The sequence below is a fragment of the Alteromonas sp. KUL49 genome, assembly GCF_006538345.1.
Classification (GTDB): domain Bacteria; phylum Pseudomonadota; class Gammaproteobacteria; order Enterobacterales; family Alteromonadaceae; genus Alteromonas.
In genome coordinates, this window is sequence record NZ_BJKL01000003.1 from 115343 (window position 1) to 173013 (window position 57671).

General features: G+C 44.1%; 55 protein-coding genes and 1 tRNA gene (1 of these 56 cut by a window edge). 27 read left to right on the forward strand and 29 right to left on the reverse strand.

Annotation, left to right across the window (positions count from 1 at the left end):
* Window positions 1-78 precede the first annotated feature (78 nt).
* From EYS00_RS06215 to purM, 10 genes are all read right to left on the reverse strand, one after another.
* Window positions 79-1275, reverse strand: coding sequence for a DUF3800 domain-containing protein (locus tag EYS00_RS06215; protein ID WP_130635702.1), 1197 nt, complete (start codon window positions 1273-1275; stop codon window positions 79-81).
* Between the two features lie 117 nt (window positions 1276-1392).
* A complete protein-coding gene (locus EYS00_RS06220; RefSeq protein ID WP_130635703.1) occupies window positions 1393-1746 on the reverse strand; it encodes a DUF6547 family protein in 354 nt (117 codons plus the stop codon).
* Window positions 1747-1868: 122 nt separating this feature from the next.
* The gene (locus tag EYS00_RS06225) at window positions 1869-2315 is read right to left on the reverse strand and encodes a hypothetical protein (protein ID WP_130635704.1); all 447 of its coding nucleotides are present in this window, start codon (window positions 2313-2315) and stop codon (window positions 1869-1871) included.
* A 121-nt stretch (window positions 2316-2436) separates the two neighbouring features.
* Window positions 2437-2721: a hypothetical protein gene (locus EYS00_RS20675; protein WP_141252467.1), complete on the reverse strand. Its 285-nt coding sequence runs from the start codon at window positions 2719-2721 to the stop codon at window positions 2437-2439.
* Between the two features lie 230 nt (window positions 2722-2951).
* Window positions 2952-3356, reverse strand: coding sequence for a hypothetical protein (locus EYS00_RS06235; RefSeq protein ID WP_130635705.1), 405 nt, complete (start codon window positions 3354-3356; stop codon window positions 2952-2954).
* Between the two features lie 607 nt (window positions 3357-3963).
* On the reverse strand, window positions 3964-4695 hold the full coding sequence (locus EYS00_RS06240; protein WP_130635706.1) for a glutathione peroxidase: 732 nt from the start codon (window positions 4693-4695) through the stop codon (window positions 3964-3966).
* A gap of 190 nt (window positions 4696-4885) precedes the next feature.
* A complete protein-coding gene (gene fadE / locus EYS00_RS06245; protein WP_130635707.1) occupies window positions 4886-7345 on the reverse strand; it encodes an acyl-CoA dehydrogenase FadE in 2460 nt (819 codons plus the stop codon).
* Window positions 7346-7656: 311 nt separating this feature from the next.
* On the reverse strand, window positions 7657-8397 hold the full coding sequence (locus EYS00_RS06250) for a DUF3108 domain-containing protein (protein WP_130635708.1): 741 nt from the start codon (window positions 8395-8397) through the stop codon (window positions 7657-7659).
* Entirely contained in the window at window positions 8357-9004 is a 648-nt protein-coding gene (purN, locus tag EYS00_RS06255) for a phosphoribosylglycinamide formyltransferase (protein ID WP_130635709.1), read from the reverse strand. Before purN ends, EYS00_RS06250 begins: the two co-directional genes overlap by 41 nt.
* Entirely contained in the window at window positions 9001-10041 is a 1041-nt protein-coding gene (gene purM, locus EYS00_RS06260) for a phosphoribosylformylglycinamidine cyclo-ligase (protein WP_130635710.1), read from the reverse strand. Before purM ends, purN begins: the two co-directional genes overlap by 4 nt.
* 190 nt (window positions 10042-10231) lie before the next feature.
* On the opposite strand from purM, the gene EYS00_RS06265 reads away from it, so the two are divergent.
* Both EYS00_RS06265 and hda read left to right on the forward strand, forming a co-directional pair.
* A complete protein-coding gene (locus EYS00_RS06265) occupies window positions 10232-11728 on the forward strand; it encodes a DUF2066 domain-containing protein (RefSeq protein WP_165399329.1) in 1497 nt (498 codons plus the stop codon).
* A 9-nt stretch (window positions 11729-11737) separates the two neighbouring features.
* Entirely contained in the window at window positions 11738-12475 is a 738-nt protein-coding gene (gene hda, locus EYS00_RS06270; protein ID WP_130635712.1) for a DnaA regulatory inactivator Hda, read from the forward strand.
* A 33-nt stretch (window positions 12476-12508) separates the two neighbouring features.
* Here the strand turns inward: hda and EYS00_RS06275 are convergent, their stop codons facing one another.
* The 4 genes from EYS00_RS06275 to arsC are packed head-to-tail and all read right to left on the reverse strand — an operon-like array spanning window position 12509 to window position 15769.
* On the reverse strand, window positions 12509-14404 hold the full coding sequence (locus EYS00_RS06275; protein WP_130635713.1) for a hypothetical protein: 1896 nt from the start codon (window positions 14402-14404) through the stop codon (window positions 12509-12511).
* A 2-nt stretch (window positions 14405-14406) separates the two neighbouring features.
* Entirely contained in the window at window positions 14407-14823 is a 417-nt protein-coding gene (locus EYS00_RS06280) for a DUF2069 domain-containing protein (protein ID WP_130635714.1), read from the reverse strand.
* 2 nt (window positions 14824-14825) lie between these two features.
* A complete protein-coding gene (wrbA, locus tag EYS00_RS06285) occupies window positions 14826-15416 on the reverse strand; it encodes an NAD(P)H:quinone oxidoreductase (RefSeq protein WP_130635715.1) in 591 nt (196 codons plus the stop codon).
* Window positions 15416-15769 carry an arsenate reductase (glutaredoxin) gene (gene arsC, locus EYS00_RS06290; RefSeq protein ID WP_130635716.1) on the reverse strand — a complete coding sequence of 118 codons (354 nt, stop codon included), beginning with the start codon at window positions 15767-15769 and terminating at the stop codon, window positions 15416-15418. The genes wrbA and arsC overlap by 1 nt, the downstream gene beginning before the upstream one ends.
* A gap of 147 nt (window positions 15770-15916) precedes the next feature.
* On the opposite strand from arsC, the gene EYS00_RS06295 reads away from it, so the two are divergent.
* Window positions 15917-16390: a TlpA disulfide reductase family protein gene (locus EYS00_RS06295; RefSeq protein ID WP_130635717.1), complete on the forward strand. Its 474-nt coding sequence runs from the start codon at window positions 15917-15919 to the stop codon at window positions 16388-16390.
* On the opposite strand, the gene EYS00_RS06300 is transcribed toward EYS00_RS06295, so the two are convergent.
* Window positions 16376-17839 carry a M48 family metalloprotease gene (locus EYS00_RS06300; protein WP_130635718.1) on the reverse strand — a complete coding sequence of 488 codons (1464 nt, stop codon included), beginning with the start codon at window positions 17837-17839 and terminating at the stop codon, window positions 16376-16378. The two genes, EYS00_RS06295 and EYS00_RS06300, sit on opposite strands and share 15 nt — an antisense overlap.
* Before the next feature lie 288 nt (window positions 17840-18127).
* Between EYS00_RS06300 and EYS00_RS06305 the strand changes: the two genes are divergently transcribed.
* Complete coding sequence (locus EYS00_RS06305; RefSeq protein ID WP_130635719.1) at window positions 18128-19195, forward strand: AI-2E family transporter; 1068 nt, start codon at window positions 18128-18130, stop codon at window positions 19193-19195.
* Between the two features lie 45 nt (window positions 19196-19240).
* On the opposite strand, the gene bcp is transcribed toward EYS00_RS06305, so the two are convergent.
* Entirely contained in the window at window positions 19241-19714 is a 474-nt protein-coding gene (bcp, locus tag EYS00_RS06310; RefSeq protein ID WP_130635720.1) for a thioredoxin-dependent thiol peroxidase, read from the reverse strand.
* Window positions 19692-20252, reverse strand: coding sequence for a glycine cleavage system protein R (locus EYS00_RS06315; protein ID WP_130635721.1), 561 nt, complete (start codon window positions 20250-20252; stop codon window positions 19692-19694). Before EYS00_RS06315 ends, bcp begins: the two co-directional genes overlap by 23 nt.
* 181 nt (window positions 20253-20433) lie before the next feature.
* Here EYS00_RS06315 and dapA point away from each other — a divergent pair, with 181 nt between their 5' ends.
* The 5 genes from dapA (at window position 20434) to EYS00_RS06340 (ending at window position 25100) form a co-directional block, all read left to right on the forward strand.
* Window positions 20434-21318 (forward strand): 4-hydroxy-tetrahydrodipicolinate synthase, encoded by an 885-nt coding sequence (gene dapA, locus EYS00_RS06320; RefSeq protein ID WP_130635722.1) that lies wholly within the window; start codon window positions 20434-20436, stop codon window positions 21316-21318.
* A 12-nt stretch (window positions 21319-21330) separates the two neighbouring features.
* Window positions 21331-22434, forward strand: a complete 1104-nt coding sequence (bamC, locus tag EYS00_RS06325) for an outer membrane protein assembly factor BamC (RefSeq protein WP_130635723.1) — start codon at window positions 21331-21333, stop codon at window positions 22432-22434.
* Window positions 22435-22446: 12 nt separating this feature from the next.
* Window positions 22447-23160, forward strand: a complete 714-nt coding sequence (purC, locus tag EYS00_RS06330; RefSeq protein ID WP_130635724.1) for a phosphoribosylaminoimidazolesuccinocarboxamide synthase — start codon at window positions 22447-22449, stop codon at window positions 23158-23160.
* A gap of 92 nt (window positions 23161-23252) precedes the next feature.
* Window positions 23253-24113: a DMT family transporter gene (locus EYS00_RS06335; protein ID WP_130635725.1), complete on the forward strand. Its 861-nt coding sequence runs from the start codon at window positions 23253-23255 to the stop codon at window positions 24111-24113.
* A gap of 114 nt (window positions 24114-24227) precedes the next feature.
* Window positions 24228-25100: a class I SAM-dependent methyltransferase gene (locus tag EYS00_RS06340; RefSeq protein ID WP_130635726.1), complete on the forward strand. Its 873-nt coding sequence runs from the start codon at window positions 24228-24230 to the stop codon at window positions 25098-25100.
* A gap of 7 nt (window positions 25101-25107) precedes the next feature.
* Here EYS00_RS06340 and EYS00_RS06345 read toward each other — a convergent pair whose 3' ends face one another.
* The 6 genes from EYS00_RS06345 to ubiG all read right to left on the reverse strand — a co-directional run bounded on the left by EYS00_RS06345 (window position 25108) and on the right by ubiG (window position 32036).
* A complete protein-coding gene (locus EYS00_RS06345) occupies window positions 25108-25359 on the reverse strand; it encodes a YfhL family 4Fe-4S dicluster ferredoxin (protein ID WP_130635727.1) in 252 nt (83 codons plus the stop codon).
* A 2-nt stretch (window positions 25360-25361) separates the two neighbouring features.
* Window positions 25362-26723, reverse strand: a complete 1362-nt coding sequence (gene yegQ, locus EYS00_RS06350) for a tRNA 5-hydroxyuridine modification protein YegQ (protein ID WP_130635728.1) — start codon at window positions 26721-26723, stop codon at window positions 25362-25364.
* Window positions 26724-27018: 295 nt separating this feature from the next.
* On the reverse strand, window positions 27019-27291 hold the full coding sequence (gene yfaE / locus EYS00_RS06355) for a class I ribonucleotide reductase maintenance protein YfaE (RefSeq protein ID WP_130635729.1): 273 nt from the start codon (window positions 27289-27291) through the stop codon (window positions 27019-27021).
* 11 nt (window positions 27292-27302) lie between these two features.
* Window positions 27303-28433: a class Ia ribonucleoside-diphosphate reductase subunit beta gene (gene nrdB / locus EYS00_RS06360; RefSeq protein ID WP_130635730.1), complete on the reverse strand. Its 1131-nt coding sequence runs from the start codon at window positions 28431-28433 to the stop codon at window positions 27303-27305.
* A 78-nt stretch (window positions 28434-28511) separates the two neighbouring features.
* Entirely contained in the window at window positions 28512-30836 is a 2325-nt protein-coding gene (gene nrdA, locus EYS00_RS06365) for a class 1a ribonucleoside-diphosphate reductase subunit alpha (protein ID WP_130635731.1), read from the reverse strand.
* Window positions 30837-31334: 498 nt separating this feature from the next.
* Entirely contained in the window at window positions 31335-32036 is a 702-nt protein-coding gene (ubiG, locus tag EYS00_RS06370) for a bifunctional 2-polyprenyl-6-hydroxyphenol methylase/3-demethylubiquinol 3-O-methyltransferase UbiG (protein ID WP_130635732.1), read from the reverse strand.
* Window positions 32037-32343: 307 nt separating this feature from the next.
* On the opposite strand from ubiG, the gene gyrA reads away from it, so the two are divergent.
* The 10 genes from gyrA to pyrF all read left to right on the forward strand — a co-directional run bounded on the left by gyrA (window position 32344) and on the right by pyrF (window position 45151).
* Window positions 32344-35040 (forward strand): DNA topoisomerase (ATP-hydrolyzing) subunit A, encoded by a 2697-nt coding sequence (gene gyrA, locus EYS00_RS06375; RefSeq protein ID WP_130635733.1) that lies wholly within the window; start codon window positions 32344-32346, stop codon window positions 35038-35040.
* Window positions 35041-35136: 96 nt separating this feature from the next.
* Window positions 35137-36222, forward strand: coding sequence for a 3-phosphoserine/phosphohydroxythreonine transaminase (serC, locus tag EYS00_RS06380; RefSeq protein WP_130635734.1), 1086 nt, complete (start codon window positions 35137-35139; stop codon window positions 36220-36222).
* A gap of 4 nt (window positions 36223-36226) precedes the next feature.
* Window positions 36227-37504 carry a 3-phosphoshikimate 1-carboxyvinyltransferase gene (gene aroA, locus EYS00_RS06385; RefSeq protein WP_130635735.1) on the forward strand — a complete coding sequence of 426 codons (1278 nt, stop codon included), beginning with the start codon at window positions 36227-36229 and terminating at the stop codon, window positions 37502-37504.
* A 125-nt stretch (window positions 37505-37629) separates the two neighbouring features.
* Window positions 37630-38301, forward strand: coding sequence for a (d)CMP kinase (cmk, locus tag EYS00_RS06390; protein ID WP_130635736.1), 672 nt, complete (start codon window positions 37630-37632; stop codon window positions 38299-38301).
* Between the two features lie 109 nt (window positions 38302-38410).
* The gene (gene rpsA / locus EYS00_RS06395) at window positions 38411-40081 is read left to right on the forward strand and encodes a 30S ribosomal protein S1 (protein WP_130635737.1); all 1671 of its coding nucleotides are present in this window, start codon (window positions 38411-38413) and stop codon (window positions 40079-40081) included.
* Between the two features lie 75 nt (window positions 40082-40156).
* Window positions 40157-40444: an integration host factor subunit beta gene (gene ihfB, locus EYS00_RS06400; RefSeq protein WP_130635738.1), complete on the forward strand. Its 288-nt coding sequence runs from the start codon at window positions 40157-40159 to the stop codon at window positions 40442-40444.
* A gap of 138 nt (window positions 40445-40582) precedes the next feature.
* The gene (locus tag EYS00_RS06405) at window positions 40583-42925 is read left to right on the forward strand and encodes a PilZ domain-containing protein (RefSeq protein ID WP_130635739.1); all 2343 of its coding nucleotides are present in this window, start codon (window positions 40583-40585) and stop codon (window positions 42923-42925) included.
* 94 nt (window positions 42926-43019) lie between these two features.
* A complete protein-coding gene (locus EYS00_RS06410; protein WP_130635740.1) occupies window positions 43020-43277 on the forward strand; it encodes a lipopolysaccharide assembly protein LapA domain-containing protein in 258 nt (85 codons plus the stop codon).
* Between the two features lies 1 nt (window position 43278).
* Complete coding sequence (gene lapB, locus EYS00_RS06415) at window positions 43279-44448, forward strand: lipopolysaccharide assembly protein LapB (RefSeq protein WP_130635741.1); 1170 nt, start codon at window positions 43279-43281, stop codon at window positions 44446-44448.
* Between the two features lie 7 nt (window positions 44449-44455).
* The gene (gene pyrF, locus EYS00_RS06420; protein WP_130635742.1) at window positions 44456-45151 is read left to right on the forward strand and encodes an orotidine-5'-phosphate decarboxylase; all 696 of its coding nucleotides are present in this window, start codon (window positions 44456-44458) and stop codon (window positions 45149-45151) included.
* A gap of 45 nt (window positions 45152-45196) precedes the next feature.
* Here pyrF and ald read toward each other — a convergent pair whose 3' ends face one another.
* A complete protein-coding gene (gene ald, locus EYS00_RS06425) occupies window positions 45197-46327 on the reverse strand; it encodes an alanine dehydrogenase (protein WP_130635743.1) in 1131 nt (376 codons plus the stop codon).
* A 167-nt stretch (window positions 46328-46494) separates the two neighbouring features.
* Here ald and lrp point away from each other — a divergent pair, with 167 nt between their 5' ends.
* The 6 genes from lrp to serS all read left to right on the forward strand — a co-directional run bounded on the left by lrp (window position 46495) and on the right by serS (window position 53397).
* The gene (gene lrp / locus EYS00_RS06430; protein ID WP_130636016.1) at window positions 46495-46980 is read left to right on the forward strand and encodes a leucine-responsive transcriptional regulator Lrp; all 486 of its coding nucleotides are present in this window, start codon (window positions 46495-46497) and stop codon (window positions 46978-46980) included.
* A gap of 172 nt (window positions 46981-47152) precedes the next feature.
* Window positions 47153-49699, forward strand: coding sequence for a DNA translocase FtsK (locus EYS00_RS06435; protein WP_130635744.1), 2547 nt, complete (start codon window positions 47153-47155; stop codon window positions 49697-49699).
* 1 nt (window position 49700) lies between these two features.
* Window positions 49701-50402 (forward strand): outer membrane lipoprotein chaperone LolA, encoded by a 702-nt coding sequence (gene lolA / locus EYS00_RS06440; protein WP_130635745.1) that lies wholly within the window; start codon window positions 49701-49703, stop codon window positions 50400-50402.
* Between the two features lies 1 nt (window position 50403).
* Window positions 50404-51711 carry a replication-associated recombination protein A gene (locus EYS00_RS06445; protein WP_130635746.1) on the forward strand — a complete coding sequence of 436 codons (1308 nt, stop codon included), beginning with the start codon at window positions 50404-50406 and terminating at the stop codon, window positions 51709-51711.
* Window positions 51711-52094: a fluoride efflux transporter CrcB gene (gene crcB, locus EYS00_RS06450; RefSeq protein WP_130635747.1), complete on the forward strand. Its 384-nt coding sequence runs from the start codon at window positions 51711-51713 to the stop codon at window positions 52092-52094. The genes EYS00_RS06445 and crcB overlap by 1 nt, the downstream gene beginning before the upstream one ends.
* A gap of 10 nt (window positions 52095-52104) precedes the next feature.
* Window positions 52105-53397, forward strand: coding sequence for a serine--tRNA ligase (gene serS / locus EYS00_RS06455; protein ID WP_130635748.1), 1293 nt, complete (start codon window positions 52105-52107; stop codon window positions 53395-53397).
* A gap of 35 nt (window positions 53398-53432) precedes the next feature.
* Here the strand turns inward: serS and EYS00_RS06460 are convergent, their stop codons facing one another.
* Genes EYS00_RS06460 through EYS00_RS06480 form a run of 5 tightly spaced genes read right to left on the reverse strand, consistent with a single transcriptional unit; the run spans window position 53433 to window position 55532 of the window.
* Window positions 53433-53780, reverse strand: coding sequence for a TusE/DsrC/DsvC family sulfur relay protein (locus EYS00_RS06460; RefSeq protein ID WP_130635749.1), 348 nt, complete (start codon window positions 53778-53780; stop codon window positions 53433-53435).
* Entirely contained in the window at window positions 53777-54052 is a 276-nt protein-coding gene (locus EYS00_RS06465; RefSeq protein WP_130635750.1) for a hypothetical protein, read from the reverse strand. The genes EYS00_RS06460 and EYS00_RS06465 overlap by 4 nt, the downstream gene beginning before the upstream one ends.
* On the reverse strand, window positions 54052-54405 hold the full coding sequence (locus EYS00_RS06470; protein ID WP_130635751.1) for a DsrE family protein: 354 nt from the start codon (window positions 54403-54405) through the stop codon (window positions 54052-54054). The genes EYS00_RS06465 and EYS00_RS06470 overlap by 1 nt, the downstream gene beginning before the upstream one ends.
* A gap of 20 nt (window positions 54406-54425) precedes the next feature.
* Complete coding sequence (tusD, locus tag EYS00_RS06475; RefSeq protein ID WP_130635752.1) at window positions 54426-54815, reverse strand: sulfurtransferase complex subunit TusD; 390 nt, start codon at window positions 54813-54815, stop codon at window positions 54426-54428.
* Between the two features lie 51 nt (window positions 54816-54866).
* Complete coding sequence (locus EYS00_RS06480; protein WP_130635753.1) at window positions 54867-55532, reverse strand: Bax inhibitor-1/YccA family protein; 666 nt, start codon at window positions 55530-55532, stop codon at window positions 54867-54869.
* Window positions 55533-55775: 243 nt separating this feature from the next.
* On the opposite strand from EYS00_RS06480, the gene EYS00_RS06485 reads away from it, so the two are divergent.
* Both EYS00_RS06485 and EYS00_RS06490 read left to right on the forward strand, forming a co-directional pair.
* Window positions 55776-55867 (forward strand) — tRNA-Ser (locus tag EYS00_RS06485).
* 214 nt (window positions 55868-56081) lie between these two features.
* Window positions 56082-57671: the 5' portion of a 7-cyano-7-deazaguanine synthase gene (locus tag EYS00_RS06490; RefSeq protein ID WP_130635754.1), read on the forward strand. The gene runs 84 nt beyond the window's last position; the window shows 1590 of its 1674 coding nt (coding positions 1-1590); its start codon is at window positions 56082-56084; the stop codon falls past the right edge of the window.

The following is a 57671-nucleotide window of genomic DNA, read 5'->3' on the forward strand; positions in this document are numbered from 1 at the left end:
CGATGCAACTTAACGCTTCAATAACCGGCGCAGCTTTACTGCGTCCGGCGCCTGAAAGGCGCGTAGTTAATTGACTTGTTAAGTGTTCGCAACATCTGGATTCGGGATGGCTTTCTCTAAAAAGAACGGCGTATAGTTTGCAGCATTCAGACCACCATCATGCACTGTACCTAAATCCTCTGGCGTTACATCCATTGTTGGCCATATCTTATTGTGGCCGATAAACCGATCTAAATTGAGCTTGTTAAGCTCTAAAAATAAGTAATCCTCGGTCTCGCCGCGACTAACTCCTGCAGCCCAGTATGAAAATGAGCTAGCTATGATGTCTGCTACCTGAATTTGTGAATAATCTTTGGAGCTAGCGAACTTTAAAGACTTTCCTTTAAGAGGGAGGTTATATTTCCTTCGATCGTAACCAAGCTCCACCTCGTCCTGAGTCCAGTCCATAAATTGTGCAAACAAGAGTCTTTGCTTTTCTATGCTATGAGAATCATCATGAATGATGTGAAAACCTCTCGGATATGCGTCTCCCCATTGCGCGCAGTGACTAAACAATGCTGGTATTGATGGATCTAAGGAAAATTTGTCAATTCCGTTAAGAGCATCATGGATACAATTTTTCGTAGCCATAATAAAGTCAATGTCTTCTTTAAAATCCTCGCTAGACGAGGACTCTTTTACCTTTTCAAGACTGTTGTAAAAGTTGTCAATATCGTCCTGGTTTTGGTCTCGAATCATTACCACAAAGAGTTTGTACATAGATTGAACCATATCCTTGTCGCAAAATGCTGGCAAACAGTAATAAAGCATGTTTGAAAGAGCGATATTCGCTCCGTTTAAATAGAGGTCTTCGCCCATTAGGTGTAGCATGTGCTCGACAAGAAGATCGACGATCTTAGTTGTTACCATGAACTCCTTTAAAAATATGTTTATTTTCACATTTTTTGTATCAAGTAACTGGCTACTCATTAACCTAATGATGCCATCTTGACCTGATTTTCTCCGTTTCAGATTTTTGAAATGTGCTTCATGTGGAGAATTGGAATCTACAAGAGCTAGCAGCTTCTCAGATTCCTTTTCAGAAAATATACAGCTAGATAGAGTGAAAACAGGCTGGTCTGGATCAAGTAGATTCGAGCCTGTATTTCCTGATTCATCAAGAAAGATCGTTGGGATTTTTTGCTTTTCGCGCATGGCTAAATCTTGCTTTTTGTTCTGCAGATGCTTTCTCGCCTTTTTTTTGGCATCTCTCTTAGATTTACTATTCTTGCTCATACGACCCTTGACACTTAACACTAAGCTAAGGGGCAAATGTACAATGCGATAATCGCGAAGCCGCATTGTATATTTGTCCCAGCGACCCGCGTAGCGGGTTGCGACTTGAGCGTTTTGTTATAACTCGGGCCAATCATCGCCGAATTTCCTACTTATAAAATCATAGTGCATTTCTGTACCAAACGGCTCTACAGGAAGTTTACTTTTAGAAGTGTAAATTTCCAGGTTACCTAGTATTTGTTTTTCATGTATTAACGCGAGTAAATCGTGAACTCCTGATTCTTTGGCTCGTTCGAGCATTGCAGAAAGCACTAATAATTGTTTTTTATTAAGAGTGCTAAGGAGCTCATTGATTTCTGAGTTTTCTGCTGTATCAGGGTACTTTCCTTGTAGACACCAATTTGACTGCATAGAGCGACTGGTTGCTACTGCATCATCGATAAATGATTTGTATTCTTCCAATGAATCCAAAGTTTTTCCTCGTAGAGTTATAACACTAAGCTAAGGGGCGTAAATGCAATGCGAAAATGGCGAAGCCGCATCGCGTTTGCGTCCCAGCGGTTGCCGGAGGCAACTGCGATTTAAGCGCTTTGTTATGCCTTTTTGCTTGAAACGAAGAGCCATATTGAATAACCGACAATTGCCAAAAACACTAACGCACCCATTGATTTCCTTCGGCCAACAAATTCACTCTCGGTATAGATTGCCTTACCGTCTAAAGATAACTGGATAACCTCTGACTTGCCATCTGAATTATTGAAGTAAACAAAAGAAACATTCTTACCGATTATTTTATCCGAATCATTGTTACATCGTGTTTGATGAACGAACAGCTTCATTACGTAGAATTTGGTTTGACTGCCTGAAATAGTAAAAAAAGGTTTTGCATATTTGCCAATTGGGCAATCTAAGTGTTCGATATTCTTCCCAGAAACACTTTCTGTTTCGCCAGTAATTGGGGAGCTATACATCATTTTGATGGAGAGAAGCCCTAATAAAACTAGCATTGCTATCTTAAAAACAGCGACAAATCTTTTCATATACGTGAGGCATAACACTAAGCTAAGGGGCAAATGCACAATGCGATAATAGCGAAGCCGCATTGTGTATTTGTCGCAGCAGCCCGCGCAGCGGGATGCGACTTAAGCGTTTTGTTAGGTTTCATAACTTGTCTGCCTGAATAACAACCGTACTTTTTGGTAAAAGGGACAAAGGACCTGCAAAGTACTTAGAGTTTTCCAAAATTATGACCCCATTAAAATATTCGTTGACGATACCTTCACTGGCGAGGGAGAAAAAAATTGTTTGGTTATCATGGCAGCTAACAATTAACTCCCAAAGATTAGACCCCTCTTTTGCATAAAGCCTCTGTAAAATCAGAGCTTTCGCGTCTGTTTCACTCCATGAAAGTAATTTGGGTACACTGCCATACATTGATGTATGCATTTCTCCCTTTGAGTATGACAAACTCTTGAACTCTAGTAAGTTGCGATCTCCACATAGCTCAGAAGCAGTTGAGATGTTTGTAATACACCCAAAAAAGAATAAAAAAGAAATCGATGCATGAAGAAACCTAACACTAAGCTAAGGGGCAAATACACAATGCGATAATCGCGAAGCCGCATTGTGTATTTGTCCCAGCGACCCGCGCAGCGGGTTGCGACTTAAGCGTTTTGTTATATTTCATCGTCCAAAATATCCTCGATTGGTTCATAGTATGGGTCTGGGCCAAATAGTTTGGTTTTACCATACGAGACTAGGAACCCAAAACTTGAGAGAGTCGCCATACCTAAACCAATCGTTAGTCCAAACATAAAAACTAAGAAAGCATCTTGTTTTTCAGCCCAAGGGAAGAGTTTTGCTACACCAAATGCAACGCAAAAAGCGTAAATAAATTGAAGAACCCAACCAAAGGCGTATTTGAACTTTCTAAATTTAAATCCCGAAAGAGACTCATTTTCCTGTGGTATCGGGCCAAACCAAGTTAATGCAATCATAGAGATTTTGCTCTTCCAAAAAATATGAATGAGAAGATACAGAGTAAAAACAATGAAATAAAAAAGAGCTATTTTTTCAATCATACGCAGAAATATAACTTCCAAATAAGGGGCGCAGGCACGGGGCTATAATCGCGCAGCGGCCCCGTGTATGCGTCCCAGTGCGCGTCAGCGCACGACTTAATTTGTTTGTTATAAATGATTTACGGTAAAAGCCGCAAGTGAAAAGAGTGCAGTCTTGAGTTTGCTTTTGATGTTTTTAATAACCAGCCATGGCGCGTACTGAGCTAAAGCGACGTTCAAAAGAGATTTGCCGTCACAAGTAACCGCAGACGTAGCAACTGTAGAATTGGGAAACAACCTTTCACTCACTTGGTCGTAGCCGTTCTTGTATTACCTGCGAAGAAAGGCCGAAAAGGGCGGATTGTTTACGCAGTCGAATGTTTGAGAGCAATTGCTGTTAATTGAAAAGAAAAGGCAGAGACCATTGGCTACTGAAAAAAGAGTTCAAGCCCAAATTTCGCCATGGTTTATAACAATATTATTATCAGGAAAAATTCCTCTCTACAAACAGGAATTTTTCCGTCTATCACCCAAAAATTCCTTTCTGAGCCATTCAAAATCACAAAAAGGAAAAATTCCGCCTTTCACGCTCTCGGAAACACGGAAAATTTCCATCTATCATTCAACTTTAATCTTGGAAATACTCGGCTAAATCGTCACTACCACCAATGTGTTTTCCGTCGATAAACACTTGTGGAACGGTTTCTCGACCGGTGACTGCTCGTAAACTTGTTAGTGAAATCTCGTTTCCAAGTACGATTTCTTCGAAAGCCAAGCCTTTTTCAGTAAGTAACGCCTTTGCTTTTGCACAGAAAGTACAGCCGGGCTTTGTGAACAGCGACACAGATGCAGACACTGTTGCTTCTGGGTTGATGTAGTTGAGCATGGTATCGGCGTCAGATACCTCAAATGGGTCGCCTGGCTTTTGAGGTTCGATGAACATTTTGTCTACTACACCGTCTTTAACCAGCATAGAGTAGCGCCATGAACGCTTACCAAACCCAAGGTCGTCTTTGTCCACTAACATACCCATGCCATCAGTGAATTCGCCATTGCCATCAGGAATCATTGTGATGTTTTCAGCTTCTTGATCGGCGGCCCATGCGTTCATTACAAAAGTATCGTTTACCGATACACATACAATGGTGTCTACACCGTTGTCTTTAAGAACACCGGCAAGCTCATTGTAGCGGGGGAGGTGTGTTGAACTGCATGTTGGTGTGAATGCGCCAGGTAATGAAAAAACAACGACTGTCTTTCCGGAAAAAATCTCATCTGTGGTTACATTTACCCACTGATCGTTTTGGCGGGTAGGGAAGGTAACGTTTGGTATTTTCTGGCCTTCGCGGTTTTCTAACATGTATGACTCCAATGTCTTTTTGATTATGGGGTGGCGTATAACTTTGTAAAAGATAGCTTATAAACTAATACATACCAAACGAATAAAAGTCATTAAATGGTTCGTAAAAATAGATTAGAGATTAATGAAAAAAGCCACCGTCATTACAGAGGGTGGCTTTGCTAACACAATTGTTGAGTCGCTGTAGGCTTTAAGCCGCTTTAACTTTCTTCGCTGGCTTACTGGTGGAGTTTATCTTTGCTACCAGTTCTTCATGGTCGAAATCATCAACGTTGATAGTATTCAGACGCTCGATCTCGGTTCTGCGCAGCAGATCTGCTTCTTCGTCAGTAATAATACCGGCCTCTAGTGCTTCATCTGCCAGTACATCTAAGCGAACAAACGGAAGCTTCTCTTGTTTGTGCTTACAGATCTTATCGAAAATTGGTTCGCATGCGAGTACGTCGTCGAGTGCTTGCTCTAAATCACCCACCAAATTACCCGGCTCTCTAGTAATGTACTGACCATAACCTAAACGGCTACGAGCAGATGACGGCGTTTGCAAAATGGTTGCAATAGCATGTTCAGTTTTATCTGACGGCTTTTTGATACGTCGACCAAAGGGCATCACGAGTACTTTCAAGTAAATAGCCACTGGCTTGCTTGGGAAGTTAGTGATGAACTCGTTGATCGCCGTTTCGATGTCGTACAAAGTGGTTTGCATGGCCCAGTGAAGGAATGGAAGATCTTCTTTTAAGCGACCATCTTCGTCATAACGCTTCAGTGTTGTACTCGCCATAAACAATCCGCTTAGGATGTCTCCTAATCGAGCAGAGAGTCTTTCGCGACGTTTCAAATCGCCACCTAACACGCCCATTGAAATGTCTGAGAGCAACGCAAGGTTTGCACTATAACCTTCTAGCAGCTTGTAATAGCGTGCTGTTTCGTCGGTAAACGGGGCAGAGTTAAACATACCGTTGGTTACTGAGAACCACGTGCTGCGTACCGTATTTGCAATCGCAAAACCAATGTGACCGAACACCGCCTTATCGAATGCTTCGAGGGCTTGCTCTTTGTCTTTGATGGCAGCGGCATGAATCTCGTCAAGTACGTATGGGTGACAGCGCATCGCACCCTGACCAAAAATCATCATGTTACGGGTCAAGATATTTGCGCCTTCAACCGTAATAGAGATGGGTATACCTTGATAACCACGACCTAAGTAGTTGTTTGGCCCAAGCATAACGCCTTTACCACCGTGTACGTCCATGGCGTCGTTAACGACCTGACGGGCTTTTTCAGTGAGGTGATACTTGGCGATAGCAGAAATTACTGATGGTTTTTCGCCAATATCTACACCCACGGTAGAGAAGCGAGTAACGCCGTCCATCAAATAAGCATTACCACCAATGCGGGCTAGCATTTCTTCAACGCCTTCCATTTGACCTACTGGAATTCTGAATTGACGACGAATACGTGAATACGCACCCGTGGCAAGCGCCGTTGTTTTAGCACCACCAGCAGCGCATGAAGGTAAAGTAATACAGCGGCCCACTGACAAACATTCCATCAGCATACGCCAGCCTTTACCGGCCATGTCAGCGCCACCAATAATGAAGTCTAGCGGTACAAAAATATCTTTACCGCGAATTGGGCCATTTTGGAACGGTGTATTTAATGGGAAGTGACGTCGCCCAATATCTAGACCCTTGGTATCACGAGGGATAAGCGCACAAGTAATGCCTAGCTCTGGCTCGTCACCCAGTAAGCCGTCGGGATCGTGAAGTTTAAACGCCAATCCAATAACGGTAGCAACAGGGGCTAGGGTAATGTAGCGCTTATCAAAGTTGAGTCGCATACCCAGTACTTCTTCACCGTTGAATTCACCTTTGCACACCACACCTGTGTCAGGAATTGCACCTGCGTCAGATCCCGCTTCAGGGCCAGTCAGTGCAAAACAAGGGATTTCATCACCCGCGGCTAAACGCGGTAAGTAATGGTCTTGTTGTTCCTTGGTACCATAGTGCTGCAATAATTCACCTGGCCCAAGCGAGTTGGGTACACCTACTGTGCTCGATAGTACCGCGTTCGCGCCAGAGAGTTTTTGAAGTACGCGAGACTGTGCAAATGCTGAAAACTCTAATCCGCCGTATTCTTTTTTGATGATCATGGCGAAGAATTTGTGTTCTTTTAGGTAGTCCCACATTTCTGGTGGTAGGTCTGCGTCTTGATGGTTAATCTGCCACTCGTCGACCATGTTACAGACGCGCTCCACTGGACCGTCTAGAAACGCTTGTTCTTCTTGGGTCAGTCTACCCTTTGGAATGCGATGTAGCTTTTCCCAATCTGGTTTACCGCTGAAAATATCACCGTCCCACCACACTGTACCGGCATCAATGGCCTCTTGTTCGGTGCGTGACATTTCTGGCATTACCTTTTTGTAAAATGCCAAAAGCGGTTGTGTTATGTATTGATGGCGTATTGAGGTAACTAAAAACGGTACGAATACCACGGCGTATACTAACCACCCCAGAAACCCAATATCTCCAAAGATAGTGCCTAGGAACATTGCTCCTGCACCAATGCTTGCCGTAGTTATTAGGCTAGCGCGTTGGTAACTAGCGGCTGCCAGTAAACCAATAACAATTAAAAACCAAATTAAATCTGCCATACATCACTCCTGAAAAGGCGTTATCTGCAACACGTGGCCGTCTCTACATTGTGGTCGAAAGAACGCGATCCTGCGCACTAACTCGTGTGAGGTCTGACCAGAACTGAAAAGTAACGGGTGAGGAGGCAAAGATCAAGGTTTTTACATGAAGAACGCGTAATATTTTGAGCGTACAATCGTTAGCTGATAAGGTCTGGCGGGCAGTCTGTTGAGCGTACTAATAGCGGTATGGCAACAGAATGTTAATGAAACTAGTGCAAGATCCTACTAAGAATCATGCCTCGTTAAGAGGCATGAAATGACGAAATTCACTATTTGGGTATGTAGTGTTTTAGTTGAATATCACCTTGCTCGTCGCCGTCTTTAAACTGTTGTAGGCGTACTAAGGTGTAGTTCAGTGATGGTGCAAACCAAGCGAAGGTTTCTCGGGTGCTGTTCTTGCGGTTTATTTTTACCTTGATTGTGTCTAGTTCACCAAAGGGAACTTGAAGCGTTTCTTCTCCAATCACTGACACGGTTTGCGAGCGTAATTGACCACGAGAATTGATATAGTCGTATGCAACTGTGTCTTCGCCTTCGGCTAGGCCATGAGCGATAAACAGTCGGTATAGTTGATTATCTAGCTGACCGTTCCAAGGGTGATTATCACCATCTTTTACGACGATGGTTGCAGGTTCTGTGGCGTCAAAATTCACATCCAACGATTTATTTTTTCCCGTACCACGACGAGAGTAGTGATATTCGTTGGGAATAATCTCACCTTCTAACAGGCTAAAAACGGAATGTTCGTTTCTTTTGTCAGAAAGGAAAAACTTAGACACCTTTGAGGCGTAAGTAAGGGAGTATTGAGACTCAGACAACTGGCTGAGTTCTATTTTAGCCGTACCAACATCATCTCCCCATTTGAAGGCTGTGTACTCAGCGGAATAGGGGGTAAATGGATTGCCTTGTGCAGATGCTAATGTGGGGAGAAAAAGTACTAAGCTGAGTAAACAGCCTAGTACTTTGTTTTTATTCACTTGCGTAGCCTGACTCAGGAAGCGGATTGTCATCTAATATGGCCTTGTTATCTCGCATGGTTAGCCTTCCATCACATACCCATTCTAGTACCAATGGGTAAATGCGGCGTTCTTGTTCCTGAACACGCTCTGCTAGCTCTCCTGCGGTATCTTCTTCAAAGATAGGCACTCGGCTTTGAATAATTACTGGGCCGCCATCCAACTCTGGTGTCACAAAATGCACGCTCACGCCGTGCTCTTCATCACCGTTGTCGATGGCCCGTTGATGCGTATTCAGACCTTTGTACTTCGGCAATAAAGATGGATGAATGTTCAATAACTTTCCAGAAAATTTGTTGACGAATTCTGGCGTTAAAATACGCATAAACCCTGCAAGCACGATACAGTCTGGGTTTTCTTGGCTTAAAGTGTCTGCTAGCGCTTGGTCGTAACTCTCTCTGTCTTCATACTGTGAGTGGTCTAAACAGAGATGACGAATGCCTGCGTTTTCTGCACGAGTCAAACCATAGGCATTGGGTTTGTTACTGATGACTAGACTGATTTCAGCGTTTAGCTTGCCATCATCGATATGATCGATAATGGCCTGCAGGTTACTTCCATTTCCGGAAATCAGAACGCATAGTTTAGATTTGCTGCTCACTCGTTGATCTCAACTTGTTCGTTACCGTCTTTGGCTTCAATGTCACCAATGACCCAGGCATTCTCACCGTGTGCGGTTAGAATTTCGAGGGATTGTTCAACATTCTCTTCGTCAACAACGATAACCAGGCCAACACCACAGTTAAAAGTACGATACATTTCGTGTGTTTCAACGTTGCCTTGTTCTTGTAGCCAGTTGAACACAGTAGGCCATTGCCAGCTAGACGCATCAATCACTACTTTGGCATCGTCTGGCAGTACGCGAGGAATGTTTTCCCAGAAGCCACCGCCAGTAATGTGAGAGATCGCACTCACTTCAACTTCTTCAAGAAGTGCGAGGACAGATTTTACGTAAATGCGTGTAGGCGCTAATAAATGGTCAATTAGCGGCTTTCCGTCAAGATCAGCATTAACATCTGCATCACTCACTTCAAGTACTTTGCGGATCAATGAGTAACCATTTGAGTGTGGCCCTGACGAACCGAGTGCAATTAGCTTTTGCCCTGGTTTAACTTTGGTACCGTCAATGACTTTATCAGCTTCGACCACACCAACACAGAAACCAGCAATGTCGTAATCGCCATCGTGATACATACCCGGCATTTCAGCTGTTTCACCGCCAATAAGTGCACAGTTGCTCTGCTCACAACCATCACCAATACCAGCAACAACCGATGCCGCAACGTCAACATCAAGTTTACCTGTGGCGTAGTAGTCTAGGAAAAATAGCGGCTCAGCGCCTTGAACAATGAGGTCATTGACACACATTGCTACAAGATCAATACCAACACCATCGTGGCGACCTGCGTCCATAGCTACACGAAGCTTAGTACCTACACCGTCAGTACCCGATACAAGAAGCGGGTTTTTGTACTTTGTAGGAAGCGAGCACAATGCACCAAAACCACCTAAATTGCCTTTGACTTCTGGACGGTGAGTCCTTTTGGTAACAGATTTAATCCGTTCAACAAGTTGGTTTCCGGCATCAATATCAACACCAGCATCTTTGTAACTTAACGAGGTTTTGTTTTCGCTCACGGTTGCGCCCTAGAACTAAGAGGTGGAAAAACGCGGATTCTACCAGCATGTAACACTAAGTCCAATTGCCTTATCGACTATTCTCGACAATAAATAACGACGCATGTAATTAGTGGATGAAATATGCCTAGTTTTGTCAGACAATAGTGCAAACTTAAAATTGTTCTTCAGGATAAAGAGTCTAGGTAACGTGCTGATCATAAATGCTTTAATACGCCAAGGTGGGCTTAACAAGGCTCCGTTGCTATTACTCTTCGTTGCAACCCTTTGTTTCGGCAGGCTCGCTCATAGTGCCACCTTGGTTGAGGTGAACACCGCTGCCGTAGAGGTACAAGACCAAGGGCAATCAACGACACAACGGGCAATGAGAGAAGCATTGTCTCGTGTTTTCGTGAAAATGTCTGGCACTCAAGCCGTGTTAGATAACGGCGCAGTGCGCTCGGCTGTGCGTTCTCCAGAACAATATTTACGCTCTTACCGTTTCTCGTTCGATGAGGGCAAGATATTTTACGTTGCAGAGTTTGACGAAGAGAGAGTGTCGAACATTCTCCGCGAACAAAACCTTTCTATATGGGAGAGTCGGCGACCCGAAACTCTTTTTTGGTTAGCCATACAAGATGACGCCGGAAGACAGCTTGTGAGTAACGACTCTGAGCATCCACTGAAAACAGCGATAGATGAAGTGGCGGACTACCGTGGCTTGCCTGTTGAATTAGCCTCTGTTAGTGAAGCCAATGATAACTCTGCGTTGCTCTACGATGTATGGGGGCGTTTCGGTGCTCGTATTAAATCTGCGTCTTTGACGTACGGAGCAGATACCATCATTGCCGCTAGGTTATATCCTAACCGTGCAGAAGAAGTAATCATTCCTGAGCAAGACAATGAGACGCCAGTCGATGAACCACAAGGTCAAGGTTCATCACTAAGCCTTGAAGATGCAGAGCGATTGTTAGAAGAGGCATTGTCTCAGGAATCGCCAACCGCTGACTCAAGCGAGGAAGTGCTCGAAACAGTGTCAGACAACCCATCAAATGGAGAAGCCGAATTATCGTCACTGGATATGCTATTAGACGAAATTTTAGCTGAGCAAGAGGGCGCCAATAGCGCGGCTGAAGAAACCTCAGAAGAATCACTGCCCAGTTTTTTAAACGATATTGATTATTCAAACAGTGATATTCAGGCTTACGAATCGGAAGAGCAAGTAACAAGAGGAAGCGCGTTTTCAAACGAAGAGTTTGATTATTATGCCGAGCGTGAGACCAGTGGCGACTATGGTTTTGACTTTATGATCATGTCTCAGTCGGGTGTTGTTGAAGGGAAAATCTACGGAAACTCGCCTGAGCAAATGATTAGCCGATTTGTGAACCAGTACGCCGATGATATTGCGGTTCAGTATACGGTATCGCATGCCGATGCTGACATTGCTCGATCTTCACTGTCAATCTCAGTAGCGAATATCAGTAGTATTGAGAACTACGTCGCTATAGTGAATTACCTTTCAACCTTCAGCTTAATTGAATCCGTGGTGCTGACACAGCAACAAGGCTCTGTGGCAAGCTTCGACCTTGTTTTGTTGGGGGATGTGCAAGACTTCATCACAACCATCTTGTTGGATTCGCAATTGGTTCCCGTTAATGAAAGTGCCCAACAGGATGAGTTACAGCGGGCATTTTATTGGAACCCTTGATAGTAGATTATGCAATTACCGCTTCCTGTCTCATTACCTGTTCACGAAACCTTCAATAGTTTTGTTGAGGGAGTGAATGGTGAAGCGGTGAATGTGTTAAAACGCATCACTCAAAGTCTGAGTCACGCCTCAAATGGCAATGAACACCTCGATCTACAATCCCTTTCTATGCCCATGGTATTGCTTCGTGGCGGCGCGGCCACTGGCAAGAGTCACCTATTGTTTTCCGTGTGTCACAGGTTGGCGCGTGCTGAAATAGCCCATCTTTATTTGAACTTAGATGATGCTAGCCAATGGGTCCCTTCCGTATTGGAGGGATTAGAGTCATTACCTGTCATTTGCCTCGATAATATTGATAGTGTGGCAGGGGATCCACTTTGGGAAGAGGCGCTCTTCGATTTATTCAACAAGGTAATTGAGAAGAGTAATTCACTTGTTATTTGCACCCAGCGAATGACTGATATGCCTGTTGATTTTGTACTACCTGACTTGGCTTCTCGTTTGTCTTGGGGAGTGACTTATCATTTGAAGCCACTCAATGACGAGGGAAGAGAAAAGGCACTGAGGTTACGAGCTTCTCAGAAAGGCTTGTCACTGTCAGAACAAGCATTACAGTTTTTGCTTCATCACAGTGACCGTACTATTACTAATTTGGTCAGTCTTCTCGACCGATTAGACAGTCGCTCACTACAAGAACAGAAGAAATTATCGGTTGCTATGGTGAAGCGAGAGCTAAACCTGCCTTAACTCACTTTGTTGTATCTATTCTCTGTGCTGCCACTATTCATGTGATTGACGCACCTGTTCAAAAAGCTCTGCCTTTTGAGTAGCGTTCAATTCGATACTGGGAACAACTGAACGGCCTTCCGATAGGGTTAACGTATCAAACCACGGAGCGCCCGCAGGGAAATCAACAGGGTCTGGCAAGCTATTTTGGATGGATGGTACGTTTAGCGTGGGAAGAACTCGACTAACCGCATAATTAACCCTTGATTGGATCGACGGATCATTCACTCTGTCCCGTTGTGCCCAAGTGACCTCATAATCTCCGTCTTCAATCGTTTGCTGGGTGAATACTGCGGCATCAGAACTCACTCCCATGCGATACAACATCATGAAGCGTTCAACCAGTGTGGCAAAATCCTCTCTCTCTGTGTGGTATGAGTAGAAAGATACTGCATTGTCTTCGGTGAACCATTGGGCAACTTGAGACGCTGTATATCCCCGTTGTGTAGACGATGCCGATTCACCTCGATACATCACGCGAGCAAGGGCATGAAGCTGACTCGATGTTAACGGAAATACTCGATCTAACCCCGTGGAAAGCGGCGAGTAACCATTGTTGTTGGTATACGAAAGGGGGGATTCGCTCATGGAAATTTGTGACCAACGAGTGTAATCAAAATAATCATTTGCATGGGCAAGTTCATGGTAAAGCAGCCAGGTGAGGGCAGCTTCAACACCTTCTCTTGTTCTCGTTGCTCTATTTTCAGCTTGAGTTCCTGGTTGAGGGTAGTAATAAGCGCCATCGCGAACATAACGCCAGGTTGTGTCGTAAGCCAGTTCTGAACCAAACCCAGAGCGATAGTCAGGTCGTGTGTTTACTGTGTCTCGTTCTTCTGGCGTTCGCCAAAAGTTGTTTGCATCTAGATAAATTGCCCCTGTTGCCGTCCAATAGAAAGACGGGCGAATATCATAAGAAATCACTACAGCTGTCGTTGCACGCAACAGCGAGAGCATGTCATCGCCACTGGGTGACGTCATTAGGTAGTCTTTAAACGCGTCACCCATCCAAGGGTGAGAAACATATGTTCTATTCAAAACATCATCTATGGTCGGTGACTCTGTGTCCTGACCTAACAAGGGAAGAGTTGAGAAAGCGCAGCTGTCTTTTACCGTGTTGTTGTATACACATTGGTCTAGTGCATTCGCATAAGGGCTATTTTCAATATAAGCCTGCATGTGTGAGGTTACTGTCTCGGTACCATCATTATTTAACGCATACATAAAGCCGGACGTATCAATATCTGTACTTTTTACAAGTACTAATGTGGTGTCAGTGCCTTGAGTTCCGTCACTGTAAGTAATATCTGCTTGGTATTCGATCACTTGATCTTGAGTTACCCGTGGGGCTTCAAAATAAATGGTGTAGGGTAGACCGCTGCTGTAACTCACGTTGACCGGCGTTGGGCCGCTTCGTTGCGTCCAGCTTATACTCGACACGTCATCCACTTTTAACGGGTTTGCGTAAACCCTCAGTGAAACGCGGTTACCTTCGGACGCCTCATGCCCTCTGCGAATGATGGCATCGGGAGCACCCTCTTCAATGATGCTAAATGACTGTTCTGCTTCAACAGATGCACCACTTTCTAATGTGGCAGTAGCAGTAATGGTGTAGTCGCCTACTTGAGAGGCATCAAACGCAAACACTTGCGTATGTGAACTTAACGACGTAACGCTGGGTGACGTTGATTCCCATGCAATAGACGTTATGTTTTCCCCGGTGTCAGCTAATGTAGCAAAGGCAACAGAATCACCCAACGGAATAGATTCTGCGCCAACGATGATGAGCTGTGGAGGCTCAGAAGGAATTGGCACCTCATTGTTGTTACTACTTGAGCCCCCGCCACAACCCGCGAGAAGGGTGATCAAACCAACAATTGTGTACCGCATCATGATTATTCTCCTTCGAAAAACGCTCGCTCTTCTTGCATCTCTTGTTTGAGTTTTTTAATTCCTAAACCTAATTCTCTGCCTCGCTTACGAGCGAATACTGCACAGCCGGTAAACATACCTACACAAAGCACTAGTTCAATGGCGCCATAAAGAGCCTCTTCGGGTACTGCGTAGATTACGGTAATGGCATGCAATAAATAAAACAACACCACAAAGTTTGCCCAAGCGTGTGTGTAAGGTTTGCCCTGCACAACTCCTTTATAAGGTAACGCGAGAGGAATTACATATATTAAGGCTACAAAAACAGGCGAGTAGCTATGAGTGGTTGTCAAAAAAAACTGCCAGCTGATCACCCATACGAGTAACAACGTGTGGCTAATTAGTGCGAGGTAACGATATTTTTTGGTATCTGGAGACATTGTTAGTCCTGTTTTATTGAGCATAGCGCTTGGGCCATGTGCGCTAGTCGTTTGCCTTGCGCTACGCAAAGCGCTTTTTCTTCTTTGCTTAACGCGCTTTGTGTATTCACCGCGTGATGCGACACTCCATAAGGCGTTCCACCACTGGTCGTGGCATGCAGTTCTGGCTCGCTGTAAGGTAGCCCACAAATCACCATACCGTGATGAAGCAATGGGAGCATCATCGACAGTAGCGTTGTTTCTTGACCACCATGCATTGAGCTTGATGAGGTAAAAACGCACGCTGGTTTATTGATTAACGCACCTTTTAACCATTGCGCTGTTGATGAATCTAAAAAATGCTTAAGCGGTGCGGCCATATTACCAAAGTAGGTAGGGCTACCGAGCGCCAGACCACTGCAGTTCTCCAAATCTGAGAGCGTGACATAAGGTGGTCCATTAGTGGGTTCATCAGCTGTACCATTTGATGATATCTCCGGGACAGTGCGCACCATCACTTGATGTTCACTAGATTGAACACCCTGAGCGATGGCATCTGCTAGGCGCTTGATACTGCCATGTTTACTGTAGTAAAGGACAAGGATAGGCCCCATTACACTATTTCCAATACTGCCTCTGGTGGGCGCCCAATACGAGCACTGTCACCGTTAATCACTACAGGACGTTCAATCAGTTTTGGCTCTTTTACCATAGCTTCAAACAACATATCGTCGGTCACTGTCTCTGCCCCTAGGTTAAGTTCTTTATACGCCGCCTCTTTTGTACGCATCATTTCGCGAACTTGTTCAACATTGAGCTTACCAAACACGCCTTTGAGTGCTTGAGTAGAAAGCGGTGTTTTTAAATATTCAATAACTTCAGGTTCAATACCTTTTTCCTGAAGTAGTGCTAATGTTTGTCGGCTTTTAGAGCAGCGAGGATTGTGCAGTATTGAAATAAGTGACATGATTTGAACCGCGTAAATTGAAGATGACGAGACTATTGCGGTTTTGCGAGTAATTTTCAAGTCGATAGGTATAGATAGTCGCTATTGGTTGAATTATTGTTCTCGAATGTACACGAAATAAACACAGACTTATTAAGGAGTTGGTGAATGTGGTTGCGTATAGCTACTGTTGTGTTGGTATTGCTGTCGGTAGCTGCCGGTGGATTCGTATATAAGGTTACGCGTAACGACTTTTCAACGTTAAATGGGCAAGGTTATCGTTGGAATGCATTAGAGGGCCAGTGGATTATCGTAAACTATTTCGCTCCGTGGTGTGCGCCTTGTTTAAGAGAAATGCCAGAGCTTCATCACTTCGAAAATAATGCGCCTAGCAATACCACAATCTTTGCCGTTAACTTTGATGTAATGAGCAAAGATGACCTCCGTGAAATGGTCGAAGAACACAACATCCAACTAGACGTTATCTATGTGGATGAAAGCACAGTGCTGCCCATGGAAAAACCACCGTATCTCCCTGCCACTTACATTATCGCACCCGACGGTAAAGTAGTGGATGCGATAATGGGGGAAGTATCTTCAAACTTACTCAACGAAAGATTGCAGTTATTACAATCTCGCTAATCGCTCTTCTTGGGCTCTGAATTGTTCGATTCTGGCTCTTATACGCTGTTTCTCCAGATAACTATCTTTTGAGAAGTTGTAAGCGAACTGTAGCTCGTCTACGGCGAGTGTGTAGGCTCCGTACAATGCCAAGACCTCAGCTTTGCTTTGATGCATCTGCGAATACATGTTCGCTTTCTGATAGGCGTCACTAATAAGCTGGTGTGCCAAATGGTAATCGTTGTCTATCAGTAGATAGTCTTTGAGTAAACTGATTGCCTCATCGTAACGCTCGGCATATATCATTGCATTGGCGTAATTCAAGGCTAGCACCTTATTTCTCGGATTTATCTCCACATGCGACGCTAACATCTCGATGGCGGCATCGGGTTTTTCCAATTCAATCAATATATCGGTGGCTGCATCTAGATAAAACAGATTGTCACTGTCCTTTTCCAATAAGCTTTCAATGATTGTTTTAGCTTCTTCTAATTTCTCAGTCCGCATTAAGGCAAGTGCAAGTCCATATCTAGCGGCTACTTCACTTCGATAATCGCCGCTAGAAAGCATTGCTTTAAAATGCTCCTCTGCATAGGCGGGCTCAAAGGAATAACGCGCTTTGATTCTTGCCTTAGCTAATTCAAACGACGTACTGATGGGAATAAAACGGGTAGGGTAATCTCCCGCTCGGTTTCTCGCATCGGCGATTCGAGTTTCTGTTAGCGGGTGAGTGAGCAAGCGCGCTGGTGGACGTGATGTCATTCGATATTGCTCAGCAAGCGTTGAGAAAAAAGTCGCTGCAGCATTGGGGTCAAACCCAGCTCGAGCGAGCGTAGCAATACCAATGCGATCGGCTTCTTGCTCATTTGAACGAGTGTAGTCTATTTGCATCTGTGCTTGCGCTGCTTGGCTTGCCTGGATGGCAGCCATACCCGCTTGTGGATTAGCGATGGTCACCAAAAGGCCACCTATCAAAGAGGCAAGTGCAAGTGGCGACGAACGCTGTTGCGCTTGAATCGAACGGGCGATATGGCGTTGTGTTACGTGTGATATTTCGTGTGCCAATACCGAAGCAAGTTCACTTTCACTTTTTGATCTTCTAATGAGACCCGCATGAACACCAATGTGACCACCAAAAAAGGCGAATGCGTTAACTGCGTCATTGTTTACCCAGAAAAATGTGAAGGGAAATTTGGTATTGTCGGCGTGCACCACGAGCCTATTACCTAAATCCTGCAGATATTCATCGAGCACTGGATCCATAATCATGGGCGATTGCGCCCGCATTTGACGCATGACCGCATCACCGAGCAACATCTCTTTGTCGATAGAGATTGCATCTGAGGCAACTACGCCTATTTCTGGTAAGGCGTTTCTATTGGTTTGTGCGGCATCTTGAGCGATGGCAGGTAGGCTTGCGCCAATAACGGCTGAGATAACCAGTAAGCTGAGTCTTAAAACGCGTTTCATAGGCCCTTAAAGTTACAAAGTGTTCCGTACAACATCTAGTTAGAGATAAGAATATCTGTTCAGTTTCATTTAGATGAAAAAATATTTTGCTTTTGTTTTAGTAGACTAAAAAAGCAACACCAATTCCTTTTCAATCCCACTATAGCACACTGTCTTGTACGTGTTGGAGTTACTCAAAGGTTTTGTTTCAACGACAAAATTTTGTGAGTGGTGGTATGGAGTATTGCGAGCGATAGGCAAATTACTCTATCATGCTGACTCTACCTTCTATATTCCTTGGACGTAATTATGATTAATGTGTTTGGTCGCTGGTACCAACGCAAATTTTCTGATCCTGACGCAGTGATGCTGCTGATCCTCATTGTTTTCACTACGGCAGTACTTCTCCTTTTGGGCGAACTTATTATGCCGGTGCTGGTTGCTGTAGTTGTAGCCTACTTACTGGACTGGCCTGTGAGTAAGTTAGTCAATCTCGGTATGGGAAGGGGAATTGCTTGCACCATAGTTATGCTCATATTTTCTACATTGATGGTGCTGCTATTCGTTGGATTGGTGCCTATTATTTCCAAGCAGAGTATTAATTTAGTTCAGGAAACGCCGCTTATTTGGCAAGAGGCTCAATCGTGGTTGCTCACTCTTCCGGAAAAGTACCCGGATTACGTACAAGCGGTACAAATTCAACAAATGATGCAAGGGTTAAATGAAAAACTCGTATTAGTGGGTGAAACGCTAATATCGGCGTCGTTTAGCAATTTGGCAACGTTAGCCGCAGTGCTGGTCTATCTCATTTTGGTGCCGTTGATGATTTTCTTTATGTTAAAGGACAAGCAATACTTTCTAGAAAGTATTTCTCGAATCTTACCCAAAGAACGTCGCCTTATTACTCAGGTTGGCCATGAGATGAATAGCCAAATAGCAAACTACATCCGAGGTAAGGTAATCGAAATCCTTATCGTAGGTATTGTGTCCTGCGTCACCTTTGTTCTGATGGATTTGCGTTATGGCATTCTGCTAGGCGTACTCGTTGGGCTTTCTGTGTTAATTCCATACATAGGCGCTGCAGTGGTGACCATTCCGGTTGCCGTTGTGGCTATGTTTCAGTGGGGAATAACGCCTGAATTTTGGTATTTGATGGTAGCGTACGGCATCATCCAGGCACTTGATGGCAACCTTCTGGTCCCTATTTTGTTCTCTGAGGCGGTAAGCCTTCATCCTCTGTATATCATTGTCGCAGTATTGGTATTTGGAGGACTGTGGGGATTTTGGGGAGTGTTCTTTGCTATTCCTTTGGCCACGCTAGTGAAGGCGGTTATCAGCGCTTGGTCTTCATCTCCACAACCAGTGGAAGCCCAATAGCTTGAAAGAGCCCTCGATGCTTGTGAGCAACGAGGGCTAGGTTCATTACTCAGCTTGGTTTTCTAGGTGATCTAGCACTACTGTGTGGTGCTCTTTGGTTTTAAACTTGTTGAATACATGTGAGATTACACCGGTCTCGTCAATAAGAAAGGTTTGGCGATGAATGCCGTCGTACTCTTTACCCATGAACTTTTTAGGTCCCCACACACCAAAGGCGTCTGCTACGGCGTGATCTTCATCTGAGAGCAAGGTGAAGTTTAACGACTCTTTTTCAATGAATTTAGGCAAGCGTTTAACTGGGTCAGGGCTGATCCCTAAAACTACAACGTTTTTATCATCGAGTGCTTCTTTGCTGTCCCTTAAGCCTTGAGCTTGAACCGTGCAGCCGGGCGTCATCGCCTTTGGGTAAAAATAGACCAAGACTTGCTTGCCCTTGAATGAATCCAGCGTCACTTCGTTGCTGTTTTCATCAAGTAGCGTAAATTGAGGGGCGGTATCACCAGCTTGTAGCGTTTTCATGGGTATCCTTCTTGTGTTTGTCTAGTACCTTTCCGGTAACATTCAGCGTGCCAAATAACTGCATCAATTCGGCTTCCATAGCTTCAAAGTTTTCCGCTTCTGGCATATTCACCACAAATTTGCATCGCATGGTTTCTTTGCCGTTGTCTTCAGCTTTGAACGTTCGCTGTCTAAAAGCACTAATAGAACCGTTGCGTTTAGCAAAGAATCCCGTGACTTCTTTTACCAAACCTGCAGTGTCTTCACCACTGAACTCTACGTCAAAAAGATGTTCGAGATTTTGTTTCTCATGATGGCGAGTACGCTTCATCATCGACAGTAGATCAAGTTTTTGACACAAAGCCGGTATCATACATTCGGCACGTGAAATAGCCGAGGGGCTGCCTTCGAGTATCATGGTGAGAGAGAATTCTTGACCGTAAATGGCCTGTCGACTGTCTAGTATATTGCATTGTGCTTCAGATACGGTCGCAGCGATTTCACTCAGCGTTCCTGTTTGGTCTGCACCTAAAATCGTTGCGATAAGTTGTTGGGCCATGACAATTTTCGTACTAATTTGACAGGGGCAGGATGTTACCACAGAGTTTTTTTTCAGTACCAGTAGCTTTTTGTCGGTAAGTGACAATTTTATGGCAATTTCTTTGTATTTAACGCCCTACATGGGTTGTGTTTAGACCACGACATAATTACCATGTGCGCTCACATTTTTCGGAGAGATTATGTTTACTGGCAGTTATGTAGCATTAGTTACACCGATGTTCGATAATGGCGACATCGATTATCAGTCATTAGAAAAACTAGTACAGTTTCACATTGAACAGGGTACACACGGAATTGTGTCTGTGGGTACTACGGGCGAGTCAGCTACATTGCCTTTCGATGAGCACGTAAAAGTTGTCAAAGAGACCGTAGCCATGGCCTCGGGAGCAATTCCTATTATTGCGGGAAGCGGCGCTAACTCAACTGCAGAAGCGATATTCTTAACCGAACAAATTGGCCGTCTTGGTGTAGACGGTTTTCTTAGCGTTGTGCCTTATTACAACAAGCCTCAGCAAAAGGGAATGATAGCGCATTTCAATGCTGTTGCTGACGCAAGCGACCTTCCTGTCATTCTTTATAATGTGCCCGGTCGCACTGTTGCTGATATGCTCCCCGAAACAGTCGCTGAACTGGCAAACCACAAAAGCATTGTTGGTTTGAAGGATGCCACTGGAGATATTGGTCGATTAAAGGCAACGCAGCCGCTAGTCCCGTCAGATTTCGTGATTTTGAGTGGTGACGATGAATCAAGCAGTGAATTTCTGTGCGAAGGTGGTCATGGGGTTATTTCTGTCACCGCAAATATAGTACCCAACGCCATTGCAAAAATGTGTGAAGCGTCTCTAGCTGGCGATTTTGCACAATGTAGAGCAATCAACGACACTATTAAGAAGCTTCATAGCACACTATTTATTGAGCCAAATCCAGTAATGCCGAAGTGGGCATTGTATAAAATGGCGAAGATGGAAAGCGCAGCAATGCGATTACCTATGGTTTTACCGGAACTTACCAGCCAAAAAGAAATCGAAGAACTATTACAAGAATACGCATTGATTTCTGGTTAAGAAGGAACCCTAATGAAAAGAACGTTGGCATTTGCAAGCGCGATAGCAGTAATGACGCTGGCAGGCTGCTCTAGTAAAGTAGACCGTCAAACGGCTTCAGGTAGTTATGACTACCTAGAAACCGAGCTTCAAGAACCGCTCACAATACCCACGGACCTAGATTCTCCAAGATTCTCACGTGAATTTGATATCCCAGAACTGGGCGAGGGTGCAGACACCTCGCTAGTTGGCAAAAGGCTACCTGTGCGGTCGCCCTCACTTATATTGCCTGTGGTCACGGGCTCGCACGTTGAAGAAGGCAGTAACACCGCAACTATTTGGTTCGACCAAGTAGACGATTCACAACCTCTTAGTCAAGCGGTGTGGAATTCACTACTTAGCTTTCTCGACCAGCAAGGTATTGGTGTAGACCATTTTGATCCCGAGCAGAAAGTACTCATTACTGACTGGATGATCATTACGCAAGAAGAAGATAGCGCTTGGTACAGCTGGACGACGACTGAAAGCCAAATTGGTCGCCGCTTTGAGTTCAATCTTGACGTTAAAGCCCACGGAAGAACTGCTGCGCTTACTGTAGATCTTAAAGACTACATGGCTACCTCATCAAACAATGTGGTGTCAGATATCGACAGCATGCAAGAGCGTCGCGAAGAGGTAGATGTACTTAATCAGGTTATCGGGCACTATGAATATCAAGTGCGCTTAGAGGAAAGCCGTCGTATCGCAGTTATTCGTCAAGGTTTGCGAACCGAAATGGGCTTTGATGATGACGGTGCGGCTGCCTATATTGTTAACGCTAAGTATGACGTGGCATGGCCTCGTCTGCTATTGGTGTTGCGTAAGCTAGGATTCGACGTAAAAGACTTAGATAAATCTACGGGTTTGCTGTTTGTCACTTATAATGGCGCTGAAGGCGGTTGGTGGAGCAACTTATTCTCCAGTGCTGAAGAGATACTAGAACAGGGTGACTATCGCTTGAAAGTTAACGCAGCAGCGGCGGAAAGAACTACTATTACATTTATGAACGACGAGAGTACGCCTTTCGAGGCGAATCAGGTTTCCGACCTATACAGCGCTTTTGCTGAGGTCATGTCAGAAGATAACCTTGATATTTAATTGAGACTGAGAATGGAAAAACGTGAAGAGCTTTACCGTGGTAAAGCGAAAACTGTGTACTACACCGACGATAGCGAAAAACTTATTTTGCACTTTCGGAATGACACATCGGCTTTTGATGGCGAGAAAATTGAACAACTCGACAGAAAAGGTGAAGTAAACAACAAGTTCAATCATTTCATTATGACCAAACTTGAAGAGGCAGGCATTGCCACACAAGTTGAAGAGCTTGTTTCTGACACGGAATCTGTGGTCAAAAAATTGGATATGATCCCTGTTGAGTGCGTAGTAAGAAACTTAGCTGCGGGTTCACTTGTGCGTCGTCTTGGCGTGGAAGAAGGCAAGGAATTATCTCCGCCGTTGTTTGAGTTCTTCCTTAAAAATGACGCACTTCACGATCCTATGGTGAATGATTATCACATCACTTCATTCGGCTGGGCGACAGAAGCGCAAATCGCTGAAATGAAAGCACTAACGTTTAAAGTAAACGACGTGCTAAAAGCCATGTTTGATGAAGCAGGAATGTTGCTAGTTGATTATAAACTAGAATTCGGCGTTGACAGTGCAGGAAACATTGTATTGGGTGATGAATTTACACCAGATGGTTGTCGCTTATGGGATAAAGAAACCCGTAAGAAAATGGACAAAGACCGTTTCAGACAAGGATTAGGTTCTGTAGTAGAAACTTATATTGAAGTTGCAGAACGTTTAGGTTTGTCTCTGTAAACCCAAACCGCTATTTACTTGAAGGCCGCTTTTAATGCGGCCTTTTTTGTGAAAAAATCTCATCAAATCATATTCATATTTCGGTTTCTATCTTGTACAAGTCTGTACTTTTATCTCTAGTAGCCATGGTTGCATTTGCAGCAAATTCACTTTTTTGCCGTTTAGCACTCAAAGAAGGCGCTATAGATCCAGCTTCATTTACTACTATTAGGTTAGCGAGCGGCGGGCTAGCTCTGCTATTAATCATTTCATTCAGCCATGGTAGCCAACTGAAAAGCGTATTTAACCTTGATAAAAGTACTGCTTTACAGGGTGGAGCATTATTGGCTTATGCGTTGTTTTTTTCTATTGCGTATATTGGGATGGCCACAGGCACTGGAGCACTGGTACTGTTTGGAAGTGTTCAGATCACTATGCTGCTCATCGCCTACCTGAAAGGCGAGCGCTTTTCTTTGCTCCAATGGCTAGGCTTTGGTATGGCGTTGGGTGGAATCATTTGTTTATTACTTCCTGGTGCGGACGCGCCTAGCGTTTTACCTGCGGTAAGCATGATTGTTGCTGGTATTGCATGGGGAGTATATACCTTACTGGGCAAAGGCGTGAGTGCACCCGTTTCGCAAACGGGTAAAAATTTCTTGTTCGCTAGTCTTGTTGTTGTCCCTTTGATGCTTGGTACCTTATTGTTTAATTATCAACAGGTAACTTGGCAAGGTAGTTTGTATGCGACCTTGTCTGGTGTATTTGCCTCAGGTTGTGGCTATGCGATTTGGTATAGTGTTTTACCACGCTTAAAAGTGACCTTGGCATCAACACTACAGCTAAGTGTACCCGTTATTGCTACGTTTATGGGGTGGTTGTTCTTAAATGAGTCAGTGTCGACACTGATGATAATTGCCTCATCACTTACTTTGTTTGGTGTTGCCATTGTCATAAGTGCAAGAAAAACTCACTAAACCTAGCAGCCGTTTATCCTGCCTTAATGTGGTTTACCGTATTTCTAAACCAAATTAATTAAGGTTTGTTAATGTTTACTGAAGTTGGTTAAACGTTAATTAAAGGATCTATTTATGTTTCGCAGAGTAACAAAAGCCACATTATCGATTGTTCTACCACTCGCACTTGTATCAACAAATGCATTGGCACATCAACACGGTCATGGTGTAAACGAGCAGCTGAAAGCTGTGGTTGAGGCACGCAGTGATGATGAGAAAGCCAGAGATATGTATCGCCATCCCGCAGAAACGATCGCCTTCTTCAAAATTAAGCCTGGTATGACGGTTGCTGAGGCACTTCCCGGTGGTGGCTGGTACAGCAAAGTATTAGCGCCTTATCTTGGCAAAGAGGGCGCACTACACGGTGTGAATTACGCAGATGATATGTGGGCCCGCTTTGGCTTTTTCAGCGCTGAAGGAATAGCAGAGCGTCAGGCAAGCACTGCTCAATTCCCGTCAATTGTGGCCGAGATTACCGATAACGGTATTGAAAGCTCAGGTTTCACTTTTGCCGATGTGCCGCAAGCGGTTGAGGGTAAAGTAGATAGGGTGTTATTCATAAGAGCACTACACAACCTTGCCCGTTTTGAAGAAGACGCAGGTACACTGACACAAGCTATAGAGGCAACAAAGGCCATGCTAAAACCTGACGGTATGGTGGGAGTGGTTCAACACAGAGCGCCAGAAAGCTTTGACGATGCTAATGCTATGGGAGATAAGGGGTACTTAAAAGAATCATTCATTGTTTCTTTAATGGAAGACGCTGGTTTTACATTGGTTGCCACATCAGACATTAATGCTAATCCAAACGACAAGCCAAGCGAGACTGATATTGTTTGGAGACTCCCTCCAACATTGTTAGGTGCGCAAGACAATCCAGAGCTTCAAGCAAAAATGCAGGCCATTGGTGAGTCAGACCGTATGACCTTACTGTTCGCCCTCAAGTAGTTTATTGTCAACTCAGGCTATCGATTCGCTGCAGTTTTTCAGTAATAGTGTCTTCGGTTTCAACGTGATTGGGATCGAGGACAACGCAGTCTATTGGGCAACAGGCAACGCACTGAGGCTCATCATAGTGACCGATACATTCTGTACATAGGTTTGGGTCTATCTGAAAGTGCGGCTGCTTCAACGATATGGCTAGGTTGGGGCACTCTGGTTCGCACATATCGCAGTTAATACACGCATTGGTTATGGTGTAAGCCATAATTATTTCACTTCTACCGCTAATTCGTGAGGTGCTTCAAATCCACTTCGCGTGTCTTGAGTATGGGGTAGCTGGCGCATAATAATTGTAAAGTCGGTCGAAAGTTCGTTGGGTAATTCAATATAAACCTTGTGTCCACTACCTAAGGCTTCACTAATTACATTGCCATGTTTGTCCCACATCTGAGCGAGCACAATGGTAGTGTTGCCTCGCGGATTCATGATTTCAAGAGTGTCACCAACCACAAATTTGTTTTTGACCTCAATAAAATAGCGACTTTTTTCATGTTTGCTAATGACTTCTCCTACTACTTGTTGGGTCTGACTAGCGGAGTTGGCATTGTCATAATTTTGCATTTCGCTGTGTTTGCGGTGACGCTTCAAGAAGCCGTCGGTATAACCTCGATTGGCTAAATGCTCTAGCTGTACAGATAGGTTGGGGTCGAAGGCTTTGCCTGAGCAAGCGTCTTCTATGGCTTGACGGTATATCTGAGCGGTTCTAGCACAGTAGTAGAAGGATTTAGTACGCCCTTCAATTTTCAGCGAATCTACACCAATATCGACTAATCGTTTTACATGTTCAACAGCACGTAAATCCTTGGAATTGAAAATGTAAGTGCCATGCTCATCTTCGTATGCGGGCATTTGTTCGCCAGGTCGACCCGGCTCCTCGAGTAAAACCATATCGGAAGACGAATCAAACGCGGCTTTTTTCACTAGTGTCCCTAGTAAATCGTCCTCTTTCGCTTGAGAGGGCTCGTACTTCCAACGACAAGCGTTGGTACAAGTACCTTGGTTCGGATCCCGTTTATTAATATAGCCAGAGAGCAAACAGCGTCCAGAATACGCCATACATAAGGCACCATGTACAAAGACTTCGAGCTCCATTTCAGGACAACGCTGCTTGATCTCTTCAATTTCCTCAATGGCCAGTTCACGAGAAAGAATGACTCTTGATATTCCTTGTTGTTGCCAAAATTTGACTGCTGCCCAGTTTACGGTGTTCGCCTGTACCGATAGATGAATATTTAAATCAGGGTGAGCTTCTTTGGCGAGCATAATAAGCCCAGGATCAGACATAATAAAGGCATCGGGATTCAGGGCTGCAACAGGTGCTAGGTCGTCTTTAAAAGTACGCAATTTGCTGTTGTGAGGTGCAATATTGTTTACCACGTAGAACTGTTTGTTAAGTGAGTGTGCCTCGGCAATGGCTTCGCCAAGCTTTTCGTAGGTAAACTCATTATTTCTTACCCGTAACGAATACCTAGGTTGTCCTGCGTAAACTGCATCTGCACCATAAGCGAACGCATATCGCATATTTTTAATCGAGCCAGCAGGAGAAAGCAGTTCAGGTTGTTTGCGCATAAGAGTCTTACCACTAAAAAAACTCTCGCGGAGGTTACCAATACACAAGTCACATTGCTTTGACTAAGATCAAGCTCTAACAGTGTTACCAACTAAACCAGGTTTGAACACCTACGAGGGAAAGCCAGACAATTTTTACTGCACGCCGAAATCCCCTCCATGGGGGCTCGGCTTCGGCATCCATGCCTCAGACGGCTGTAAAAATTGTCTGGCTTTCCCTCTGGAGAATCGATGCGGATTCGGTAAAAACGATCTTGCTTTCGCTTAGATGTATAACTATCAACTTATATCGCGCTTATAGAGGTACTTTAATTTTCAATGGGCCGTTGGGGTTACAGCAGCAGGGGAGGATTTCATCGTCGTCGATGAAAGCGAGTGGATCGGTGGAGTAGGTAACGTCACCGTCTAATAGCTTGGTGCGACAGGCGCCACAAAAGCCTTCTCTACAATGGTAGTGAATGTGAACACCGGCTGATTCTAGGGCTTTTAAGAGATTAGTTTCGGTGGTTGTTGCCAAAGTACCCACATCGACAATGTCGATGTGGATCACCTTATCTTTGTCTGTCATTGGCAGACAGATTACAGCTCGATATCTGCAAAGTCGTCTTCGCTTACTGCTGAATCTATTTGGCCAACAAGGTAAGAGCTAATTTCTGACTCTTGAGGGGCAACCTGTACGTTGTCTGAATTGAGGTAGTTATTCATCCAAGGTAAAGGGTTACTTTCTACGTTGAATGGTGCGTCAAAACCAATCGCAGTCATACGTTGATTAGCGATGTATTCTACGTATTGGCAGAGGATCTCTTTATTTAGTCCCAGCATTGAGCCGTTCTTAAACAAGTAGTCAGCCCATTCTTTTTCCTGAGCAACCGCATTCATAAAGATAGCTTTCGCTTCTTCTTTGCACTCTTCGGCAATCTGCGCCATTTCTGGATCGTCTTTGCCTTTTGCCCACAAGTTAAGTACGTGTTGGGTAGAAGAAAGGTGCAGGTTCTCATCACGTGCAATCAGGCGAATGATTTTAGAGTTCCCTTCCATTAGCTTTCTTTCTGCAAATGCAAAGGTACAAGCAAAGGATACATAGAAACGGATGGCTTCTAGCGCATTTACTGAGTTCATGCACAAATAAAGCTTCTTCTTTAATTCATACATGTTGATGACGTGAGTTTCACCATTAACCGTGTGCTCACCTTCGCCTAGGGTTTGCCATAGCTGTGTGGCGAAAATCAGGTCATCGTAGTACTTAGAGATGTCAGCTGCGCGACGTTTAATCTCATCGTTTACCACAATATCAGCAAAGATATCGCTCGGATCTGAGAATAGATTTCTAAGAATGTGCGTGTATGAACGAGAGTGAATGGTTTCAAAGAAAGACCACGTTTCTACCCATGTCTCTAATTCTGGCAAAGAGATAATCGGCAAGAAAGCGATATTTGGGCTTCGACCTTGTACAGAGTCTAACAGCGTTTGATATTTCAAGTTTGAAATGAATATGTGCTTTTCTGGGTCGGTCAGCTGTTGAAAGTCTACGCGATCGCGGCTCACATCGACTTCTTCTGGGCGCCAAAAAAAGCTGATTTGCTTTTCAATTAACTTTTCGAAAATTGCATGTTTCTGTTGGTCGTATCGAGCAACGTTTACTGGGTTGCCGAAAAACATTGGTTCTACCAATGGATTTGTACTTTGTTGATTAAACGTAGTGTATTTCATGATGGCCTAACTAAAACAATGGCGACAAACGCGTTTATTATTTATGTTCTTACTGTACAAGCTGGAGTAGGGTGCGCGCTAAATCTTGCACGCACCGCCAGCACAATCATCGTCTTCTTCTACAATTACTTCTTCTTGACGAGGCATAGGCTCTTTGGCTTTTGCCGCATCTGCCGCAGAAGCATCTGCAGCGCCATCACGAGTGTTGTGATAGTAAAGTGTTTTTACACCTAGTTTGTAGGTGGTAAGCAAGTCTTTCAATAGCAGCTTCATCGGGACCTTGTTGCCATCGTAGCGACTTGGATCGTAGTTGGTGTTAGCAGAGATAGTTTGGTCGATAAACTTCTGCATAATACCCACAAGCTGCAAGTAACCGTCATTTGAAGGGATATCCCACAACAGCTCGTATTTATCTTTTAACGTTTGATACTCTGGTACTACTTGCTTGAGTACACCGTCTTTACTTGACTTAATACTAATAAAACCACGAGGCGGCTCGATACCGTTAGTTGCATTAGAGATCTGAGAAGACGTCTCCGACGGCATTAGCGCTGATAAGGTAGAATTACGTAGTCCGTGGTCTACGATATCTTTGCGCAAAGCTTCCCAATCATAATGCAAAGGCTCATTACAGATGGCATCCAAATCTTTTTTGTACGTATCGATAGGCAAAATACCATCGGCGTACGTGGTTTCATTAAACTTCGGACAAGCACCTTTTTCTTTCGCTAGATTGTTCGACGCCTTAAGTAGGTAGTACTGAATAGCTTCAAAGGTTCTGTGCACTAAGCCGTTTGCACTGTGATCTGAATATTTAACGCCATTCTTAGCAAGGTAGTAAGCAAAGTTAATAACACCCACACCCAGCGTACGACGACCCATAGTAGCGTTAAACGCCGCAGGAACAGGGTAGTCTTGATAATCCAGTAGGTTATCTAGCGCGCGTACTGCTAAATCTGCAAGTTCTTCAAACTCGTCTAGCGACTTAATTGCACCCAAGTTAAAGGCTGAAAGCGTGCATAGGGCAATTTCGCCTTCTTCGTCGTTAACGTTTTGAAGCGGCTTAGTTGGCAGAGCAATTTCAAGACATAGATTGCTTTGACGTACTGGAGCGACTTCTGGGTTAAACGGGCTATGCGTATTACAGTGATCCACATTTTGAAGGTAAATACGACCGGTGCTTGCACGCTCTTGCATGAACAAGCTGAACAATTCCATTGCTTTCACAGACTTCTTGCGAATTGTCGGATCGTTCTCGTATTGCACGTATAGCTTTTCAAACTCTTCTTGGTTGGCGAAGAATGCATCATAAAGACCAGGTACGTCAGAGGGGCTGAATAAGGTGATATCACCATCCTTCATCATACGCTGATACATTAGCTTGTTGAATTGAACACCGTAGTCCAGGTGTCTTACACGGTTTTCTTCAACACCACGGTTGTTCTTAAGTACAAGAAGTGATTCAACTTCCATGTGCCAAATAGGGTAGAACAGAGTAGCTGCACCACCACGAACACCGCCTTGCGAGCAGCTCTTTACCGCAGTTTGGAAATACTTATAGAACGGGATACAACCTGTGTGGAAAGCTTCACCACCGCGAATAGGGCTTCCTAGCGCACGAATACGTCCAGCATTTACACCGATGCCCGCACGTTGACTCACATACTTAACAATGGCGCTTGATGTTGCATTAATAGAGTCTAGGCTATCACCAGTCTCAATAAGTACACATGAGCTGAACTGGCGAGTAGGGGTACGTACACCAGACATAATTGGTGTGGGTAGTGATAGTTTGAATGTAGACGCAGCGTCGTAGAATCGGCGGATGTAGCTCATGCGCGATTCTTTGGGGTAGTTAGCGAACAAGCACGCAGCAACTAAGATATAAAGGAACTGGGCACTTTCGTAAATTTCACCGGTTACACGGTTTTGTACTAGGTACTTACCCTCTAGTTGTTTGACCGCCGCATAGCTGAAGTTCATATCGCGCCAATGGTCAATGTAGGTGTCCATTTCAGCGAATTCTTCGGCCGTGTAGTCTTCAACCAAATGCTTATCATACTTGCCCATTTCGACCATGCGTGTGACATGATCATAAAGCGCAGGTGGCTCAAATTGTCCATAGGCCTTTTTACGCAAATGGAAAATGGCTAGATGAGCAGCCATGTATTGATAATCCGGAGTTTCGGTAGAAATAAGATCAGCCGCAGACTTGATCAAAGTCTCGTGGATTTCACTGGTATTGATACCGTCGTAAAACTGTATGTGTGCTTTTATCTCAACTTGAGAAACTGACACGTTACTTAAGCCTTTTGCTGCCCAGGTAACTACTTTGTGGATTTTATCGAGGTCGATAGCCTCTTTTTCACCGTTGCGTTTAGTAACTAGTAAATTGTTATTCATTCTAACTGGCCGTTCTATGTAAGCGCTGGTCTTATTTTGTGGGCAACAAACTGCCCGCCCCTTTTAAAGTGTAAAACTGTCTTTTTTATTCTTTAGGTCGCCTTTGCTGCTTGCGTGTAACAAACACACGTAACCGCACTGCCAAAATGTATTCGGCATTAATGCGATCGCATTGATCATAACTTTTCGTTTTGAGGGCGACTGCGGATCTTCGCGGATCCGACAACGTGATAAGCACAAGATAGTGAGGTTTTCGTCTTATTGCAACCCACTATCTGGTGGTTATTCGAGCACTTAAATTGAGTACGGAAATAGGTTAGTGTTGACTCACGTAGGAGCAACGAAAAAACCTGAAACAAAACAAATGCAAGCACTTTGTGTGAAAAGTTATTAATTGAAAATAAATTTTGAATTAAAAAAATTATATCGTTATCACGATATATTGTGGTTAAACATTCGTCTTGGCCCAATATATGGTGAGTTGATGGTTATGACACACTACTGCCTGACGGTGCATAATAAATAGTTAACGTCAACGTTTTTATCTGACAAATAAAACCCTTGCGTCGATGGATCCATGTGTAGCCCAGTAATTGACGTAGCGATTAGATCTGCGGCATCAGTCATTCGAAGCATTTCAGATGGCTTAATGAATTTATTGTGATCGTGCGTGCCCTTGGGAACAAGTTTTAACAGGTTTTCGGCGCCTAAGATCGCAAACAAGTAGGATTTAATATTTCTATTCAATGTCGATAAAAATACATATCCACCAGGCTTTACCATTCTGGCACATGCATTAATCACCGAAGCTGGGTCGGGGACATGTTCTAGCATCTCCATACAGGTCACTACGTCAAAACTCGATTCATTGAGTTCTGCATAAGACTCAGCCGTTGTGCATTTATAGTCAACTTGAACGCCTGATTCTAATCCGTGAAGTTTTGCCACATCAAGAGATGCTTGAGCCATGTCAATACCCGTTACCTGTGCACCAGCTTTAGCCATCGCCTCGGCAAGAATGCCTCCACCACACCCAACATCAATTGTGGTCTTATCAAATAATCCGCCACAATGTTGTTGAATAAAGTCCAATCGCAGTGGGTTTATTTGATGTAAGGGCTTGAATTCTCCTTCGGGATCCCACCAACGAGAGGCGAGTTCGGAAAATTTACTAATTTCGTGTTCATCCACATTTACCATATTTAATCGCTTCCAAATTACCGATTAATCAATGACGCATACGATACCGCAACTATATAGGCTTTCGCATCTGCTAATCGCGTCTCATTCTAGTTTTAAACTATCGTTTGGACGAATTTTAATCGCTTGATAATGAATGGTAAAATCTGCGTAATTAAGTCCTACATTATTGCCTCATCAAGTGATACACTCGGAAGATTATGAACCCCATAATAAACAGTGTGGCGTCACTTGACTTTGTTGGTTACACAACAAACACGGACAGTGCCAGCTACATCCAAATGAAATAATAGGGATTACGTAGTTTATGTCAGATAACGCTAAAGAAATTCTCCCCGTTAATATTGAGGAAGAGTTAAAGAACTCATACCTTGATTATGCGATGAGCGTTATTGTCGGGCGAGCCTTGCCTGATGTTAGGGATGGGCTAAAGCCTGTTCACCGTCGCGTACTTTTCGCGATGAACGAATTAAAAAACGACTTCAACAAGCCGTACAAAAAGTCAGCCCGTGTTGTCGGTGACGTTATCGGTAAATATCACCCTCATGGTGACTCTGCGGTATACGACACAATAGTACGTATGGCTCAGCCATTCTCACTGCGTTACATGTTAGTGGACGGTCAAGGTAACTTTGGCTCTGTTGATGGTGACTCAGCCGCTGCAATGCGTTATACCGAAGTTCGTATGGCTAAAATTGCCCACGAGCTGCTTGCGGATCTCGATAAAGAGACGGTGGACTTCGTTCCTAACTACGACGGTACGGAACAGATCCCTGAAGTATTGCCGACGAAAGTCCCTAATCTATTAGTTAACGGGTCTTCTGGTATTGCCGTTGGTATGGCGACCAATATTCCTCCTCACAACCTCACCGAAGTCATCAATGGTTGTGTCGCTTTAATTGAGAATCCAGAGATCTCTATTGACGATCTCATGACCTATATTCCAGGGCCTGATTTCCCAACGGCAGCTATGATCAGCGGCCGTAAAGGTATTGAAGACGCTTATCGCACAGGGCGTGGGAAAATCTATCTACGCGCTCGTGCCGAGATAGAAACGGAAGACAACGGTAAAGAAACGATTATCGTTAACGAAATTCCGTATCAAGTTAACAAAGCGCGCCTTATCGAAAAGATTGCCGAACTGGTCAAAGAAAAGCGTATCGAAGGCGTTTCAGCACTGCGTGACGAGTCTGATAAAGACGGTATGCGTATTGTTATTGAAGTTAAACGCAACGAATCTGCTGAAGTACTTCTCAACCATCTGTATGCCAATACGCAGTTACAAACTGTGTTTGGTATTAATATGGTTGCGCTAGATAACGGTCAGCCTAAAGTTTTCAATTTAAAAGAAGCTCTCGAGGCCTTTGTTCTTCACCGCCGTGAAGTGGTTACCCGCAGAACAGTATTCGAGCTTCGCAAAGCTCGCGACCGTGCTCACATTCTCGAAGGCTTAGCAATAGCGCTTGCCAACATTGACCCTATCATCGAGCTTATTAAAGCGTCGCCTAGTCCTGCTGATGCGAAAAAAGCATTAGTAGCCCAAGGTTGGCAGTTGGGTGATGTTGCTGAAATGCTTGAACGTGCTGGCGACGATGCTGCACGCCCAGATTGGTTAATGCCAGAATTTGGTATTCGCGACGGTAAGTATTATCTGACTGAGCAACAAGCACAGGCAATTCTAGACCTACGTTTGCATAAGCTTACAGGCCTAGAACACGAAAAGATTCTCGATGAATACAAAGCACTTCTTGAAATCATTGCAGAACTTCTCCACATTCTGAATAGCCCAGCACGTTTGATGGAAGTTATTCGCGAAGAACTAGAAGCGGTTCGCGAAGAGTTTGGCGATGAACGTCGTACCGAAATCACTGCGGCTAGTCATGATATTGATATTGAAGATCTTATCGAGCAAGAAGATGTGGTAGTGACCTTGTCTCGTGAAGGTTATGTGAAGTACCAGAAGCTTACTGATTACGAAGCACAGCGACGTGGTGGTAAAGGTAAATCTGCTACTAAGATGAAGGATGAAGACTTCATCGAAAAACTATTGGTGGCCAACACCCACGATCATATCCTTTGTTTCTCTACACGAGGCCGTTTGTACTGGTTGAAGGTGTATCAATTGCCGTTTGCTAGCCGAAATGCGCGCGGTCGTCCAATCGTGAATATTCTTCCGTTAGAAAACGACGAGCGTATTACCGCTATTCTTCCGATTAAAGAATTCGAAGAAGGTAAATTTGTACTGATGGCGACAGCCAATGGTACGGTGAAGAAAACCGACCTAAGTTCTTATTCACGCCCGCGTGCCAATGGTATTATTGCCGTAAATCTGGCTGAAGGCGATGAGCTTATCGGTGTTGATATCACTCACGGTGATGACGACATCATGTTGTTCTCAGATGAAGGTAAAGTCGTTCGTTTTAACGAGAAACTTCGCGATAGTGAAACCGGTGAAGTTAAGCGTGATCCAGAAACCGGTGAAGAGCTGTTAGCCCTTCGACCTATGGGCCGCACGGCTACTGGCGTACGCGGCATTAAACTGCAAGACGGACAACGAGTGGTATCTTTGATTGTTCCTCGTGGTGACGGTGCAATTCTTACCGCTACAGAGAATGGTTACGGTAAACGCACACCATTAGACGATTATCCTGCGAAGAGCCGAGCAACCCAAGGGGTTGTATCAATTAAGGTGTCTGAGCGTAACGGTAAAGTTGTTGGCGCCGTTCAAGTTGACGAAAATAACGAAATCATGCTTATCAGCGACCAAGGCACATTGGTTCGCACACGCGTAGGCGAGGTATCTGTGGTTGGACGTAACACCCAAGGTGTACGTTTAATCCGTACCGCAGAAGATGAGCATGTTGTTGGGTTACAACGTATCGAAGAAGTTGAGAGCGATGAAATCGAACTTGATGAAGACGGTAATCCGATAGTGCAAGAAGCCGAAACAGCGCAAGAAGAAAACGCTGCGACAGACAGCGACGGCGCTACGACAGAAGAGTAGGGATAGCGCCTGAAAAATTACTCAGGCACTTTCATGTTTCTCTTATTCAAGCGGCTTTATGCCGCTTGTTATATTTATAGGTGTTGAAAAATCCAAATGAACCAAGTGTTTAACTTTTGTGCTGGCCCAGCAATGCTGCCTCAGCCTGTTATGCAAAAAGCACAAGCAGAGTTCACCAATTGGCGGGACTCTGGCTGCTCTGTGATGGAAGTCAGCCACCGAGGTAAAGACTTTATTGAAATTGCTGCGAAGGCAGAGCAAGATCTACGGGATCTTCTGAATGTACCGTCTAACTATCATGTGTTGTTTACACATGGGGGTGGTCGTGGACAATTTGCTGCAGTTCCTCTTAATCTTTCTCAAGCTTCAGATACCAGCTTGCATCTAGTAAGCGGCTCATGGTCTAAAGGCGCAGTGGCTGAAGCAAGCAAGTATAATAAGCCAGTAGTGGTTGGCGAATTATCTGAGAAAGACGGTTTACAGTATGTCGCTAAGCCCGTTTTAGATAACACCACTTCTGGTGCTGCTTACTATCATTTTTGTCCGAACGAAACAGTAGACGGTATTGGTTTTGATTGGTTGCCAGAAAGTGGTGATATTCCACTAGTGGCAGATATGTCATCGACCATATTATCTCATCCCCTTGATGTGGCAAAATATGGCGTTATTTATGCTGGGGCTCAAAAGAATATTGGTCCTTCTGGCTTGTCAGTCGTCATTGTTCGCGATGATTTAGTGGGCAATGCAAGGCAAGAAACCCCCTCAATTTTCGATTATGCATTAGCTGCGAAAAGCGACTCGATGTATAACACGCCACCTACCTTTTCTTGGTATCTTGCAGGTTTAGTGTTTGAGTGGTTAAAAGATCAAGGCGGTTTAACCGCGATGGCGGCAAAGAACGATGCAAAAGCAGCGCTACTATACAGCGCGATCGATAGCTCAGATTTTTACGCCAGCCGCGTACACCCTGACAATCGTTCAAAAATGAACGTCCCTTTCCAACTTGCAGATGCTTCTCTTGATGCTTTGTTTTTAGAGAAAGCAGAAGAGGCTGGTTTACGTGCGCTCAAAGGCCACCGTATGGTGGGTGGAATGCGAGCAAGCATCTACAATGCTATGCCTATCGATGGTGTAAAAGCCTTGGTAGCCTTTATGCAGGAATTTGAGCGAGTAAACGGGTAGTACTATGGAACAATTAACTTTATCTCCCATTCAAAAAGTGAATGGTGAAGTCAACGTGCCTGGCTCAAAGAGTTTGTCTAATCGTGCTTTGTTACTAGCCGCGTTAGCGGAAGGTGAAACTGAGCTTACCAATTTGCTCGACAGCGATGATATTCGTCACATGCTGGATGCACTCACAACATTAGGTGTGTCTTACACCCTAAGTGAATGTAAAACTCGTTGCACGGTTGTTGGTTTAGGCGGGCGTTTTTCCGTTGATGAACCTATTTCTTTGTTTTTGGGCAACGCCGGTACCGCTATGCGACCACTGTGTGCTGCACTGGCACTGAGTGATGTCAATGTAACACTCACTGGTGAACCGCGTATGGAAGAGCGTCCTATTGGCGATTTGGTTGATTCTCTGCGCGAAGCTAATGCCGATATTACTTATTTAAAAAATGACGGCTTTCCTCCACTCGAAATCAATGGGAGCGCGCTTACTGGTTGTAAAATGTCAGTTGATGGCAGCGTTTCGAGTCAGTTTTTAACCGCTTTATTGATGGCCGCCCCTTTGTTTGAAGGTGACGTGACAATTGAAATTAAGGGCGAGCTAGTATCTAAGCCTTACATTGATATTACGTTAGATACCATGAAAAAATTTGGTGTTAGCGTAGTCAACAAAAGCTATCAAACCTTTGTTGTGACTGATGACCAACGCTATGCAGCTCCAGGCAAATTCCTCGTTGAGGGTGATGCGTCCTCAGCGTCTTATTTCTTGGCGGCTGGTGCTATAAAAGGTGGCACGGTGAGAGTGACAGGTATCGGTAAAAACAGTATCCAAGGCGACATTCGTTTTGCTGATGTATTAGAGGCTATGGGTGCCACTATAAATTGGCATGACGAATACGTCGAAGTTGTTGGAGCTCCGCTCAAAGGTGTGGATATGGACATGAACCATATTCCTGATGCAGCAATGACTATAGCAACAACTGCTCTGTTTGCAGAAGGTCCAACGTGTATTCGCAATATTTATAACTGGCGTGTTAAGGAAACTGATCGCCTTTACGCGATGAGCACTGAGTTGAAAAAGCTGGGTGTAGAAGTAGAAGAGGGTCATGACTACATAAAAGTGTGGCCGTCGGAATCGCTCAATCATGCAGAGATAGACACCTACAACGATCACCGAGTTGCGATGTGTTTTTCCCTTGTTGCATTAAGCGATACATCGGTAACGATTAACGACCCTGGCTGTACCAGAAAGACATTTCCTGATTACTTCGAGCGTTTTTCTACACTCTACTGAGCCTAATCATTTAGCGTCTTAATTCTTACAATAAGCAATGCTTCGATGTTTGTGGCATTGCTTATCTGTTATTAACGCGTATAATTGCGCGCGATTTTTTTAACATTTTATCTTCTGGAGCAGGTATGCATTCCACACCCGTTGTCACGGTTGACGGCCCAAGTGGCGCTGGTAAAGGCACATTAAGTAGCTTGCTAGCAAAACAATTAGGATGGCAATTCTTAGACAGTGGAGCGATTTATCGCGTTTTAGCCGTTGCGTCGTTACATCACAATCTTCCAAGCGATGACGAAGAAAGCATCGTGCCGCTTGCTACAGGGCTTGACGTTAGCTTTGATACCTCAGAAGGAGGCACACGAATCATCCTTGAGGGTGAAGATGTTACCGATGATATTCGCACAGAAGAAGTAGGAAGTGTTGCTTCACAAATCGCTGCATTACCTCGTGTACGCGAAGCATTACTTCGACGTCAAAGAGCGTTTCAGCAAGACCCTGGTCTAGTCGCAGACGGTCGCGATATGGGGACCGTCGTTTTTACAGATGCACCGGTGAAAATATTCTTGACAGCAAGCCCTGAAGCTAGAGCAGAAAGGCGCTACGCTCAGTTGAAAGCGAAAGGCATGGATGTTAATATTGCGCGCCTTTTAACCGATATCAAAGCAAGAGACGAGCGCGACACCAATCGTGCGGTAGCTCCATTGGTACCGGCAGAAGATGCTGTAGTAATTGATTCTACAGGCTTGGATATAAACCAAGTCTTTGAAAAAGCGATGGAAGTTATCAATTCTAGGCTCTAGAAAAGAGAACTTTTTATCGTAGTGACTACCTTAGGAAGAGGTAGTAATTGTTAATAACCCCACGTTAACCGGAATGAAGCGTGGATATCAACTTATCTAATTTGAACTTATGACTGAAAATTTTGCACAACTTTTTGAAGAAAGCTTACAAGAACTAGAAACACGCCCAGGTTCTATTGTAAAAGGTACTGTTGTTTCTATCGACAAAGACATCGTTCTTGTTGACGCTGGCTTGAAATCAGAAAGTGCTATCCCAGCTGACCAATTCAAAAACGCCGAAGGCGAACTAGAAATCGAAATTGGCGATCAAGTAGACGTAGCTCTTGACGCTGTTGAAGACGGTTTCGGTGAAACTATTCTTTCTCGCGAAAAAGCGAAGCGCCACGAAGCGTGGGTTGAGCTGGAAAAAGCGTACGAAGACAAGGCAACTATCAAAGGTATTATTAACGGTAAGGTTAAAGGCGGTTTCACTGTTGAAGTTAACAGTGTACGTGCATTCCTACCTGGTTCTTTGGTTGATGTTCGCCCAGTACGCGACACTACTCACCTTGAAGGTAAAGAGCTTGAGTTTAAAGTTATCAAGCTTGATGCGAAGCGCAACAACGTTGTTGTTTCTCGTCGTGCTGTTATCGAAGCAGAGAGCAGTGCAGAGCGTGAAACGCTTCTTGCTAACCTTGAAGAAGGTCACGAAATCAAAGGTATCGTTAAGAACCTTACCGATTACGGTGCGTTCGTTGACTTGGGTGGCGTAGATGGTCTTCTACACATCACAGATATGGCTTGGAAGCGCGTTAAGCACCCAAGTGAAATCGTAAACGTTGGTGACGAAATCAACGTTAAAGTACTTAAGTTCGACAAAGACAAGCAACGTGTTTCTCTAGGCATGAAGCAAATGGGCAACGATCCATGGCAAGAAATTGCTAACCGTTACCCAGAAGGTACTAAGATCAACGGTCAAGTTACTAATCTTACTGACTACGGCTGCTTCGTTGAAATCGAAGACGGTGTTGAAGGTCTTGTACACGTTTCTGAAATGGATTGGACTAACAAGAACATCCACCCATCTAAGGTTGTTAACCTAGGTGACACAGTTGACGTTATGGTTCTAGAAATTGACGAAGAGCGTCGTCGTATTTCTCTAGGTCTTAAGCAGTGCATCGACAACCCTTGGGAAACTTTCGCTAAGTCACACGAAAAAGGTGACAAAGTGTCTGGTAAGATCAAGTCAATCACTGACTTTGGTATCTTCATCGGCCTTGACGGCGGAATCGACGGTCTTGTTCACCTTTCTGACATCAGCTGGAACAAAACTGGTGAAGACGCAGTTCGCGACTACAAGAAAGGCGACGAAATCTCTGCAGTTGTACTACAAGTCGACCCAGAGCGTGAGCGTATTTCACTAGGTGTTAAGCAAATCGAAGAAGATCCTTTCAACAAGTATCTGACAGATAACAAGAAAGGTGCTATCGTTACTGGTACAGTAACTGCAGTTGACGCTAAAGGTGTTACTGTAAACCTAGCTGAAGAAGTTGACGGCTACATCCGTGTTGCAGACTTGTCTCGTGACCGTGTTGAAGACGCAACAGAAATCGCTAGCGAAGGTGATAGCATCGAAGCGAAATTTATGGGCGTTGACCGTAAGAATCGCGTAGTTAACCTGTCTGTTAAAGCGAAAGATCAGGCTGACGAGAAAGAAGCTATCGACAAAGTTAACCAACAAGAAGATGTTGGTTTCGCTAACGCGATGGCAGAAGCATTTAAAGCTGCTAAAGGCGAGTAATGATCTGCGTGGGTACAATACCTTGTACCCATAGCGCGCTAGCTGTTTAACAATAATAGTGATAATGAGGTTAGAATGACCAAGTCTGAACTGATTGAACGGCTGGCGGATCAAGCGCGTCACGTTCCTGCGAAAGAACTAGAGCTGGCTATTAAAGAAATGCTTGAGCAAATGGCTCAAACGCTTCAAAAAGGTGACCGTATTGAAATTCGTGGTTTTGGAAGTTTTTCACTTCACTACCGCGCGCCAAGAGTAGGCCGCAATCCTAAAACTGGAGAAACGGTTAAATTGGATGGTAAGTACGTTCCGCACTTTAAGCCAGGTAAAGAACTGAGAGAACGTGTAGACGCTTCAATCGCATAGTTAATAAAAAGCCGCATTTATTGCGGCTTTTTTAATGCCTCTTAACAAATAGTTTACTGAGTCGCAACTAAACTATTGACTTGAACAACCATCGTTTTATATTGGTATTGTAGAAGTGATGTATCAGTATAAGTAAGAATGGCAGCTGGCGAAGAAGAAAATATAATAAAGCAATACCAGCCACTCATTAGAGCGCTAATTCCCTACGAGCAACAGAATCGATTGCTAGAGGGTATCAATAAATTCTCCAAGCGTTTACCAAGCCAAGTGCGAAAGGTGGTTAAAGATGAAGTCGTTCGATTGACTTCGCTTACAGACGCGCCTGCAGATAATTCGGCATTCGCACAATTTCCTGTTATGAAGTTTAAGCACCGTGGCGTTCAAATGCGCTTAGATAAAGTGGGTGCTGAAATTCTCAAAAACGAGACATCGCTTTATCAAGACCGATACACCGTGGGTGTTTTCGAGTCGATAATGAATTCCGATTTTTATCAGACCCAGATAAAAAAGGACCAGTTCAAAAAAATCGTCGATGCCTTTAAGGTCGAAAGTCAATCTTTTACTGATATCGACTTCGGCGAAGATATCGCTATAAAACCAAATTTTACTGTATCTTCCAGCGAGTTCGACAAGGGACGTCATTGTCCGGTAACCGCGTTGGCCTACGACTCCATGTCAGTAGAAACCAAGCGACCTCCTGCAAGTAGTATCGGTGATAAAGTTTCTTTTTGTTTACCAGAAGCTTTGGGCTCTTCCTATGAAAACACCGAAATAGAATTTGTTCTCGAAGGCATTAAATTTAACAAAGCTATGGGTAAGTACGAATCTTATTTTGCTTTAGCTGAGAGCACCCCAGATCAAGTAAAAGTCTTATTACAGAACTACATTAAAACCAGTGCGTACAAGCAACCGCTCCAGCGCGATCTAGAAATTGAACGAACGCTACAAGACCTAGAACGAGACAGAATACTAGAAAACTGTCCGTGGCTACCGGTTTTTGCTTCCCTAAAATCAAAAGAACGTCGACCTCTAATTGCACTTTTTACTCGAACCAGCGTAGAGCAGAATAAAACCAAAGCATTACTTGATAGCCTATCCGGAAAGCAATTCTTCTCATCACTTACCAGTGAATTGGGAACATACGGTGAAGCTTATGTGTTTCAGGGCAATGTTAAAACAAAATCCGGCGAGGTGTCGGTAACTGTGACTCACAGGCAATTATTAGAAGCCGGCCAATTAAGCGCAATTGTCTATTTATTAGCAAGAACTGGCGATTTTGTTTGTACTCAATGTCGACTTGATTCAATTACTCCCGAGGATAAAGATAAAGCGTTTGCGATTCATGACGTTTCAGCTGACGACAATGAAAATTTAAATGAAATCAGCCATGTTATTTATTGTAGGGAAGTAACCTCGCATATTGAGAATCTGACACTGTTAGAAAAGTGTGATTTTAAACCTTTATCTAAGAATTTCAGAACGAGTTCAGACAAACACCATATTGATTTTGTGATGGAAGAGGCCCTTGATCGCCGCGCTGAAACTCGCTACGTAATGGATAAAGCGGCATCGGTAAAACTCGGTCTTTTATCAACCGTCGATGTACGCGTTAAAGATCTGTCTGCAAGCGGTATGAAAATTTTCGTGCCCACTGCATGCGATATGCAAGACGAGATTCGAGTGTCCATTCCTGATTTCAAAATTAAAAGCGAACGTTATAAAGTCATCGATTACAATACTGAGAGTGGCGTCGCACGCTTGTCCTTGGTTAATGGGGGTAAGAAATCAAAGACAGCCAGTCAGGTTGATGCCATGGTTGAAGTTAACTCGGCATACTTTAAGCTTCGTGATGTCGCTAGGATTCAAAGGGCAACTCATAGGTTTTTGTGGGAACTTGCGGTAAGGCACCTGCCATCGCTTTCAGTGCTGTGTGTTATCAATCGTCATATTTTGGATAGGTTGAAAACCGTTTACCAGAGTGACGCTTCTGATGATCTGTATCCCTTCTCACGTACCCAAAACATTACTCCACTCCATGGTTTTTTCGCTGACAAAGCAGAGACTAAACCCAAGTCAAAAATGTTGGAGAGTATGTTTTCTGGCGAAATTGATAGCAGCCTAGTGGTGCACTGTATACGTAATTCAGATAAGCGTTTGGTGTTTATCAAAGAACAAGATTTCATGGCGAGCAAGCTGCGTGGACAAATCCAAAATCAACTCGAAGATAATAAGGTCCAAGTGAGCGCGACTGACGTTGTAGCCGTAAGATGCAACGGAGCCACAACACCATTAACTAAGAAGCGCTTCGCACAGCTATCTAAAGTCGACAAGACCATGTACAACAAATTGTATGCGATGCAAGAGGGGTACACTCACTGTATCTTTGTCACTAATATCTCAGTACTCCACCACGATTTAGTCTTGGCTAAATTGATTCAAAAGCCAACAAACCCATCAGACAAGAAAAAAAGCGTCGCTTAGTCGTAAGATTGCACCAAATCCTGAACAAAGTCTCGAATCGTGATACCATCATCATATAAATGCTTATTTGTGTAATTGCTTTAAGGATGAGACATTGAGAGTTATTGGGCTGGTATTGGTTACTGTTTTTTTGATTTTTGTGGCATTGTTAATCGGGTCCAAAAATCAACAGATTGTTACTGTAAACTATCTGATTGCTCAGGCGAATCTCACTCTTTCCACTATAATAGCCATAACCTTATCCATCGGTGTTGCTATTGGAATATTGCTTATATCAGTCAGCTGGTTGTCTTTACGCGTTAAGCTTATTGCTGCCCGTGCAAAGTTAGAAAAACTTTCGAAAGACCAATAATATGCTCGAGTTGCTGTTTTTACTTTTGCCTGTAGCTGCAGGCTACGGTTGGGTAATGGGACGCAATAGTGTTCGTCAGGCGCAGCGCAAACAATCAAGTATCCTTTCAAAACATTATTATAAGGGCTTGAACTTCCTCTTATCAGACCAACCGGATAAAGCCGTTGATACGCTGATAAAAATAATCGACGTCAACAGTGATACTGTAGAGACCCATATTGCCATGGGAAACTTTTTTCGTCATAGAGGAGAGATCGACCGCGCGATCAGGATTCATCAGAATATAGTAAGCCAAGACGAAGTTATCCCAGAGCAAAAGGAAATTGCCCTTAAAGCGCTTGGTCAAGATTACATGCAAGCGGGGTTTTTAGAGCGAGCTGAAAATACCTTTTTGCGGCTGCTCGACAGCGATAAACACTTTTTGTACGCACAACAGCAACTCTTCTCTATTTATCAAACAATGAAGGAATGGGAGAAAGCCATCGGGCTAGCTGAGCGCATGGTAAGCTGTCACGGCGACAATGATGAACTTAATGCACGGTTAGCGCATTTGTACTGCGAACAGTCAATCTTAGAGCTAGGCAAAGAAAACCACACTAATGCGCTAGACTTGCTACAAAAAGCTGTAAATGCTGACGAAAAAGCGGTTAGACCTTGGTTAATGTTGGGTGAACTCGCGTTAGACCAACGTCGTTTCGACGAGGCTATTGCCTATTTTACGCAAGTTGCAGAAAGAGACATTACTTGGTTCAGTGAAGCAGTTCCACACCTAGAAAAGATTGCCGAGGAAACGGGAGATTGGGAGGCTTTTGAAAAGAACCTTTCAGACCATTGGCAGGAGTGCGCAACGTCCTATTTAGCCATGGTTGATGTTCTGCTTACAAAGGGCGATAACGACAAGGCGGCTGACTATTTACTCAAGCAATTAAAGAATCGACCAACCATGCGCGGATTTAAAACGCTCATGGGTTTATATATCGATAAAATTGAAGATAAGGCCTCAGCAGAGAGCCTAAGGTTGTTGAAAGCTCTGGTTGAAGACCAAATGAAGCAAAGACCGACGTACCGTTGTCAGCGCTGTGGTTTTTCGGGGCGCAAGTTATATTGGTTATGTCCATCGTGTAAAACGTGGGACGGCGTTAAACCTATTAAAGGCTTAGATGGAGAATAAATCTGTTATGCAAGACGCGCGAGTCATCGTAGCTTTAGACTACGATAACAAAAATGACGCATTGGCTTTTATTGAAAAGCTAGACCCAGCTATCTGTAAATTAAAAGTGGGCAAGGAAATGTTCACTTTATTCGGACCAGAATTTGTGAAGGTACTCATTGCAAAAGGATTTGATGTATTCCTAGATCTAAAGTTTCACGATATTCCGAATACTGTTGCTAAGGCATGCAAGGCCGCTGCGGAATTGGGTGTGTGGATGGTTAATGTACATGCGTCTGGGGGTAGGCCAATGATGGAAGCGGCGAAAGCGGCGATTGCTAACAGTAGCCACCCTTCAACGAAACTGATTGCAGTTACTGTATTGACCAGCATGGACCAAGAGCAATTGAGTGATGTGATTGATGGAGTAACTCCAGCCCAACAGGTTAAGCGTTTAGCGTCGCTAACCAAAGCTGCGGGCCTTGACGGTGTTGTGTGTTCTGCACAAGAAGCGCAGTTATTACGTTCAGAATTGGGTGAGGGTTTCTTACTCGTGACGCCTGGAATTAGACCTTTAGGTAGTGACAAGGGTGATCAAAAGCGGGTAATGACACCGCCTGATGCTATGCGGGATGGTGTGAGTTATTTGGTGATGGGACGTCCTATCACTAAAGCGGATGATCCCCTTACAGTGTTACGAGCGGTCAACGCATCAATTGCATAAAAAAACGGAAGCATGAGCTTCCGTTTTTCGTTTAAAACCGGACTATTAACCGTTTAGCGCTTCTGTTGCCGGTGTATAAGTCAGGTCTAGTTCGTCGCCCAATGCATCAACTACCGCTTTGTATGTCACTTTTCCTTCATGAACATTCAAACCGTTAAGAAGGTGTGGATCTTCCAACATGGCTTTTGCTGGGCCTTTATTGGCGAGCGCTAAACCAAAAGGTAGTGTTGCATTGTTCAGTGCCATTGTAGAAGTACGCGCTACACCACCTGGCATGTTTGCTACACAGTAATGTACAACGTCGTCAACAATGTACACAGGCTCTTGGTGTGTCGTTGCTTTTGACGTCGCGAAACAACCGCCTTGGTCAATCGCTACATCAACAAGTACTGAGCCTGGCTTCATAGCCTTGATTTGTTCGCCGTTAAGTAACTTAGGCGCTGCTGCACCTGGAATAAGTACTGCACCTACGACTAAGTCAGCATTTGACGAGTAATGCTCAATGGCGTCAACTGTGGAATATACAGTTTTTACTTGGCCTGCAAAAATGTCGTCTAGTTCTCTAAGACGAGGAAGTGAGCGGTCTAGTATAGTAACGTCTGCACCTAAACCCAGTGCCATCTTCGCTGCATTCGTGCCAACAACACCGCCACCGATCACGAGTACTTTGCCCGGTGCTACGCCAGGAACGCCACCTAAGAGTGTGCCGCTACCGCCATGGGCTTTTTCAAGGAAATGTGCGCCAGCTTGTACAGACATTCTGCCAGCAACTTCACTCATTGGCGCCAACAGAGGTAGACCACCTCGACTATCAGTCACGGTTTCGTAAGCAATACAGGTTGCACCAGACTCAACGAGAAGTTGGGTCTGCACAGGATCGGGCGCTAAGTGAAGGTAGGTGTAAAGCGTTTGACCCTTGCGGAGCATTTTACATTCGTTGGGTTGTGGCTCTTTGACTTTGACGATCATTTCGGCTTTTTCGAAAATGATCTCTGGCGTGCTCTCTATGGAAGCTCCTGCTGCAATATACATCTCGTCACTGAAGCCTATAGCATCGCCAGCTAAGGTCTCAACGATTACGTGGTGACCATGACTAACAAATTCTTTTACCGCTGCTGGCGTTAGTCCAACGCGATACTCGTGATTCTTTATCTCTTTAGGTACACCGATGATCATGCTTTAACCTTCTAATTGTTACGTGAGTACAAACATCATATTCATACTAGTCACGATGGGTTTATTTGAGAGGTCAAAGTATAGGACAACTACAAAAGAAGTTTTTGCTGTATTGGGGTGATGTGCGATATATTATTTTGTATATAATGTTAATTGCAAAATATCATATGCTAGTAAAAACGCCTAAAAATCTCGACAGAATTGACCGGAATATACTTATCGAGTTGCAGAAGAATGGCCGTATTTCTAATGTAGAACTTGCTAAAAGTGTAGGACTTAGTGCTAGCCCATGTCTGGAAAGGGTAAAAAGACTGGAGGCTCAGGGTTACATTAAAGGGTATCACGCTCTTGTCGATCCAGAAAAATTGGGTGCTGCAATGTTGGTCTTTGTCGAAATAACGCTGACAAAGACATCAGTTGATATATTTGAAGAATTTTCTGCGGCAGTTAAACTGCACGACGATATCCAAGAATGTCATTTGGTGTCGGGTAATTTTGATTTTTTGTTGAAGGCTCGAGTTGCAGATATGTCCAGCTATCGAAAGCTGCTTGGTGATACTTTATTGAGACTACCCGGCGTCAGCGAGTCAAGAACCTACGTTGTTATGGAAGAAGTGAAAAGTACAACAGCATTACACATTAATCGAAAGTAATAGAATCCTTGGCTCTGTGTTAGCGTTTTGGTACGCTGTGCATATAACCAGTGGTTAAAAATAATAAAGTGAGCAAAGCGACGACTTCTGGCGCTACAAAAACAACAGCTCACACCAATAGTCTCAGTAATGGTGAGATTAACGTAATAATTAAAAAAAGTGATTTAGGGCTATGGCGCGACTAACAGGAGTTCAGCGATTGTGGGAAGCAGGTATGATATTCGCCTGCGTTTTCGCATTTTTTCTTTTGCTGGCACTCGTTTCATTTCATCCTGGCGATCCGGGCTGGAGTCAGGCAGGTTTACAATTAGATATTCACAACTGGGTGGGTTCGACAGGTGCGTGGTCTGCGGACCTGCTTCTTGTGACTTTCGGATACATTGCCTATGTCATGCCTTTCATTGCCGCATTCGTAGGATGGTTTCTTTTTCAACACGTTAAAACTCTCGAAGAACTCGATTACCTTACAATAGGACTAAGAATAATCGGTAGTCTATTGTTGTTACTCGGTGCAGCAGGCATCGCAAGTATTAACTTTGACGACGTTTTCAATTTTTCTGCGGGAGGCGTGGTAGGAGAGATCATTAGCTCTGCGTTAATACCTTATTTCAATACCGCTGGCACTATTCTGTTATTACTGTGTTTTTTCTGCACAGGCTTTACGCTACTCACAGGTATTAGCTGGCTCACCATTGTAGATAAGCTAGGTGAGTCGACGCTCTGGAGCGTCAAAAAGCTACTGGCATTACCAATGATGCTTATCAACCAGCTTAAACAGTCTATTGCGCTCAATAAAGAAAAGGTGGTAGCACCAACTCAGGCTATCGATATTACGAGCATGAGAGCTGAACCCGAAGAAGAAAGCTCAACTGAACACTCTGAAAAAACAGGGCCGACGAGAAATGAACCTGTGTTTTCGTCAGAGGCCAGTGAAAGTGACGAATCAGAAGCAGGCGCTAAGCCTTTTTACGTTTACAGTGATCCTGAAGACGAACAAATCGAGGATGATACACCGCCATTTGTGGTTGATACCGACGCAAAAATAGTCCGACAAGAACCACAAATAAACATAGAATCTGAAAGAAAACCAGAGCCGATAATTAACGACTCTGACAATGAGGTTAGTGAAGATGAGGAGGAAGTCATCGCTGATACCTCCCTCAATGACGATGCTCTACCCATTGTGACTGATAGTGAAATCAGTGAGGGTAGGGGAGAGCCTCTATCAGAAATGCCATCGTTCGAACTATTGGATCGTGCAGACAAACACGAGAACCCGCTAACTGAAGAAGAAATTGAAGGTATTTCTCGTTTGGTCGAGGAAAAACTCGCCGATTTCAACATTGAGGCATCGGTGGTGGGTGTTTATCCGGGCCCTGTAATTACTCGTTTTGAGCTGGATTTAGCTCCGGGTGTAAAGGTGAGTAAAATTACCAGTTTGGCAAAAGACCTGGCTAGGGCAATGTCTGCTATCTCGGTACGCGTGGTTGAGGTTATTCCCGGAAAGTCAGTTATTGGACTTGAGTTACCAAATAAAAAGCGGGAAATGGTACGACTTAGCGAAGTCATTTCCTGTGATACCTTCCAATCAAATAAATCTGGTCTCACTATGGTTCTAGGGGCTGATATCTCAGGTAAACCTGTTGTGGTTGACCTTGCGAAAATGCCTCATTTATTAGTCGCAGGTACTACGGGCGCTGGTAAATCCGTTGGGGTGAATGTGATGATCTTGAGCTTACTTTATAAAAGTACGCCAGAAGACGTTCGCATGATTATGATTGACCCCAAAATGCTTGAACTCTCGGTATACGAAGGTATTCCCCACCTGTTAGCTGAAGTCGTCACCGATATGAAAGAAGCTGCCAATGCTTTGCGTTGGTGTGTGGGCGAAATGGAACGCCGCTATCGCTTGATGAGCGCGCTGGGGGTAAGAAATCTTGCGGGCTACAACGCCAAGGTTCTACAAGCTATTGAAGACGGTACACCGATTAAAGATCCGCTGTGGAAAAGTGAACACAGTATGGAGCTTGAAGCGCCAGATTTAGGCAAGCTCCCCAACATTGTGGTTATTGTTGATGAGTTCGCCGACATGATGATGATTGTCGGTAAAAAGGTGGAAGAACTCATTGCGAGAATTGCGCAAAAAGCTCGTGCAGCTGGTATCCATCTAGTGCTTGCTACACAGCGTCCGTCGGTAGATGTTATTACAGGCCTTATAAAAGCTAACATACCCACGCGAATTGCTTTTCAGGTTTCAAGTAAAATTGACTCGAGAACCATACTAGACCAGCAAGGTGCAGAGACTCTGCTAGGTATGGGAGATATGCTTTATCTTCCACCGGGCAGCCCAGTTCCTACCCGCGTTCACGGGGCGTTTGTGGATGATCACGAAGTACATGCCGTAGTAGCCGATTGGAAAAAACGTGGTGAACCAGAATACATTGATGAAATATTGAATGGTGAAGCGTCCGCAGAAATACTGCTCCCTGGTGAACAGCCAGAGGGTGAAGATCAAGAATACGACGCGTTTTATGACGAAGCCGTTGCTTTTGTTACAGAAACCCGAAGAGCGAGTGCGTCCAGTGTGCAGCGCAAATTCAGAATTGGTTACAATCGCGCTGCGAGATTAATGGAACAAATGGAAGCGAGTGGCGTCGTAAGTGCACCGGGGCATAACGGTAACCGAGAGGTCATCGCCCCGCCACCACCAAAGGATTAGTATGAATAAAGTTATTGGGTTTCCATTTTCAGCTGTTGTAAAGGCAATGGCAAAAGGGCTGTTTATTAGTGCGGCTATGGTTAGCACCTGCGCGGTAGCACAAGTTTCAAATATTACAGATACACAAAGCGCTGTGGTGGCTGACAATGTTGCTAAAGATGCCTTAAAAGTTAGTCTGCAAAAAATTTCACAGTTTTCTTCTGAGTTCGTTCAGATTGTATCTGATTATGAGGGAAACATTGTTCATGAGGCGCAAGGCATAATTGCCATGTCTCGCCCGAACAAATTTCGCTGGGAAACCACATTCCCCGACGAAGCGCTGGTTATTGCTGACGGTGAAACTGTGTACAGTATCGATAGTTTTGTTGAGCAAGTTACTTTGCTAGACCAGTCAACCACTATCGCAGACAACCCTATTGTGCTGCTAACATCAAACGATAGTGATGTATGGGATAAATTTGACGTGACGACCATAGCAGGTGACAGCGAAGCCTATTACGTGTTGCCGCAAAATCAGAATGGTCAAATCAAAGGATTGACGATTGCCTTTTCAATAGAGGGCGACCTGAGTTCAATTGTTATGTTGGACGCTCAGCAACAACAAAGTGCTATCTCATTCAATAGTGAGAATAATCGCATTGTATCTCCAGATTTATTCAGTGTTGAAATTCCTGAACATTACATCGTAGACGACCAACGCTAATATGTTCGAAACTAATGCGTTTGCCCCATTGGCATCCCGTATGCGACCTCAGCGAGTGGAAGACTATGTAGGGCAGGAGCATATTCTCGGTGAAGGAAAGCCGCTGAGAAAAATGCTTGATGCTGGCCAATGTCACTCAATGATTTTGTGGGGCCCACCGGGGACTGGAAAAACCACCTTGGCCGAGCTTATTTCTCGTTATGCTAATGCGCATGTCATAAAGCTCTCCGCTGTCACTTCGGGGGTTAAAGATATTCGTGCTGCAATGGACGAAGCCGAGGCGAATGCTGCAATGCAACGTCGAACACTATTGTTCGTCGATGAAGTCCATCGATTTAATAAATCTCAGCAAGACGCATTTTTGCCGTTTGTAGAAGCGGGAACGGTAACCTTCATCGGTGCCACGACTGAAAATCCATCGTTTTCACTAAACAATGCGTTGTTGTCTAGAGTACGTGTTTATGTGCTCAATCTTCTTAATGAGAGTGCTTGTGACGTATTATTGTCCAAAGCGCTTTCAGATTCGCAGGTTGGGTTGGGGGATTTAGCTTTGTCATTATCTGATGACGCTAAGCTTTCGCTTATTGGTGTTAGTGGTGGCGATGGACGGCGACTGCTTATGTATCTAGAGCTTGCCGCCGATTTTGCTTCAGGAAACACGATTGAGGTTTCAGACATTGAACAGGCTGCTGGCGAAAAGATTGCTCAGTACGATAATAAAGGTGATGCGTTCTACGATCTAATCTCAGCTTTTCACAAATCGGTGAGGGGCTCTGACCCGGACGCTGCGCTTTATTGGTACGCTCGAATTCTTGAGGGTGGCGGCGACGCACTCTATGTTGGTCGAAGGTTGCTTGCCATCGCCTCAGAAGATATTGGTAACGCTGACCCAAGAGCGTTGCAATTGTGTGTGGATGCTTGGGATACTTTTCACAGAGTTGGCCCAGCAGAAGGGGAAAGAGCGATAGCGCAAGCAACAGTGTATTGTGCGCTGGCTGCAAAAAGTAATGCGGTCTACCGTGCTTTTAGCCAAGCTCGGGCGTTGGCAAAAAAGACTGGCGACGCACCCGTACCGATGCATTTGAGAAATGCACCTACTTCGATGATGAAATCGATGGATTACGGCAAAGGCTATCGTTATGCTCACGATGAACCCAACGCTTTTGCTGCGGGTGAAACCTATTTTCCAGAAACACTCATTGGTACCCGTTTTTATGAGCCTCAACCTCGGGGGTTAGAAAAAGCATTAGGTGCAAAACGAGATTACCTAGACCAACTCAACGAAATGTCAGAGAAGAAGGACAAATAATGCAGAATGGACTCATTCTTTATGGTTTTATCGCGTTAGGCGGTGCAATTGGCGCATGTCTACGTTATTTTTGTACGTCTACCATGGTTTCAATCTTTGGAAAAAGTTTCCCCTTTGGTACACTTACCGTCAATGTCATTGGGTCATTTGCTCTGGTGATTGTATACGGCTTGATTGAGCGAGGTTTAATCCCTGACTCACCGTATAGAGCGCTTATTGGTGTTGGGTTGTTAGGTGCGTTTACTACTTTCTCAACATTTTCCGTAGAAACGCTTACTTTGATGAATAGCGGACTGTGGTTAAAGGCTATAGCCAATGTAATTCTGAACGTCGGTGCTTGTCTTTTAGCAGGCTGGCTGGCGATGCAATTAATGAAAGGATAATTAAAAACACATGTTAGATCCAAAGTGTTTGCGAAGTGAAATAGAACACACTGCTGAGCTACTAGCCACTCGTGGCTATACATTAGATGTTGAGACTTTCTCAGCATTAGAAGAAAAGCGCAAAGCATTACAAATTAAAACTCAAGACCTGCAAAACGAGCGCAACGTACGAAGTAAGTCGATTGGTAAAGCAAAAGCACAAGGTGAAGACATTGCACCTCTACTCGCTGAAGTGGGGAAACTGGGCGATGATTTGGATGCCGCTAAACACGAGTTATCCGCATTGCTTGAAGAAATTACTACTTTTACTCAAGGGATCCCAAATTTACCTGATGAATCTGTACCTGCGGGTAAAGACGAAGACGATAATCTCGAAATTTCTAAGTGGGGCGAACCTGCGACTTTTGATTTTGATGTAAAAGACCACGTGGATATCGCAGATGGTCTAAGCAATGGATTAGATTTCGAAACCGCAGCTAAGTTGACAGGTTCTCGCTTCGTTGTCATGCGCGGTGATATTGCAAAGCTCAATCGAGCGATTGCTCAATTTATGCTGGATGTTCACACTAACGAACACGGCTATGAAGAAATGTACGTGCCTTATTTGGTTAACGCAGATAGCCTCTATGGTACAGGACAGTTACCCAAGTTTGGTGAAGACCTATTCCACACAAAGCCTGCAACGGAAGAAGGGCAGGGTCTGTCGCTTATTCCAACAGCAGAAGTACCTCTGACTAATATCGCCCGTGGTGAGATTCTTGACGCAAAATCCCTACCGTTAAAAATGACGGCTCATACACCGTGTTTTCGCTCTGAGGCAGGCTCTTATGGTCGTGATACGAGAGGCCTTATTCGTCAACACCAGTTTGATAAGGTTGAGTTAGTTCAATTAGTAAAGCCGGAAGACAGCTTCGATGCACTTGAAGCACTTACAGGGCATGCGGAAGTTATTCTTCAAAAGCTTGGGCTACCCTACAGAAAAGTATTACTTTGTACTGGTGATATGGGCTTTGGCGCGTGCAAAACTTATGATTTAGAAGTTTGGTTGCCGGCACAAAACACCTATCGAGAAATTTCATCATGTTCAAACATGTTGGATTTCCAAGCTCGCAGAATGCAAGCACGCTATAGAAACCCGGAAACTAACAAGCCGGAACTACTGCATACGCTAAACGGTTCAGGCTTGGCCGTTGGCCGTACATTAGTGGCTATTCTAGAGAATTACCAACAGGAAGATGGTAGCGTGCTAGTGCCAGAAGCGTTACAACCGTATATGGGCGGGAAATCGGTTATTACGCCGTAGACTACATAAAAAAGGCAGCATATAAGCTGCCTTTTTTATAAACATCTGGCCGGTTTGGGCAAACCAGCGAGTTTGGTTGCTTGTTTCGCTGGGCCTTTGGGGAATAAACGCTGAAGATATCTGCTATTGCCTTTCTCCGGACCAAAACTTGTTGCCATAGCTTTTACTAATGCACGAATGGCCGGGCTTGTTTCGTACGTTAAGTAAAACTCCCTTACAAACATAACCACTTCCCAATGCGCCTCGGTGAGTTCGATGTTTTCGCTTTTTGCCAGCAATTCGACCATGCCTTTTTCCCACTGGGTATGATCAAGTAAATATCCCGCTTTGTCCGTAGGAATAGCGGTATTGTTATACGTAAATTGGTGTTCGCCTTTACTCATAGTAATGTAATCCCATGATCGTAGCGTTTAAGAAGGGCGGCATACTCCGCGGTAGTAATCAGCGATGCATCGTTTACTGTAATGATATTTCTACTTTTAGCATCTTCTTCAACTACGTAAATAGTTGCATTGGTCAACAACGAAGACAGTGCGCCATAGGTATATGTGCCGTCACCTGCGCACACAACAGCCACCTCGGTTTTCAACGATGCGGTTTGAAGAGTATCCTTTGTAATCTGCGATACATTTGTTTTTGACTGAATAAAGAACACTAGAAGGTCACCGTATGCGTTACACTTTCAAACAAGTCGAGCTTACCTAAAGTATCTAATTGTTGAAGCTCAAGACTTTGTAATAGCTTTTCTGATGGTGAAACATTTAAGTTTTCTAAACTTTTCATGCACACGTAGCATTCTTCGATGTCAAACATGGGCATGACAGAAAGTCGTTTAGCGAAAGTCGACGGGTGATTTTTACTATCCATCAACTGAAATACGCCATCACCTTCAAACAGCACTGCGACCTCATGGCCGTAATTAGTGGCTGCAAGGGCGAAGTCCAAGCCGTCTTGTGCCAGTGCATTTCCAAACGGAGACTGACTAAATCGAATGAGTAGTTTAGACATAGTTCTAGAATGCTTACCGATTAGAATTGAACTACATGATCACAGTCATGCAACAGTGTGAAAAACTCACCTAAGCCAGACTGATTGAATGGCGGAGCAATATGGCTTTGAGTTTCACCTAGCGACTTGGCTTCTTCATCATCCAGTATGCCCCGTTTATTCGCCGCAGTAGTGCATACGATTAATGGAATGGCATATTTAGTTTTCACAGAAGTCCACGACGCTAAGGCGTTGATACTGTTTCCCATCGGGACAAAAAAGCGATTTGCGTGGTGTACGCCTTGGTGAAAGAAAAACACATTACTTACCTCATCTCCGTTATCGTACACGCCATCAATAAAACGTAATACACGGGCTAAAGCATCTCCGCTATCTGGGGTAGATGTGATAACTATTGAATATTTGGCCATAAAAACAAAAACACCCCGCAAGCGGGGTGCCTTAAATCTCTTTACTGATGATTAATCATCGCCACCAAACGCACCTAGAAGGTGAAGGATTGATGTGAAGAGGTTGTAGATGTTTAGGTAAAGTGAAACAGTCGCGCGAATATAGTTAGTTTCACCACCGTGGATAATACGGCTAGTATCAAACAAAATGAAACCAGACATAATGAACACGATTGCTGCGCTAATAGCTAAGCTTACTGCTGGCACTGCAAAGAAAATGTTGGCGATAGCAGCAACAAGTACCACTACAAGACCTACTACTAAAAAACCACCCATGAAAGAAAAGTCTTTTTTGGTAGTTAGTGCGTAACCTGAAAGCGCAAAGAAAACAAGGGCAGTGGCACCCAGTGCTTCCATAATAAGACCTGGGCCAGCAACGCCTAAGTAAAAGTTAAGCGTGTAACCCAAAGAGGCACCCATCAAGCCTGTGAAAGCAAATACCCAATAAATACCAGAAGCAGAGTCAGCTTTTTTCTGAACAACAAAAAGCGTAATTAATGCGCCAATAGTCATGCCCAATGATGCTAGCGGAGAAATACCAACCGCCATTGCAATGCCAGCACACACGGCACTGAACGCCAATGTCATAGCGAGAAGCATGTAAGTATTTTTCAATACTTTATTTGTTTGCAACACAGAAGGTTGTGATGCACTTGTATACATCGTACGTTGATCCATTTTTTATCCCTCCGAAAGGACTGAGTCTATGATCAAAATTAAAAACACATAGGTTAGAATCAGTTCTATGGGTTTTAGTTCCAATTTTCAAGTAGTTTCAGATGAAAATCGATTTAGGTAAAGAAAAATTACCAATAAATGCTTATAAATACAGTGTTTGATGCTTTTGTGTTCACTTGAAACAAAATGTGAATTTTTTCCTTTACAGTCATAAAAATATCATTAAGATACGCATCACTTCTCGGAGAGATGGCAGAGTCCGGCTGAATGCACCTGACTTGAAATCAGGCGAAGGGTCAAACCTTCCGGGGGTTCGAATCCCTCTCTCTCCGCCATATTAAGAAAAGCCCGCACATTGTTGCGGGCTTTTTGCTTTCTGGAAAAAAGTATTCGACTACCTGCCAATTTTGCATTGCAAAATGCAAATTCTGAAAAGCCAATTTTCTCATAACTTATAAAACCACATATATATTATATGTTTACGTTCTTTTGTTAAGTTGGCGCGATAACTGAACTCTCTGTGTTAAACGAGTCCATAAAGAGAGTGATATGAGTAAGTTATTTGGGGTTTATAGAAAAGAGGGGCTGACGCCTACGTTGCGGTCATTCGCCAATAAAATGATGGATGACTGGTGTGACATACCCGATGGGCAGTTAAATCATTACTTTGACAAATGTTTTGGCGTTATTCAAAAAGACTATCAACAGTACCAACAGTCTGGGTGGAATTTTAAACCTTGGGGTGTTGGAGCAATGGCTGGACATTCTGTTGTTAGTAGCGATAGAGAAAAAGACCTCATTTACTTGAGTGATGGTTCGCCACTTAAGGACGATAAGCTAAGAGAAATTGAAGGTAGTTGCTGTCTATTCTCTTACAATAAACATTCAACTACACTTGAGCTTGCTACAGATCCCCTAGGTTTGCGTCCTTTCTATTTCATGGAAGTCGACGGCGGGCTGGTATTTTGTACCGATGTCAAAACCTTCAGCAAACTCAATGTTCACCTTACACCCAACAAAGATGCGCTGTGCGAGTATGCCACGTTAGGGTACTTCCTTCTTGACCATACGCCCTTTAAAGAAGTGCATTGTTCTACCCCTGCACAAAAACTAAAGACAGACGTAGCAGGGAATGTGCAGCTCGATACTTATTTTGATTGGAAGGAGCTAACACAAAGCAAACAATCTGTAGATGATGCTATTTTGGGTATAGATAAAGACTTTAAATCGGTATGCGATCGATACCTTGCTAATGATTCGTCGGTTTTGACTACGCTATCCGGTGGTTTGGACTCTAGGCTTATCGCTTGCGAGTTAAAACGTCGTCAATTAGATATCGTTGGGTTCAATTTTTCTCAAAAAGACACCCAAGACGTATATTGTGCTAAACAATTTTCCGAAGCCAACGAATTAGACATTTCGTTTGTGCAAGTAAAAAACACCCAGTCACTCAGTGTCGAAATGAGGTTAGGGGAGTATTGGAGAGAACAACGCCCTAAAGGGTATGAAAAGGTAGATAGACCCCAGTTATCCTGGTCGGGAAATGGGGGCAGCGTTGGGCTCGGTTACATCTACTTCAGTGATCCTGTTTATCGAGCTGCGCTGACTCAGAATGTGGAGAAGCTGGCCGATGCTTATCTATCACAACAGTTTGCTTGTCTCCCTCAAAGCGTTGTGGTTGATGCTAGAGAATATCAGTCTGTGCTACGTGAAAACATTATCAAAGCGCTAAGTCTCTACAATGGAGTACCTTTAGAAAAGGCGTATTACTTGTTTCTGTTACACAATGACCAGCATCACCACTTAGCCATACCAAACGAAGACATTGATAAGTTTCAAATGGAATTCTGTTTACCAATTTATAGTTGGAAGGTGTTACGCCATATCCTGTCACTCCCCGTGGAGGAAGTTAGACGCCACAAGTTTTACCTAAGATGGTTAAAACAAAGTTATCCCGAAGCGCTTAAGACACCATGGCAGGCTTATCCAGGGCACATACCATGCCCCCATAAAATTCAAGCTAAAGACCAATGGAGTGTGACCAAAGAACAAGGCTTGCCGCTAAACCGAATTGTTGATGTGTGGCAAAAGTCGATGAAGCTACCCGTGAATAACTTTGTCAAACGGAGCAGTTTTACC

Excerpts from the sequence above, each read along its gene's own strand:
- arsC (WP_130635716.1), bottom strand. The coding sequence starts at position 15,769 with ATGTCACTTATTTCAATACTGCACAATCCTCGCTGCTCTAAAAGCCGA.
- nrdB (WP_130635730.1), bottom strand. The coding sequence starts at position 28,433 with ATGAAATACACTACGTTTAATCAACAAAGTACAAATCCATTGGTAGAA.
- serC (WP_130635734.1), top strand. The coding sequence starts at position 35,137 with ATGAACCAAGTGTTTAACTTTTGTGCTGGCCCAGCAATGCTGCCTCAG.
- EYS00_RS06295 (WP_130635717.1), top strand. The coding sequence starts at position 15,917 with ATGTGGTTGCGTATAGCTACTGTTGTGTTGGTATTGCTGTCGGTAGCT.
- pyrF (WP_130635742.1), top strand. The coding sequence starts at position 44,456 with ATGCAAGACGCGCGAGTCATCGTAGCTTTAGACTACGATAACAAAAAT.
- EYS00_RS20675 (WP_141252467.1), bottom strand. The coding sequence starts at position 2,721 with ATGCATACATCAATGTATGGCAGTGTACCCAAATTACTTTCATGGAGT.
- ald (WP_130635743.1), bottom strand. The coding sequence starts at position 46,327 with ATGATCATCGGTGTACCTAAAGAGATAAAGAATCACGAGTATCGCGTT.
- EYS00_RS06435 (WP_130635744.1), top strand. The coding sequence starts at position 47,153 with ATGGCGCGACTAACAGGAGTTCAGCGATTGTGGGAAGCAGGTATGATA.
- EYS00_RS06445 (WP_130635746.1), top strand. The coding sequence starts at position 50,404 with ATGTTCGAAACTAATGCGTTTGCCCCATTGGCATCCCGTATGCGACCT.
- EYS00_RS06280 (WP_130635714.1), bottom strand. The coding sequence starts at position 14,823 with ATGTCTCCAGATACCAAAAAATATCGTTACCTCGCACTAATTAGCCAC.
- EYS00_RS06215 (WP_130635702.1), bottom strand. The coding sequence starts at position 1,275 with ATGAGCAAGAATAGTAAATCTAAGAGAGATGCCAAAAAAAAGGCGAGA.
- EYS00_RS06225 (WP_130635704.1), bottom strand. The coding sequence starts at position 2,315 with ATGAAAAGATTTGTCGCTGTTTTTAAGATAGCAATGCTAGTTTTATTA.
- EYS00_RS06460 (WP_130635749.1), bottom strand. The coding sequence starts at position 53,780 with ATGAGTAAAGGCGAACACCAATTTACGTATAACAATACCGCTATTCCT.
- EYS00_RS06480 (WP_130635753.1), bottom strand. The coding sequence starts at position 55,532 with ATGGATCAACGTACGATGTATACAAGTGCATCACAACCTTCTGTGTTG.
- tusD (WP_130635752.1), bottom strand. The coding sequence starts at position 54,815 with ATGGCCAAATATTCAATAGTTATCACATCTACCCCAGATAGCGGAGAT.
- lapB (WP_130635741.1), top strand. The coding sequence starts at position 43,279 with ATGCTCGAGTTGCTGTTTTTACTTTTGCCTGTAGCTGCAGGCTACGGT.
- EYS00_RS06470 (WP_130635751.1), bottom strand. The coding sequence starts at position 54,405 with ATGTCTAAACTACTCATTCGATTTAGTCAGTCTCCGTTTGGAAATGCA.
- ihfB (WP_130635738.1), top strand. The coding sequence starts at position 40,157 with ATGACCAAGTCTGAACTGATTGAACGGCTGGCGGATCAAGCGCGTCAC.
- bcp (WP_130635720.1), bottom strand. The coding sequence starts at position 19,714 with ATGAAAACGCTACAAGCTGGTGATACCGCCCCTCAATTTACGCTACTT.
- rpsA (WP_130635737.1), top strand. The coding sequence starts at position 38,411 with ATGACTGAAAATTTTGCACAACTTTTTGAAGAAAGCTTACAAGAACTA.
- EYS00_RS06405 (WP_130635739.1), top strand. The coding sequence starts at position 40,583 with ATGGCAGCTGGCGAAGAAGAAAATATAATAAAGCAATACCAGCCACTC.
- fadE (WP_130635707.1), bottom strand. The coding sequence starts at position 7,345 with ATGGCAGATTTAATTTGGTTTTTAATTGTTATTGGTTTACTGGCAGCC.
- EYS00_RS06345 (WP_130635727.1), bottom strand. The coding sequence starts at position 25,359 with ATGGCTTACACCATAACCAATGCGTGTATTAACTGCGATATGTGCGAA.
- EYS00_RS06305 (WP_130635719.1), top strand. The coding sequence starts at position 18,128 with ATGATTAATGTGTTTGGTCGCTGGTACCAACGCAAATTTTCTGATCCT.
- ubiG (WP_130635732.1), bottom strand. The coding sequence starts at position 32,036 with ATGGTAAATGTGGATGAACACGAAATTAGTAAATTTTCCGAACTCGCC.
- serS (WP_130635748.1), top strand. The coding sequence starts at position 52,105 with ATGTTAGATCCAAAGTGTTTGCGAAGTGAAATAGAACACACTGCTGAG.
- EYS00_RS06315 (WP_130635721.1), bottom strand. The coding sequence starts at position 20,252 with ATGGCCCAACAACTTATCGCAACGATTTTAGGTGCAGACCAAACAGGA.
- nrdA (WP_130635731.1), bottom strand. The coding sequence starts at position 30,836 with ATGAATAACAATTTACTAGTTACTAAACGCAACGGTGAAAAAGAGGCT.
- EYS00_RS06275 (WP_130635713.1), bottom strand. The coding sequence starts at position 14,404 with ATGATGCGGTACACAATTGTTGGTTTGATCACCCTTCTCGCGGGTTGT.
- gyrA (WP_130635733.1), top strand. The coding sequence starts at position 32,344 with ATGTCAGATAACGCTAAAGAAATTCTCCCCGTTAATATTGAGGAAGAG.
- aroA (WP_130635735.1), top strand. The coding sequence starts at position 36,227 with ATGGAACAATTAACTTTATCTCCCATTCAAAAAGTGAATGGTGAAGTC.
- bamC (WP_130635723.1), top strand. The coding sequence starts at position 21,331 with ATGAAAAGAACGTTGGCATTTGCAAGCGCGATAGCAGTAATGACGCTG.
- cmk (WP_130635736.1), top strand. The coding sequence starts at position 37,630 with ATGCATTCCACACCCGTTGTCACGGTTGACGGCCCAAGTGGCGCTGGT.
- EYS00_RS06340 (WP_130635726.1), top strand. The coding sequence starts at position 24,228 with ATGTTTCGCAGAGTAACAAAAGCCACATTATCGATTGTTCTACCACTC.
- crcB (WP_130635747.1), top strand. The coding sequence starts at position 51,711 with ATGCAGAATGGACTCATTCTTTATGGTTTTATCGCGTTAGGCGGTGCA.
- wrbA (WP_130635715.1), bottom strand. The coding sequence starts at position 15,416 with ATGGGGCCTATCCTTGTCCTTTACTACAGTAAACATGGCAGTATCAAG.
- EYS00_RS06235 (WP_130635705.1), bottom strand. The coding sequence starts at position 3,356 with ATGATTGAAAAAATAGCTCTTTTTTATTTCATTGTTTTTACTCTGTAT.
- EYS00_RS06240 (WP_130635706.1), bottom strand. The coding sequence starts at position 4,695 with ATGTTAGAAAACCGCGAAGGCCAGAAAATACCAAACGTTACCTTCCCT.
- yfaE (WP_130635729.1), bottom strand. The coding sequence starts at position 27,291 with ATGACAGACAAAGATAAGGTGATCCACATCGACATTGTCGATGTGGGT.
- purC (WP_130635724.1), top strand. The coding sequence starts at position 22,447 with ATGGAAAAACGTGAAGAGCTTTACCGTGGTAAAGCGAAAACTGTGTAC.
- dapA (WP_130635722.1), top strand. The coding sequence starts at position 20,434 with ATGTTTACTGGCAGTTATGTAGCATTAGTTACACCGATGTTCGATAAT.
- hda (WP_130635712.1), top strand. The coding sequence starts at position 11,738 with ATGCAATTACCGCTTCCTGTCTCATTACCTGTTCACGAAACCTTCAAT.
- EYS00_RS06250 (WP_130635708.1), bottom strand. The coding sequence starts at position 8,397 with ATGACAATCCGCTTCCTGAGTCAGGCTACGCAAGTGAATAAAAACAAA.
- EYS00_RS06300 (WP_130635718.1), bottom strand. The coding sequence starts at position 17,839 with ATGAAACGCGTTTTAAGACTCAGCTTACTGGTTATCTCAGCCGTTATT.
- lrp (WP_130636016.1), top strand. The coding sequence starts at position 46,495 with ATGCTAGTAAAAACGCCTAAAAATCTCGACAGAATTGACCGGAATATA.
- yegQ (WP_130635728.1), bottom strand. The coding sequence starts at position 26,723 with ATGCGCAAACAACCTGAACTGCTTTCTCCTGCTGGCTCGATTAAAAAT.
- lolA (WP_130635745.1), top strand. The coding sequence starts at position 49,701 with ATGAATAAAGTTATTGGGTTTCCATTTTCAGCTGTTGTAAAGGCAATG.